46 protein-coding genes and 1 tRNA gene are annotated in these 49,279 nt (G+C 70.5%); 15 read left to right on the top strand and 32 right to left on the bottom strand.

The features are described from left to right. Window positions 1-413: 413 nt before the first annotated feature. On the bottom strand, window positions 414-4,001 hold the full coding sequence (gene mfd, locus Q0818_RS16030; protein WP_298877260.1) for a transcription-repair coupling factor: 3,588 nt from the start codon (window positions 3,999-4,001) through the stop codon (window positions 414-416). 314 nt (window positions 4,002-4,315) lie between these two features. Here mfd and Q0818_RS16025 point away from each other — a divergent pair, with 314 nt between their 5' ends. Then, entirely contained in the window at window positions 4,316-4,804 is a 489-nt protein-coding gene (locus Q0818_RS16025; RefSeq protein ID WP_298877257.1) for a hypothetical protein, read from the top strand. A gap of 107 nt (window positions 4,805-4,911) precedes the next feature. Beyond that, window positions 4,912-5,391 (top strand): hypothetical protein, encoded by a 480-nt coding sequence (locus Q0818_RS16020; protein ID WP_298877255.1) that lies wholly within the window; start codon window positions 4,912-4,914, stop codon window positions 5,389-5,391. A gap of 137 nt (window positions 5,392-5,528) precedes the next feature. Here Q0818_RS16020 and pth read toward each other — a convergent pair whose 3' ends face one another. After that, complete coding sequence (gene pth, locus Q0818_RS16015) at window positions 5,529-6,113, bottom strand: aminoacyl-tRNA hydrolase (RefSeq protein ID WP_298877250.1); 585 nt, start codon at window positions 6,111-6,113, stop codon at window positions 5,529-5,531. 108 nt (window positions 6,114-6,221) lie between these two features. Beyond that, complete coding sequence (locus Q0818_RS16010; RefSeq protein ID WP_298877247.1) at window positions 6,222-6,860, bottom strand: 50S ribosomal protein L25/general stress protein Ctc; 639 nt, start codon at window positions 6,858-6,860, stop codon at window positions 6,222-6,224. Between the two features lie 319 nt (window positions 6,861-7,179). Between Q0818_RS16010 and Q0818_RS16005 the strand changes: the two genes are divergently transcribed. Beyond that, complete coding sequence (locus Q0818_RS16005; RefSeq protein WP_298877244.1) at window positions 7,180-7,305, top strand: hypothetical protein; 126 nt, start codon at window positions 7,180-7,182, stop codon at window positions 7,303-7,305. Between the two features lie 246 nt (window positions 7,306-7,551). On the opposite strand, the gene Q0818_RS16000 is transcribed toward Q0818_RS16005, so the two are convergent. The 3 genes from Q0818_RS16000 to Q0818_RS15990 are packed head-to-tail and all read right to left on the bottom strand — an operon-like array spanning window position 7,552 to window position 10,736. Further along, window positions 7,552-8,553, bottom strand: a complete 1,002-nt coding sequence (locus tag Q0818_RS16000; RefSeq protein ID WP_298877238.1) for a zinc-binding dehydrogenase — start codon at window positions 8,551-8,553, stop codon at window positions 7,552-7,554. Window positions 8,554-8,571: 18 nt separating this feature from the next. Next, window positions 8,572-9,351: an SDR family oxidoreductase gene (locus Q0818_RS15995; protein ID WP_298877235.1), complete on the bottom strand. Its 780-nt coding sequence runs from the start codon at window positions 9,349-9,351 to the stop codon at window positions 8,572-8,574. Further along, the gene (locus Q0818_RS15990) at window positions 9,348-10,736 is read right to left on the bottom strand and encodes a GntP family permease (RefSeq protein ID WP_298877232.1); all 1,389 of its coding nucleotides are present in this window, start codon (window positions 10,734-10,736) and stop codon (window positions 9,348-9,350) included. The genes Q0818_RS15995 and Q0818_RS15990 overlap by 4 nt, the downstream gene beginning before the upstream one ends. A gap of 140 nt (window positions 10,737-10,876) precedes the next feature. Here Q0818_RS15990 and Q0818_RS15985 point away from each other — a divergent pair, with 140 nt between their 5' ends. The 6 genes from Q0818_RS15985 to Q0818_RS15960 all read left to right on the top strand — a co-directional run bounded on the left by Q0818_RS15985 (window position 10,877) and on the right by Q0818_RS15960 (window position 16,588). Further along, window positions 10,877-11,572, top strand: a complete 696-nt coding sequence (locus tag Q0818_RS15985; protein ID WP_298877229.1) for an FCD domain-containing protein — start codon at window positions 10,877-10,879, stop codon at window positions 11,570-11,572. Window positions 11,573-11,613: 41 nt separating this feature from the next. Then, a complete protein-coding gene (locus Q0818_RS15980; protein WP_298877226.1) occupies window positions 11,614-12,126 on the top strand; it encodes a gluconokinase in 513 nt (170 codons plus the stop codon). An 85-nt stretch (window positions 12,127-12,211) separates the two neighbouring features. Further along, window positions 12,212-13,807, top strand: coding sequence for an NADP-dependent phosphogluconate dehydrogenase (gene gndA / locus Q0818_RS15975; protein WP_298877223.1), 1,596 nt, complete (start codon window positions 12,212-12,214; stop codon window positions 13,805-13,807). Next, complete coding sequence (locus tag Q0818_RS15970; RefSeq protein ID WP_366943186.1) at window positions 13,762-14,283, top strand: VanZ family protein; 522 nt, start codon at window positions 13,762-13,764, stop codon at window positions 14,281-14,283. The genes gndA and Q0818_RS15970 overlap by 46 nt, the downstream gene beginning before the upstream one ends. 5 nt (window positions 14,284-14,288) lie before the next feature. Then, entirely contained in the window at window positions 14,289-15,023 is a 735-nt protein-coding gene (locus Q0818_RS15965) for a response regulator transcription factor (protein ID WP_298877220.1), read from the top strand. 119 nt (window positions 15,024-15,142) lie between these two features. Continuing rightward, window positions 15,143-16,588 (top strand): HAMP domain-containing sensor histidine kinase, encoded by a 1,446-nt coding sequence (locus tag Q0818_RS15960; protein WP_298877216.1) that lies wholly within the window; start codon window positions 15,143-15,145, stop codon window positions 16,586-16,588. 22 nt (window positions 16,589-16,610) lie between these two features. Here Q0818_RS15960 and Q0818_RS15955 read toward each other — a convergent pair whose 3' ends face one another. From Q0818_RS15955 to Q0818_RS15915, 9 genes are all read right to left on the bottom strand, one after another. Further along, window positions 16,611-17,672, bottom strand: a complete 1,062-nt coding sequence (locus tag Q0818_RS15955) for a hypothetical protein (protein ID WP_298877213.1) — start codon at window positions 17,670-17,672, stop codon at window positions 16,611-16,613. A gap of 232 nt (window positions 17,673-17,904) precedes the next feature. Next, complete coding sequence (locus Q0818_RS15950) at window positions 17,905-18,870, bottom strand: S41 family peptidase (protein WP_298877210.1); 966 nt, start codon at window positions 18,868-18,870, stop codon at window positions 17,905-17,907. After that, entirely contained in the window at window positions 18,870-19,346 is a 477-nt protein-coding gene (locus tag Q0818_RS15945; RefSeq protein WP_298877207.1) for an NUDIX domain-containing protein, read from the bottom strand. The genes Q0818_RS15950 and Q0818_RS15945 overlap by 1 nt, the downstream gene beginning before the upstream one ends. Window positions 19,347-19,366: 20 nt before the next feature. Next, the gene (locus Q0818_RS15940; RefSeq protein ID WP_298877205.1) at window positions 19,367-20,920 is read right to left on the bottom strand and encodes an FAD-dependent oxidoreductase; all 1,554 of its coding nucleotides are present in this window, start codon (window positions 20,918-20,920) and stop codon (window positions 19,367-19,369) included. A gap of 31 nt (window positions 20,921-20,951) precedes the next feature. Then, entirely contained in the window at window positions 20,952-21,830 is an 879-nt protein-coding gene (locus tag Q0818_RS15935) for an FAD:protein FMN transferase (protein WP_298877203.1), read from the bottom strand. A 5-nt stretch (window positions 21,831-21,835) separates the two neighbouring features. Then, window positions 21,836-22,342 carry a hypothetical protein gene (locus Q0818_RS15930; RefSeq protein WP_298877200.1) on the bottom strand — a complete coding sequence of 169 codons (507 nt, stop codon included), beginning with the start codon at window positions 22,340-22,342 and terminating at the stop codon, window positions 21,836-21,838. A 324-nt stretch (window positions 22,343-22,666) separates the two neighbouring features. Then, a complete protein-coding gene (locus Q0818_RS15925) occupies window positions 22,667-23,701 on the bottom strand; it encodes a ribose-phosphate diphosphokinase (protein WP_298877197.1) in 1,035 nt (344 codons plus the stop codon). Further along, window positions 23,691-25,139 (bottom strand): bifunctional UDP-N-acetylglucosamine diphosphorylase/glucosamine-1-phosphate N-acetyltransferase GlmU, encoded by a 1,449-nt coding sequence (gene glmU / locus Q0818_RS15920; RefSeq protein ID WP_298877194.1) that lies wholly within the window; start codon window positions 25,137-25,139, stop codon window positions 23,691-23,693. Before glmU ends, Q0818_RS15925 begins: the two co-directional genes overlap by 11 nt. A gap of 1 nt (window position 25,140) precedes the next feature. Beyond that, a tRNA-Gln gene (locus Q0818_RS15915) sits at window positions 25,141-25,212 on the bottom strand. A gap of 82 nt (window positions 25,213-25,294) precedes the next feature. Here Q0818_RS15915 and Q0818_RS15910 point away from each other — a divergent pair. Beyond that, window positions 25,295-25,792, top strand: a complete 498-nt coding sequence (locus Q0818_RS15910) for a MarR family transcriptional regulator (RefSeq protein WP_298877191.1) — start codon at window positions 25,295-25,297, stop codon at window positions 25,790-25,792. Beyond that, the gene (locus Q0818_RS15905) at window positions 25,789-26,301 is read left to right on the top strand and encodes a hypothetical protein (RefSeq protein WP_298877186.1); all 513 of its coding nucleotides are present in this window, start codon (window positions 25,789-25,791) and stop codon (window positions 26,299-26,301) included. The genes Q0818_RS15910 and Q0818_RS15905 overlap by 4 nt, the downstream gene beginning before the upstream one ends. Window positions 26,302-26,429: 128 nt before the next feature. On the opposite strand, the gene Q0818_RS15900 is transcribed toward Q0818_RS15905, so the two are convergent. From Q0818_RS15900 to Q0818_RS15850, 11 genes are all read right to left on the bottom strand, one after another. Beyond that, complete coding sequence (locus Q0818_RS15900) at window positions 26,430-26,885, bottom strand: hypothetical protein (protein ID WP_298877183.1); 456 nt, start codon at window positions 26,883-26,885, stop codon at window positions 26,430-26,432. Then, entirely contained in the window at window positions 26,861-27,553 is a 693-nt protein-coding gene (locus tag Q0818_RS15895) for a hypothetical protein (RefSeq protein WP_298877180.1), read from the bottom strand. Before Q0818_RS15895 ends, Q0818_RS15900 begins: the two co-directional genes overlap by 25 nt. 28 nt (window positions 27,554-27,581) lie before the next feature. Continuing rightward, entirely contained in the window at window positions 27,582-27,896 is a 315-nt protein-coding gene (locus Q0818_RS15890; RefSeq protein WP_298877177.1) for a hypothetical protein, read from the bottom strand. A gap of 2 nt (window positions 27,897-27,898) precedes the next feature. Then, entirely contained in the window at window positions 27,899-28,648 is a 750-nt protein-coding gene (locus Q0818_RS15885; RefSeq protein WP_298877174.1) for a hypothetical protein, read from the bottom strand. 103 nt (window positions 28,649-28,751) lie between these two features. After that, window positions 28,752-30,545, bottom strand: coding sequence for an ABC-F family ATP-binding cassette domain-containing protein (locus Q0818_RS15880; RefSeq protein WP_298877171.1), 1,794 nt, complete (start codon window positions 30,543-30,545; stop codon window positions 28,752-28,754). A 294-nt stretch (window positions 30,546-30,839) separates the two neighbouring features. Further along, window positions 30,840-31,757, bottom strand: coding sequence for an ABC transporter substrate-binding protein (locus Q0818_RS15875; RefSeq protein WP_298877168.1), 918 nt, complete (start codon window positions 31,755-31,757; stop codon window positions 30,840-30,842). A 38-nt stretch (window positions 31,758-31,795) separates the two neighbouring features. Continuing rightward, window positions 31,796-32,557, bottom strand: a complete 762-nt coding sequence (locus tag Q0818_RS15870; RefSeq protein ID WP_298877165.1) for an ABC transporter permease — start codon at window positions 32,555-32,557, stop codon at window positions 31,796-31,798. Next, window positions 32,554-33,234 carry an ABC transporter permease gene (locus Q0818_RS15865; RefSeq protein ID WP_298877161.1) on the bottom strand — a complete coding sequence of 227 codons (681 nt, stop codon included), beginning with the start codon at window positions 33,232-33,234 and terminating at the stop codon, window positions 32,554-32,556. Before Q0818_RS15865 ends, Q0818_RS15870 begins: the two co-directional genes overlap by 4 nt. Next, window positions 33,231-34,055 (bottom strand): ATP-binding cassette domain-containing protein, encoded by an 825-nt coding sequence (locus Q0818_RS15860; RefSeq protein WP_298877158.1) that lies wholly within the window; start codon window positions 34,053-34,055, stop codon window positions 33,231-33,233. The genes Q0818_RS15865 and Q0818_RS15860 overlap by 4 nt, the downstream gene beginning before the upstream one ends. Before the next feature lie 13 nt (window positions 34,056-34,068). After that, on the bottom strand, window positions 34,069-34,371 hold the full coding sequence (locus Q0818_RS15855) for a DUF427 domain-containing protein (RefSeq protein WP_298877155.1): 303 nt from the start codon (window positions 34,369-34,371) through the stop codon (window positions 34,069-34,071). A 496-nt stretch (window positions 34,372-34,867) separates the two neighbouring features. Then, window positions 34,868-35,800 carry a 4-(cytidine 5'-diphospho)-2-C-methyl-D-erythritol kinase gene (locus Q0818_RS15850; RefSeq protein WP_298877152.1) on the bottom strand — a complete coding sequence of 311 codons (933 nt, stop codon included), beginning with the start codon at window positions 35,798-35,800 and terminating at the stop codon, window positions 34,868-34,870. Window positions 35,801-36,040: 240 nt separating this feature from the next. Here Q0818_RS15850 and Q0818_RS15845 point away from each other — a divergent pair, with 240 nt between their 5' ends. Further along, window positions 36,041-37,621 (top strand): stealth family protein, encoded by a 1,581-nt coding sequence (locus Q0818_RS15845; RefSeq protein WP_298877149.1) that lies wholly within the window; start codon window positions 36,041-36,043, stop codon window positions 37,619-37,621. Here the strand turns inward: Q0818_RS15845 and Q0818_RS15840 are convergent. Then, window positions 37,572-38,507 (bottom strand): phosphodiesterase, encoded by a 936-nt coding sequence (locus tag Q0818_RS15840; RefSeq protein WP_298877146.1) that lies wholly within the window; start codon window positions 38,505-38,507, stop codon window positions 37,572-37,574. The genes Q0818_RS15845 and Q0818_RS15840 overlap by 50 nt on opposite strands. 463 nt (window positions 38,508-38,970) lie before the next feature. Beyond that, window positions 38,971-39,810 carry a 16S rRNA (adenine(1518)-N(6)/adenine(1519)-N(6))-dimethyltransferase RsmA gene (gene rsmA / locus Q0818_RS15835; protein ID WP_298877144.1) on the bottom strand — a complete coding sequence of 280 codons (840 nt, stop codon included), beginning with the start codon at window positions 39,808-39,810 and terminating at the stop codon, window positions 38,971-38,973. Window positions 39,811-39,876: 66 nt separating this feature from the next. Between rsmA and Q0818_RS15830 the strand changes: the two genes are divergently transcribed. Then, window positions 39,877-41,331 (top strand): sugar porter family MFS transporter, encoded by a 1,455-nt coding sequence (locus Q0818_RS15830; protein WP_298877142.1) that lies wholly within the window; start codon window positions 39,877-39,879, stop codon window positions 41,329-41,331. A gap of 236 nt (window positions 41,332-41,567) precedes the next feature. Here the strand turns inward: Q0818_RS15830 and Q0818_RS15825 are convergent, their stop codons facing one another. The 3 genes from Q0818_RS15825 to rsmI form a co-directional block, all read right to left on the bottom strand. Continuing rightward, the gene (locus Q0818_RS15825; RefSeq protein ID WP_298877263.1) at window positions 41,568-42,545 is read right to left on the bottom strand and encodes a TatD family hydrolase; all 978 of its coding nucleotides are present in this window, start codon (window positions 42,543-42,545) and stop codon (window positions 41,568-41,570) included. Window positions 42,546-42,550: 5 nt separating this feature from the next. Next, window positions 42,551-44,125: a methionine--tRNA ligase gene (gene metG / locus Q0818_RS15820; RefSeq protein ID WP_298877140.1), complete on the bottom strand. Its 1,575-nt coding sequence runs from the start codon at window positions 44,123-44,125 to the stop codon at window positions 42,551-42,553. 131 nt (window positions 44,126-44,256) lie between these two features. Next, window positions 44,257-45,075, bottom strand: a complete 819-nt coding sequence (gene rsmI / locus Q0818_RS15815) for a 16S rRNA (cytidine(1402)-2'-O)-methyltransferase (RefSeq protein ID WP_298877138.1) — start codon at window positions 45,073-45,075, stop codon at window positions 44,257-44,259. A gap of 23 nt (window positions 45,076-45,098) precedes the next feature. On the opposite strand from rsmI, the gene Q0818_RS15810 reads away from it, so the two are divergent. Both Q0818_RS15810 and Q0818_RS15805 read left to right on the top strand, forming a co-directional pair. Continuing rightward, window positions 45,099-46,670 (top strand): phospholipid carrier-dependent glycosyltransferase, encoded by a 1,572-nt coding sequence (locus Q0818_RS15810; RefSeq protein WP_298877136.1) that lies wholly within the window; start codon window positions 45,099-45,101, stop codon window positions 46,668-46,670. Between the two features lie 30 nt (window positions 46,671-46,700). Beyond that, window positions 46,701-47,462 carry an AAA family ATPase gene (locus Q0818_RS15805; RefSeq protein WP_298877133.1) on the top strand — a complete coding sequence of 254 codons (762 nt, stop codon included), beginning with the start codon at window positions 46,701-46,703 and terminating at the stop codon, window positions 47,460-47,462. Between the two features lie 231 nt (window positions 47,463-47,693). Here the strand turns inward: Q0818_RS15805 and Q0818_RS15800 are convergent, their stop codons facing one another. Beyond that, window positions 47,694-49,199, bottom strand: a complete 1,506-nt coding sequence (locus Q0818_RS15800) for a DUF255 domain-containing protein (protein ID WP_298877130.1) — start codon at window positions 49,197-49,199, stop codon at window positions 47,694-47,696. Window positions 49,200-49,279 lie beyond the last annotated feature (80 nt).

Genomic DNA, 49,279 nt, shown 5'->3' with positions numbered 1-49,279 from the left:
TGCACGCTGTTGAGTTCTCAAGGAACGGACGCACCCACAGAAACAGTCATCTCGACCTACCCGTGAGGCAGTTCACTTCTTAGAAGACCACCCGACGCTAGGAGCTTCCCCTGTGGGATCTCAGAACGAGATCAACATCGTGGAAACCGGCCGGGTGACCGAACCGAAACGTTACACCATCCGGTGTGGTTTCGGGGTGGTTCTCCGCTTGAGAGGACGCGGGGCCTTTCGGCCGCTCCGCTCTCCCCTGTGGGGCGAACAAGTAATAAGTTACGCGGGAATGAACGACCCGTCGAATCGACGCCCCCGCCCGGGCGTGTCGCTCCCGTCATTCCGCGGAAACACGCCGGAAATGACAGGGGCCCGGCCGACTCAAGGTCGACCGGGCCCCGCCGCTCCGGACGTTCGCGCGCTCAGGCGGTGGCCGCCGCGGCGCTCTTCTCCGCCGGCAGGGGCCACAGCGCATCGAGAAGCTGACGTACCCACGCGATGAGGGTGGCGTCGTCGGCATCCTGAGGCAGAGGAACCACCATGGCGTCGCCTCCGGCGACCAGCTTCGCCTTGGGGTAGAGGCGCTGGAGACGCACACGCATCGACTCGGGGAGATCGGCGGGGGCGACACGCAGGTTGGAGCCCATCGCCACGACGTCGGCGAGACCGGCCTGCGCCGCACGACGGCGCAGACGCGCCACGGCGACGAGACCCTCCACCTCGGAGGGCGGCTCACCGTAACGATCGCGGAGCTCCTCGACGACGAGGTCGATCGCGTCGTCCTTCGCCGTCGCCGACGCGGCCGCCGAGAGCTTCTGGTACGCCTCGAGGCGGAGACGCTCGCTGTCGATGTAGAACTCGGGGAGCCGAGCATCCACCGGCAGCTCGAGCCGCAGCTCGGTGGGTCCGTCGACGTCCTCCCCGCGGAAGGTCGACACCGCCTCGCCGATCATCCGCAGGTAGAGGTCGAACCCGACACCGGCGATGTGGCCCGCCTGCTCCGCGCCGAGCAGGTTGCCCGCGCCGCGCAGCTCGAGGTCTTTGAGGGCGACCTGCATCCCGCTTCCGAGGTCGTTGTTGACCGCGATCGTCTCGAGGCGGTCGGCCGCGGTCTCGGACAGCGGCTTCATCTCGTCGTAGAGGAAGTAGGCGTAAGCGCGGTCGCGTCCGCGACCCACTCGTCCGCGCAGCTGGTGCAACTGCGACAAGCCGTACTTGTCGGCGCGGTCGATGATGATCGTGTTCGCGTTCGAGATGTCGAGACCGGTCTCGATGATGGTCGTCGACACCAGGACGTCGGCGCGACGCTCCCAGAAGTCGTCGACGACCTGCTCGAGCGCGTGCTCCCCCATCTGTCCGTGGGCGACGACGATGCGCGCCTCCGGCACGAGCTCCGAGAGATGGGCGGCGACCCTCTGGATGGAGGAGACCCGGTTGTGCACGTAGAACACCTGTCCCTCGCGCAAGAGCTCCCGGCGGATCGCCGCGGCGATCTGCTTGTCATTGCGCGGCCCCACGTACGACAGGATCGGATGCCGGTCCTCGGGCGGGGTCGCGAGCGTCGACATCTCGCGGATCCCGGTGACCGCCATCTCGAGCGTGCGGGGAATGGGCGTCGCGCTCATGGCCAGGATGTCGACGTTGGTCTTGAGCTTCTTGAGCGCGTCCTTGTGCTCGACGCCGAAACGCTGCTCCTCGTCGATGATCATCAGACCCAGGTCTTTGAAGATCACCTTCTCGGTGAGGATGCGGTGCGTGCCGATGACCATGTCGACGGTGCCGTCGGTCAGGCCCGCGAGAGTCGCCTTCGCCTCTTTGTCGCTCTGGAAACGCGAGAGCGGGCGGACGGTGACCGGGAAGCCGGCGAAACGCTCGGCGAAGGTCTCGAGGTGCTGCTTCACCAGCAGGGTGGTCGGCACGAGCATGGCGACCTGCTTGCCGTCTTGGATGGCCTTGAACGCCGCACGCACCGCGACCTCCGTCTTGCCGAAGCCCACGTCACCGGAGAGCAGGCGGTCCATGGGGATCGGCTTCTCCATGTCGGCTTTGATCTCGTCGATCGTCTGCAGCTGATCCTGCGTCTCCGCGAAGGGGAACGCCTCCTCGAGCTCGCGCTGCCACGGGGTGTCGGGACCGAACGCGTAGCCCTTCGAGGCCATGCGGGCCGAGTACAGCTTCACCAGCTCGACCGCGATGTCGCGCACGGCCTTGCGGGCACGGCCCTTGGCCGCCGCCCAGTCGCTGCCGCCCATCTTCGACAGCGTGGGGGCTTCACCGCCGACGTACTTCGAGAGCAGATCGAGCTGATCGGTGGGGACGAAGAGCTTGTCGCCGGGGTAGCCGCGCTTCGCCGGCGCGTACTCGAGGACGAGGTACTCCTTCGTCGTCTTCACCGCGTTGCGGCCGCCGCTGGAGACCTCGCGCTGCGTCAGCTCGAGGAATCTGCCGATGCCGTGCGTCGCGTGCACGACGACGTCGCCGGGCTTGAGCTGCAGCGGGTCGACCACGTTGCGGCGACGGGATGCGAGCTTCTTCGCACCACGGCTGTCGGAGCCGACCGAGCGCCCGTAGAACTCCGTCTCGCTGATCACCGCGAATCGCGCCTCGACGAGCTGGAAACCCCTCTCCATCGGCGCGCAGACGACGTGAGCCACACCAGGCTCGGGCGGGAGGCGGAGGTCGTCGACTCGGCGAGCCGCGATCCCCCGCTCCGCGAGCACGTCTCGCGCGCGATCGACCATTCCCGGTCCGGATGCCGTGACCACGACCGACCAGCCATCGGCGAGCAGCTGGCCGACGTGCGCCGTGGCGCCCTCGACGTTGCCCTGGAAGGACGGCACCGCGTCGGCCTTGATGCGCTGCGCGGAATCGTCTCCGATCACGAGGCCCTCGTCTTCGGCATCCGCTGCTCCGGAGTCGAAGCGGCTGAGCTGCCACCAGACGCCCCCGCGCCCGCCGGCACGCTCGTGCAGGTCGTCGAGGGTCACGAAGTCGCCGGAGTCGAGGTCGACCGGGGTGTCGGCGCCGGCGGTCGCAGCCGACCACGCGGCCTCGAGGAATTCGCGGTTGGTGTCGCCGAGGGTCGTCGCGCGGGCGAGCGAACGCTCGGGATCGACGAGGGCGACGGCGCTTCCGCCCGGGAGGTAGTCGACCAGGGTGACCAGATCGTCGACCAGGACGGGGATGAGGGACTCCATGCCCTCGGCCGGGATCCCCTCGGCCATCTTCTCGAGCAGTTGGCGCAGACCCGGATACCCGTCGCGAAGAGCGGCGGCGCGAGCGCGCACCCCGGCGGTGAGGAGCAGCTCACGGCTGGGGACGAGGGTGACCTCGGAGACCTCGCCGGGCAGTGATCGCTGATCGGCGACCGAGAACGCGCGGATCTGGTCGACCTCGTCGCCGAAGAACTCCACGCGATAGGGGTGGTCGGCGACGGGCGGGAAGACGTCGAGGATGCCACCGCGCACCGCGAACTCGCCCCGTCGGGACACCATGTCGACACGGTGGTAGGCCAGTTCGACCAGCCGGGTGGTGACGCTCTCGAGTTCGTGCCCGCGTCCGCCGACGACGAGCTCGACGGGCTCGACGTCGCCGAGCCCGGGCGCGAGCGGCTGCAGGGCGCTGCGCACGGACGCGGTGACGACCAGGGGCGCCTCGCCGTCCCACGCGGCGATGCGCCGCAGGACGTCGAGACGGCGACCCACCGTCTCGGGGCTGGGACTCAGCCGTTCGTGCGGCAGCGTCTCCCAAGCCGGGAAGTGCAGCACCTGGGCGCCGGGGAGGACGGCCTCCAGTGCGGGCCCGAGGGACTCGGCACGACGCCCCGTCGGCGCGATCACCAGAACGGCACCCGGCCCGCCCGAGGCGCGACGACGCTCGATCAGCCCCGCGATGACGGGGGCGTCGAGACCATCGACGAGGGAGAGCGACAGGTCGGCGGAGGACGCGGACGCGGCCTCGCGGTACGACTCAGCCTGCTCGAGGGCGCGGACGATCCCGGGAACTGTCACTCGGGAAAGTCTACGCGGGGCCACCGACACCGGGCGGGGCTGGACGGATGCGGCGCGATCGGTTCTGCGTCGCCGGGTCTGCATCGCCGGTTCTGCGTCAGCGGGCGGCGATGTCGACGGTGTCGACGGCCTGCACCGGGGAAGGTCGGCCGCCAGCCCGGTGGCTTCGACAGGCTCAGCCACCTCCGCCGGAGAGCATCGGCCGCCAGCCCGGTGGCTTCGACAGGCTCAGCCACCTCGGCCGGCGAATGGGCGGGCGTGAACCGGGAGCAGCGGCCGGGGCTGCGGGGACGGGTGCTGCGTAGAGTGGCGGCATGTCCTCCCCCAGCGCTCCGGATGGACCGGTGTTCGCGGCACCGCACGTCGCGCCGCCGGTCGGAACCCTGCTCGCACCCCCGCCTGCGACCCGCAGGGGGCGGCCGCTGGGCACATGGGCACTGATGCTGGCGCTGGTCGCGGGGGTCCTGGCATCCGCCGTCGCGGGCTTCGTCGCGTTCCGTATCGCGCGAGGCGCGGGGCCGGGGCTCCTGGCCGCCGGTCCGGCCACGATCGATCTGCGGGTGCTGTCGCCCGTTCGCGATCTCGTGCTGGTCGGGGAGGCCACCTTCTGGACCGCCAGTGTCGTGGGCGTGACCGCCGTTGCGATGGGGATCGTCGCGACCGTCCGCGGCTCCGGCCGGGGGACGGGCATCGCGGCGATCGTGATCGGCGTGCTCGGTCCCGTGATCTTCGGGATCTTCGTCACCCTCGCTCTGGTGGGCGGTATGGCCACACTGCCGAGTGGCACCGGGGTGTCGATCTAGCCGCGCTACCTCGTCGACGAGTGCGTCGTCCACCCCGGGAACGGTGGTGACGTCTTTCCTAGGCTGAGGTCGGGCCCCGGCCCGTCGACCCATCCGAGGAGGATTCCGTGAGCAGCCCCACTCCCCCGCCCCACGCGCCCGACGATCGCGCCCGCGCGTATGCGGACGCGGACCGGACGCCCCCGGCGCCGAGGTACGACGGAGGCCGGCCGGCCCAGACCCTCGGGCTGATCGCATTCCTGGCCGCGACAGCGGCCGTGGTCGTGGGGGTCGTCCTCGCGGTCCTCGCCGGCATCCAGGCCGGAGGACTGCAGCAGTACGCCGGGTTCGACGGACAGAACGACCCGACGACCTTCCCCGCGGACGCGTCGCAGAAGGCCATCGCCGCGAGCGTGCTCGGCATCGCCGCGTTCGCCGTCTACGGCATCTTCGCGCTCTGGGGATTCATCCAGGGCATCGTCGCCGCGGTCAAGAACCGCGGACGCGGGTGGGGCTTCTCCGCCGTCGCCATCTCCGTCCTCGGCGGAATCGCCGTCATCGTCGCGTTCGTGGGCGGCATCGGGATCGGCGTCGGCTCCGGCGCGTGATCCGTTCCGTCACGACGACGGCCCCGGTCCTGGTGGATCGGGGCCGTCGTCACGTCGGAGCACGTTCGTTTCGCCGACGGCGGTGCGAGCGGACGACCGCTGGAACCCGGCGGCGGCGCGCGGATCGGGCGCCGAGGTCAGGCGCGCGGGGCGTGGAAACGCTGCTGAGCCGCGAGCAATCCCTCATCGACCAGGATCTCGACGGCATCCGCGGCATCCGAGACGAGGATCGGCAGCGTCGTGCGCTCGGTGGCACCGAAGGGGTCGAGCACCCAGTCGGCGGGGTCCTGGCGGCCCGCCGGTCGGCCGATGCCCACGCGAACGCGCGCAAAATCGGCGGTGCCGAGGGCCTTGGCGACGTCGCGGACGCCGTTGTGGCCGCCGTGACCGCCGCCGGTCTTGAGTTTGAGCGTGTCGAAGGGGATGTCGAGCTCGTCGTGCACCACCACGACGTGATCGGGGTCGATGCCGTAGAAGCGCGCGAGGCCCGCGGCCGGACCACCGGAGACGTTCATGAAGCTGTTGGGCTTGGCCAGGACCAGCTTGGCCGCGCCCGGACGCACCCAGGTCTCGGCGACGCGCGCGTTCGCCTTGTGCGCGCGGAACGCCTCGCGCCGACGGGCGGCGAGTTCGTCGACGACCATCTGACCGATGTTGTGCCGGGTCGCCTCGTAGCGGGGTCCGGGGTTACCGAGACCGATGATGAGCCAGGTGTCCGCCATGGCGTCCATCCTTCCGGATCCTCGAGAGGACCTGCGTGAACGGCAACGAGGGGACGCGAAACCGCGTCCCCTCGTCGTCGACGGACCGCCGAGGCGGCCCGATCGGAATTACTTGTCGTCGCCCTCTTCGGCCGTCTCGGCCTCTTCGGACTGCTCCTCGGCGACCTCGGCGTCGGCCTCGGCGATCTCCTCGTCGGCGGCGATCGTGTCGAGCGGGACCGACACGCCCACGATGAGGGTCTCTGGATCGGTGACCAGCGACGCGCCGGCGGGCAGCGTGAGGTCGGCGGCGGTGATCTGCGTGCCGTCCTCGGCGCCCTCGACGTCGACCTCGACGTTCTGCGGGATGTGGGTGGCCTCGACCTCGAGCGAGACCGACGTGGCGTCGAGCATCGCGATGGTGCCGGGGAAGGGCTCGCCGGTGACGACGACGGGGACGTCGACCTGGACCTTCTCGCCCTTCTTCACGACGATGAGGTCGATGTGCTCGATGATCTGACGCACGGGGTCCTTCTGGACGTCCTTGACCAGGACGAGCTGGGCCTTGCCCGCGATGTCGAGGTCGAGCAGCGCGTTGGCGCGACGGATCAGCAGCGCGACCTGGTGGCCGGGCAGGGCGACGTGCTGCGGCTCGGTGCCGTGACCGTAGATGACGGCCGGGATCTTGCCCGCGGCGCGCAGACGACGGGCGAAGCCCTTGCCGAAGTTCTCGCGGAGCTCCGCGACGACCTTGTTGTCTTCCGACATGTTGTTCTCCTCGCGGGCTCGTGTCCCGCAGCTTGTGAGCGGACGGTGTCCGCACCTGTGTGGTCTGGATTCGACTCGAACGCGAGCGCGTGAGGAAAGCCGGGAGCCTGCATCACCGCGTCGATCACGGATGCCGGGTGCACCCTGCGGGCGCACGGCGATGGCATCCCTCGCCGAAGTACCCCGGAAGTCTAACAGCGACGGCCCGTCGTCTCGACCGGCTCTCTCTCACCCCGCTCGCGCGGGGCCGTTCGTCGCGGACGGGAGCACGCGACGGCGACGGTAGGATCGAGGGGCCACACCGACCCGGAGGATCATCATGGACAGCGGCTTCTTCTCTCACGTCGTGATCTGGGTCGTCGGCGGCCTGGCCGCGATCGGCGGCATCGCCGCGATCGGCGCGCTCTTCTCGCTCGGCCGCAACGCCTCGTACAAGAAGCACTGACCGGCCCGGGCGGCTCCTCTCGAGACCGTCACGGCTGCGCGGGCGTCGATTTCCCGCGTGGCCCCTTCTTCCTCGTGCGCCCCTTCGCGATGCACCCCGCGTGGCGGGTTCGTCTTCCGCGCCACGGCGTGACGCGTCGACTCCCTCCGCGGGCGAGCGGCGCTTCGCGAGATGCGCTTCGTCCGCCGGACGCACGAACGCCCCGGTCGCCGTCCTCGCGGGCGGCGGCCGGGGCGTTCTCGTCGGTCAGAGGGCGAAGACGACCTTGCCCGAGCGCTGCGAGTCACGCGCCGTAGCGAAGGCCTCCTCGGCATCCGTCACCGCGAACTCGTGCGTCAACGCGCTCTCGATGCCGGGGGTGGATGCCAGCAGCTCCACCGCGCGGTCGATCTCGTCGAGGAAGCGGAACGCACCGAGGTAGCGCACCTCCTTCGAGATGAAGGGCGCGAGATTTACCGGACGCGGGTCGTCGGGCAGCATGCCGACCTGCACGACCGTGCCTCCGGGGCGCACGGCCTTCAACGCCGTCGAGATCGAGACGGGGACGCCCGAGCACTCCAGCACGACGGCGAAGGAGTTCGGCTCGACCGCCTCGGTCGACACGTCGATGGTCGCCGCAGCGCCCAGGGCCGTGGCGCGCTCGAGGGGCCCCGCGAGCACGTCGGTCGCGGTGACGCGCGCGCCGGCGGCCACCGCGGCGGCCACGGCCATCAGGCCGATAGGCCCTGAGCCGGTGACCAGCACCTCGCGGCCCGCGACGTCACCGGCCTTACTCAGCGCGTGCAGCGCGACGGCGAGGGGCTCGGCCAGCACGGCGCGGCGCACCGGCAGCCCCTCCGGCAGCACGCGCACCATGTCGGCCTCGACGATCAGGTACTCGGATGCCGCGCCCTGAGTGTGCGGCCAGGTCGAGGCGCTGCCGAGGTACGAACCGCCCGGCCACAGGTGCGGCGCGTTCTCGATACCCTCGCGCGGCGTGCCGAAGCGGGCGGGGTGCACCGTGACCGGCGTTCCCTCCGCGAGGGCGCCGGAGGGGTCGAGGTCGACTCGCCCCGAGAGCTCGTGGCCCGGGACGAGCGGCTCGCGCACCACGAAAGCGCCATTGGCTCCTTCGTAGTAGTAATGCAGGTCGGAGCCGCAGATGCCGACGTACTCCACGCGCAGGCGCACCTGGCCCTCGCCGGGCTCGGGCACGGCGACCTCGCGCACGTCGGCGGTGAGCGCCTTCTCGATCAGCAGGGATTTCATCGGTGTTCCTCTCCGCGGTCAGACGACCGCCGTCATCCCGCCGTCGACGAAGATGTTCTGCCCCGAGACGAAACTCGACGCGTCGGACGCGAGGAACAGCAGGGCTCCCCGCAGTTCGTCGAAGTCGCCCCATCGCGCGGCGGGCGTGCGCTGGGTCAGCCAGCGCGTGAACTCCGGATCGTCGACCAGGGCGCGGTTCATCTCGGTCGCGAAGTACCCCGGGCTCAGGGCGTTCACCTGGATGCCGAACCGGGCGAGGTCGGCGGCCATGCCGGCGGTCAGCTGTGCGACGCCGCCCTTGGTGGCCGAGTACGGCGCGATCGTCTGCCGCGCCAGGCGCGACTGCACCGAGGCGACGTTGACGACCTTGCCCGATCCGCGCGCGACCATCGCGGGCGTGACGAACCGGGAGACGTAGAACACGCCCGAGAGGTTCGCCGCGACGATGTCGTCCCAGTCGGAGACGGCGAACTCGTGGATCGGCGCCCGCCGCTGCACCCCGGCGTTGTTGACGAGGATGTCGGGCACGCCGACGTTCTCGAGCAGGTCGCCCACGGCGCTCTCCACCGCGGCGGCGTCGGTGACGTCGAACACCACCGCGTGCGCGGGGCGTCCGGACAGTTCCTCGGCCTCGGCGCGCGCCTGCTCGACGGCGTCCGCATCGCGGCCGTGCACGATGACCCGCGCCCCGCCGCGTGCCAGCGTCGACGCCAGCGCGCGGCCCAGGCCCCGCGACGACCCCGTGACGAGGGCGAGGCGGTCGGAGACGTCGAACAGGTCGGCGTTCGAGCCGGTCACAGGAGCGCGCCGATGCCAAACACGAGAAGCGCGGCGAGGAAGCCCAGCACCGACTCGATCGCCTGCTGCACCGTCCACGTCTTCAGGGTGGTCTTGACGTCCATGCCCATGAGGCGGCCGACCAGCCAGAAGCCGGAGTCGTTGACGTGACCGGCGAACACGGAGCCCGCGGCGGTGGCGAGCGTGATGGCGACGACCTGCAGCGGCGAGAAGTCGCCCGCCATGACGGCCGGAGCGGCCAGGCCCGCGGCGGTGACGAGGGCGACCGTGGCCGAACCCTGCGCGAGACGCAGGATCACGGCGATGATGTAGGCCGCGACGATGACGGGTAGACCCAGGTCGCCGAGGCTGTCGGCCAGGGCGTCGCCGATGCCCGAGGCGCGCAGGACCGCACCGAACATGCCGCCGGCGCCGGTGATGAGGATCACCGAGCAGACGGGGCCGAGGGCCGAGTCGACGACCTTCTCGAGCGCGGTGCCGTTCTCGCCGCGGCGGAAGCCGAAGACGACGGTCGCGACGAGCACGGTGATGAGGAGGGCGACGGGCGAGTTGCCGAGCAGGATGAGCACCTGGACGAACGTGTTGTCCGTCGGGACGACGCCGGCGGCGCCGAGGGTCGTCAGACCCGTGTTCAGGAAGATGAGCAGCATCGGCAGCAGCAGGACGGCGATGACCGTGAGCGGCTTGGGCGGGTTGGCCGGCTGGTCGGCGTCGACGTCGCCGAACAGGGCCGGGACCGGCAGCACGATGCGACGCGCGATGAACTTGCCCCACAGGTAGCCCGAGAGGTACCAGATCGGGAAGGCGATGATGAGACCGACGATCAGGACGAGGCCGAGGTTGGCGCCATAGAGGCCGCTCGCGGTGACCGGGCCCGGGTGCGGCGGCAGGAACACGTGCATCACCGAGAAGGCGGCGGCGGCCGGCAGGCCGAACAGGAGCACGTTGTTGCCCGAGACGCGGCGCGCGATCGCGAAGATGATCGGCAGCATCATGACGAGACCGGCGTCGAAGAACATCGGGAAGCCGAGGATGAGCGACACGATGCCGAGGGCGAAGGGCGCCCGCTTCTCACCGAAGATGCGCACGAAGGTCTCGGCGAGCGACTGCGCGCCACCCGAGTGCTCGATCAGCCGTCCGAGCATCGCGCCAAGCGCGACCAGCAGGGCGACCGTGCCGAGGGTTCCTCCGAACCCTCCGGTCAAGGTGGTCACGATGGTCGACACGGGGATGCCGGCGACGAACGCCGTCACGAGCGACACGATGATGAGCGCGAGGAACGCGTGCACCTTCAGCCAGATGATGAGCACGAGGATGAGAGCGATCGCTCCCGCGGCGATGGCGAGCAGGGGCGCCGTGCCGAGTGTTTGGGTCCAGTCGTCCAAGAGATCTCCGTTGATTCAGGGTGGCGCGGCATCGGGCAAGCTGTGTGTCGACCCGCACCCACGGGTGAGTGAAGGAATCTTCACACAAAGATCGTATCTTTGACAAGGTAAGGTCGTACCTAACGACCTAAGGAGGGGTCATGGCGCGAGCGTCACACGGATCACTGCTGGACGCCCTCGGCATGCGCATCGTCGACGGAGAGCTCCCTGCGGGCCACGTCCTGACCCTCGCCACCCTCGAAGCCGAGTACGGCGTCTCCCGCACGGTCGTCCGCGAGGCCGTGCGCGTGCTGGAAGCGATGGGCATGCTCCAACAGCGCCGGCGCGTCGGCATCACCGTCCGCCCGGCCGCCGACTGGAGCGCCCTGGACACCGCGCTGATCGGCTGGCAGCTCGCCGGCAAGCGCCGCGACCAGCTCATCGCGAACACCACGGAGCTGCGCGCCGCGATCGAACCCGTCGCCGCGCGACTGAGCGCCCGTCGGGCGACCGACCTGCAGCGCGGGGAGATCCTCCGCCTGGCCGAGGAGCTCGAACGCCTCGGCGCCGCCGGCCTCGGCAACTCGCCCGAGTACCTCGCGGCCGACATCGCCTTCCACGACCTGATCCTCGTCTCCAGCGGCAACCTCATGCTCGCCGCCGCACGCGCCCCGATCGCCGCCGCGATCGAGGGTCGCGCGATGCACGGCTTGACCCCCGGCATCCCGAACCCCGACGCGCTCGACAACCACGTCGCCACCGCCGTCGCGATCAGCCGGGCCGACGCCGACGCCGCCGAGGAGCACACGCGGCTCTACGTCGCCGCCGTGCTCACCGAAGTCCGCCGCTCCATCTGACCCCTCCCGACCGCCCCCTTCCCCCGACGAAGAGAGAAGCAATGACCGTCCCCGTCCTCGTGTTCATGGGCCCCGCCGGCACCGGCAAGTCCACCGTCGCCGGCATGCTCGCCGGTCGTCTCGGGTGGGACTTCCAGGAAGGCGACGACCTGCACCCGGCCGAGAACGTCGCGAAGATGGCATCCGGTCACGCCCTGAACGACGACGACCGCTGGCCCTGGCTCGACCGCGTCGCCGCGTGGATCGACGGGCAGGTCGCCGCCGGCCGCCCGGGCATCATCACCTGCTCGGCCCTCAAGCGCACCTACCGCGACGTGCTGCGCCGCGACGACGTCACCTTCGTGCTGCTCATGGGCGACCCGAAGCTCGTGCTCGACCGTCTGCTGCGCCGCCAGGGGCACTTCATGCCGCCCGCGCTGCTCACCTCGCAGTTCGAGACCCTGGAATTCCCGGATGCCGACGAGCAGGCCATCCACGTCGACCTCGACCTGACGCCGGGAGAGCAGGTGCAGGAGGTCGTCGACCGCCTCCACCTGGCATCCACCCCCTCCTGAAACACGCGCGGGCCGAGCCGATAAAGTGGCGGAGGCGGCCCGCGTGAGCCCGCCACCCCCTTCGCACCTGAATACGGAGCAACGCATGACGTCGACCACTCCCCCGACCGGACCTTCGACCGACCAGGATCAGGCCCCCCACCAGGCCGCTCAGGTGCACGAGGGTGCGCCCGGCATCGAAGAGGTGGACCGCCCCACCGCCGAGGCCGATTCGCGCCCCGCGGGCGAAGGCGACGGCCGCGCCAACATCGGCGTGGTGGGTCTGGCCGTCATGGGCTCGAATCTCGCCCGCAACCTCGCCAGCCGCGAGGGCAACACGGTCGCGATCTTCAACCGCAGCCAGGACAAGACCGAGCACGTGCTCGAGCAGCACCCCGAGGCGAACTTCGTCGCCTCGTTCTCGTACGAGGACTTCGCCGCGTCGCTGTCGAAGCCGCGTACCGCGATCATCATGGTCAAGGCCGGGCGTCCGACCGACTTCGTCATCGACGAGCTGGTGAAGGTGTTCGAGCCCGGCGACATCATCGTCGACGGCGGCAACGCCCTGTTCACCGACACCATCCGCCGCGAGAAGGCCGTGCGCGACACGGGCATCAACTTCGTCGGAATGGGCGTCTCGGGCGGCGAGGAGGGCGCGCTGCGCGGCCCCTCGATCATGCCGGGCGGTTCCGACGAGGCCTGGGCCACGCTCGGCCCGATCCTGAAGTCCATCGCCGCGGTCGCCGAGGGCGAGCCGTGCGTGACGCACGTCGGCCACGACGGTGCGGGTCACTTCGTGAAGATGGTGCACAACGGCATCGAGTACGCCGACATGCAGCTCATCGCCGAGGCGTACGACCTCATCCGTCGCGCCACCGGCAAGAGCCCGGCCGAGATCGCCGACGTGTTCGCCGAGTGGAACCGCGGCGAGCTGGAGTCGTACCTCATCGAGATCACGGCCGAGGTTTTGCGCCAGACCGACGCCGACACCGGCAAGCCGCTCGTCGACGTCATCCTCGACCAGGCCGGCGCCAAGGGCACTGGAGCCTGGACCGTGCAGACCGCCCTCGATCTGGGCGTTCCCGTCTCGGGTATCGCCGAGGCGACCTTCGCACGGTCGCTGTCGAGCCACCCCGAGCAGCGCGAGGTCTCGCGCGAGCTGCCCGGTCCCTCCGGCACCGACGTGCTCGCGGGCGAAGACGCCGACGCGTTCATCGAGCAGGTGCGTCTGGCGCTGTACGCGTCGAAGATCGTCGCCTACTCGCAGGGCTTCGACGAGATCCGCGCGGGAGCTGCGCAGTACGACTGGAACATCGACCTGGGCGCGGTGTCGAAGATCTGGCGGGGCGGCTGCATCATCCGCGCGCAGTTCCTCAACCGCATCGCTGAGGCCTACGACGCCGAGGCCGAACTGCCCGTGCTGCTGACCGCCCCGTACTTCGTCGAGGCCCTCGGCCGCGCCCAGGACGCGTGGCGCCACATCGTCTCGCTGTCGGCGGCGAGCGGCATCCCCGCTCCCGCGTTCAGCTCGTCGCTGGCGTACTACGACGGCCTGCGCGCCGATCGTCTGCCCGCCGCGCTGATCCAGGGCCAGCGCGACTTCTTCGGAGCGCACACCTACCGCCGCATCGACAAGGAGGGCACCTTCCACACCCTCTGGTCGGGCGACCGTACCGAGATCGAGGCGGAAGACACCCACTGACCATCGGTCGGTCGAGGCGGCGACGGGCACTGCTCGTCGCCGCCTCGTGCGTCTATGCCGCGGCGGTGTGGTGGATGACGCTGCGCCCCTCGATCTACGACGACCGCGTGGGTGGCATCCTGCAGCACGTGTTCCGCGCGCTGGCGTCGTGGCCCGGCACGGCGTGGATCACCTTCGACGCGGTCGAATTCAGCGCCAACGTGCTGCTGTTCGTCCCCCTGGGCATCTTGACCGTCGCGTGGAGAGGCCGATGGTGGCACGGCATCCTCCTCGGCCTGGTGACGAGCGTCGCGATCGAGACCACGCAGCTGCTGTTCCTGCCCACCCGGGTCGCCGACATGCGGGACGTGGTCGCGAACACGCTCGGAGCGGCCGTCGGCGTGGGGATCGGGGCCCTGCTCAGCCGTCGGATCGCCGGCTCACAGCATTCCCATAAGCCTCGCCATAGAAAGCTCATAGATACGAGCGCACAATGAGTTCCATGACCGCGACCGCCGCCGCCCCCGCCTTCACCCGCCCCGACGGGAGCGCGCTGCGCGTGCTCGTCGTCGACGACGAGCAGATGCTCACCGACCTGCTGTCGATGGCCCTGCGCATGGAGGGCTGGGAGGTGAAGACCGCCGGCTCGGGCTTCGACGCCCTGACGGCCGCGCGCGACTTCGAACCGGATGCCATGGTGCTCGACATCATGATGCCCGACCTCGACGGCATGGCCGTGCTGCAGCGTCTGCGCCACTCGGGCAACGACGTGCCCGTGCTCTTCCTCACCGCGAAGGATGCCGTGGCCGATCGCGTCGCGGGCCTCACCGCCGGGGGCGACGACTACGTCACCAAGCCCTTCAGCCTCGAGGAGGTCGTGGCGCGCCTGCGGGGACTCATGCGTCGTGCCGGTACCGCCCTGACACGCGACTCCGAGCCGATCCTGCGCGTGGGCGACCTGTCGCTGAACGAGGACAGCCACGAGGTCGTGCGGGGCGATCGCGAGATCGAACTGACCGCGACCGAGTTCGAGCTCCTGCGCTTCCTCATGCGCAACCAGCGCCGCGTGGTGTCGAAGGCCCAGATCCTCGACCGCGTGTGGAACTACGACTTCGGCGGACGCTCCAGCGTCGTCGAGCTCTACATCTCGTACCTGCGCAAGAAGATCGACGCGGGCAACGAGCCGCTCATCCACACGGTCCGCGGCGTCGGCTACATGATCAAAGCCCCCCAGTGACCCTGCCTCCCCGGCCGGCTCCCCCGGTCCCCCCTGCCGCGCCGGCTCCTTCCGCGCCCGCCGCCGAGACCCGGTTCCAGCGGTTACGGCGGCGACCCTGGACGCTGCAGGCGCGGCTGATGACGGCGGTCATCGGCATGGTGGCGTTCATCCTCGTGATGATCGGCATCTCCACGAGCGCGATCCTCAGCGGCGTCCTCTACGTCAACCTCGGGGCGCAGGTCGATGAGGCGGCCGCCTCCATCCAGCAGCGCACGATCTTCCAGAACTCCGCGGAACAGGTTCTGGCATCCGGGTTCTTCGATCCCGGCACGCTGCTGGTCATGAACTCGCGGGGTGCGGGGATCACCGGCGCCGTCGTGGGCGACGAGGGAGCCCGCGCCCTGTCGGCGGACGACCTGAGCCGCATCGCCGACAGCCTGCAGGCGGCGGAGGAGTCGAACGCCCAGACCGTTGAACTGCCCAACCTCGGCGAGTACCTGGTGCGCACCTTCCCCGCGCCCGGCGGCGACAGTCTCTTCCTGGTCGGCTTGCCCCTCTCCAGCGTCACGAGCACGATCGGCGCGATCCTCACGACCGTCGCCCTCGTCACCACCGGCGGCCTGCTGCTGCTCGGCGCGATCATCGCCATCGTCATCCGTCTCGGCCTCCGGCCCCTCCGCTCGGTCGCCGAGACCGCCACGCGCGTCGCGTCGCTGCGCATGGACCAGGGCGACGTGTCGATCACGGAACGCGTTCCGGCCGACCAGGTCGACGACCACACCGAGATCGGGCAGGTCGGCCTGGCCTTGAACACCCTCCTCGACCGCGTCGACGCCTCGCTGTCCGCCCGCCAACGCAACGAGGAGCTCATGCGCCGGTTCGTCGCCGACGCCAGTCACGAGCTGCGCACGCCCCTGGCATCCATCCGGGGTTTCTCGGAGCTGTCACTGCGCGCCATGCGTCAGGCCCAGGACGACGAGAGCCGGCAGCGCACCGCCCTCGCGGTCGAGACCACCGAGCAGTCGCTCGAGCGCATCCAGGCGCAGTCGCTGCGCATGACCACGCTCGTCGAAGACCTGCTGCTGCTGGCGCGGCTCGATGAAGGGCAGGAGCTCGTCTACGGCTCCGTCGACCTGACGCAGCTCGCCGTCGAAGCGGTGGGAGATGCCCGCCCGGCCGGTCCCGACCACTCGTGGAGCATCGACGTTCCCGACGAGCCGGTCGAGCTCGCCGGCGACGCGTCGCGCCTGCACCAGGTGGTCGCGAATCTGCTCGCCAACGCCCGCACGCACACGCCCGCCGGCAGTACGGTGACCGTGTCGGTCGCGCACGAGGGCGCCGAGGCGGTGCTGCGCGTGCATGACGACGGCCCCGGCATCGACCCCTCCGTCGCCTCGCAGCTGTTCGAGCGCTTCGCGCGGGCCGACCGCTCCCGCGACCGCAAGACCGGCGGCACGGGACTCGGCCTCTCGATCGCGCGCGCGATCGTCGACGCCCACAACGGCACCATCACCGTGCAGAGCTCTCCCGGCGACACGACGTTCGAGGTGCGCCTGCCCGCGAAGCCCGCCGATCCGGTGTGAGGGGTCAGGCGTAGCGTTTACATCAAAGTCCGGGGAATCGGGCCCGAAGATCAGTGAACGCTCGCCGGTAGCCGTCGCGTCCGCGGACGTAGGCCAGGCACACGACGACGGAAAGCACGGCGACTAAAGAATCCCGATCCGTGGAATACCACAGCGTGCGATTGGCCCATTCTTGCTGCGATTGAGAGCCCTCGCCGTCGACAGGCGAGGTCACTTCCGTCCGCCGAGGCTGCGACCATTCGAGGACGTCCCAGCTGTATCGGGGCTGATCGAACGGTTCGGGCGCCGGCTCTCCCCGGCGGAAGGTTTGCACCGCGGGCTCGTACATCGGCAGCATGCTCAGCCCTGCCACGTCAAGGCACTCCAGAGCTGCCCATGCGGCCACGCGGCGATGGAGGGGGTCGTCGGCCTCGGCTAAGGCGAACTCGAGGTCCACGTCGAGCTCCGTCAGCGCGCGCAGTGGCATCCCCGCATCGACCAGTGCCAGGAGGCGATCGTTCGGAACGCGGTCACCCCACCGCTCGCGGCCACGTGCCGTGCGCTCGGAGATCTCCGACAGGTCTTGCTCAGTCAACTCTTCCAGGGCCAGCGTGCGCCGGGATCGATGCCGGTAGGCGGCGTGCTCGCTGGTCTGCACGAGGATCTGGCCGGGAGCAGGCGCAGCAGGCCAGAACTGCAGGAGATACTGCTCGTCCCCATCGTCGCCGTGCTGTGCTTCATCCAGCCCCCGAGCGCAATACCGAACACGGTAGTCACCGCGCGGGAGCGGAAACCAGAATCCCGTGCTCATCAAGCCGGCGAGGTACGCCTCGTCGGATCCTGTTGCGAACGAGACCTCCACGACCTCGTCCCACACCGCATCCACCACGGGCTCGGACTCGTGCAACTCGATGCAGAACGGCACCTTGCCCGTGTGCGTTCCCGTGATCAGTTCGAGCACCCCGGGGACACCAGCGCCGCACAGTCCATTACTCTCATCGACCCAGGGCGCATCGAAGTCGCTCTCGCTCGCGTCCTCGTCGGTCGTGATCGTCGCCTGGCAGTGAGACACGTCGACGTTGGGTTCGTTCAGGAGGATTCGCACCCTCGGACACTATCGGCGACGCCGACGCCTCTGAGAACAGGACCGCTGACGAGCCGCCTCACGGCCCGGTCATAGGCCACCGCGAGGACGGCTGACGCGACCCCGGAGCTGCTGACGACGAGTGCACCCCTGGTCATCTTTTCTCGTCCGCGTCCCCTCGCATCCGAATCGCTCCCGGCGACGACGTTCGAGGTGCGCCTGCCCGCGAAGGTCGCCGGTTCGGTGTGACGCGTCAGGAGCAGCGCGTGCGGAGTTCGTGGCGCGCGCGTTCGAGGTCGCTCGGGACGCTGCCCGGCGGGGCGAGGACGTCGGGCTCGAGGGGACCGGCGTACACGCGGCCCGTGCGGTCGACGTCGTAGCTGGTGGTGAGCACGAGCCACGCCCCGTCACTCAGCTCGCGGACCTCATTACCGGTGGTCAATCCGGCGGTGGGAGCACCGACCCGCACGGTACGGGCCTGACCCGCGAAAGCGATTGCCACGATCTCGGCGGCGCTCGCAGTGGTCGTCGACGTGAGAAGCGCCACGGGAGTCTCGATCGAGAACCCGCCCGGCGTCTCGGTGCCCGGCCCTCCGGGGGTCGACACGACACCGCCGTTCTCCACGCGCGCCCAGGCCACCTCGCCCTCGCGCGAACGCAGACCCACCACGTCGCCATCGTCGAGGAGCGGTGCCGCGACGGCGAGCATGGGCCAGGCGTTGCCCCCGCCATTCGTGCGCAGGTCGACGATCCACCCGCACGTGGTGGCGGCGGCCGCCCGCTTCATCGCCGTGAGTCCGGCGGATCGATACTGCTCCTCGGCCTCGGCGGACTGCCCGTTGAATGACGGCAGCGTGACGCTCGAGATTCCTTCGAACGTCGACACCGACGGGACCGGGAACGTCGCCCCCGGTCGATCCACAGACCGCCCCGCGATCGCCTCGGCGGGAGTGAGGAAGAACGAATGGATCCCGCCCGCCGCCACCGCGAGCTCACGAAGGCCCGCGTGCGTGTCGCTGATCGTCTCCCGGGCCCTCAGCTCGCGCTCCGCTGCGTTCACGGCATCCTGGAACTCGGGGGTGTCGGCATGGATGCCGTCGCGCATTTCGGCGACGGCGCGGTCGACGTAGGCGGCCACGTCGTCCTTCGCCGCCGTGCACCCCGGCAGCAGGAGCACACCCAGGAGCGCGACAGCGGCCACGGCGCGCAGGCGGGACATCAGACCCCGCGACGCTCGAAGCGCGTCGACCCCGGCGCGAGGCCCGCGCGGACGCGTGCCGCCATCTCGACGTCGAGCACGTCGTCGATCTTCGAGAGCGGATGCCAGCCGAGGTCGGTCATCTCGCCGTCGACCGGCGTGGGCTCCCCCGATACCCACCGGCACGCGAAGACGAGATCGAGGTAGTCGGCCCGGTCTCCGTTGGCGTAGGTCACGCGCGGGATCTGGTGCACCCACGCGAGACGGTCGACGCCGATCTCGACGCCCGCCTCCTCGGCGGCCTCGCGCGCGGCGGCGTCGGCGGGCTCCTCGCCCGGATCGACGATCCCCGTGATCGGGGTGAGCCGGCCGTTGTCGCTGCGCCGACCCAGCAACACGTCGGTCCCGCGCACGATGACGGCGGTCACCCCGACGAGCGGGAGCGGCAGGGTGCCGACGCGTCGACGCAGGTCGAGAACGAAGTCCGGAGTGGGCACTGGCTCACTGTAACCGCTGGTCAGTACCCCGCGAACGCGTCGGTCGTGAGCGACTTGGCCTTCGCCAGCGCCGGTGCGAGCGCCGAGATGAGCCGCGGCGGGCCCGAGACGTAGGCCGCGCGCGAGGCGAGGTCGGGCACCGCCCGCAGGAGCGCTTCGGCATCCACGCGGTCGGGTCCCGCCCACGTCCACCCCGCCGGAAGGTCGTACGGCTCGTCACGCGAGAAGACCACGACGGGGATGCCGCTGGCCGCGATGTCGTCGCGGAACGCCAGCTCCGCCGCCTCCGACACGACGTACACGAGGACAGCGTCGCGGCGCTGACCCGTCGCGGCGAGGTGCCGCAGCTGCGAGATGAAGGGCGTCACGCCGATACCGGCGGCGACCATGAGCACGGGAGCCGTCGGCCGTGCGGGCAGCACGAAGTCGCCCCAGACGCCGGTCACCGCAAGCGTCGAGCCGTGCTCGATCGCGGCGAGGGCGCGCTTGTACGACGATTGCGACCCATCCTTGAAGGCGATGCGTACCTCGGGCAGGTCTTCGGGCGCCGAAGCGATCGAGAACTCGCGGCGCGTTCCGCGGCGGTCGGGCCGACGGTGCGGCACGTCGAGTTCGAGGTACTGGCCGGGCGCGAACGAGAACGGCCGGGCGGCGCGGAACGTGAGCTCGCGCACGGTGGGGGTGAGTTCGCGGCGCCGCTCGACGCGCAACCGCACGGCCGCGCGGAGGCAGAACAGGAACGCCACGAGGTTGCCCAGGAGCAACGCCCGCTCCTGACCGAGGGTGATCTCCCCCACCGCAAGCGGCCAGCCGGCCAGTGCCCCGACGATAACGGCCACGGCGAACTGCTGCGCCCGACGCGGGGGCAGCGTGAGCGGCTCCGACAACATGAAGGCGCCGAGGAACAGGAACGGAGACGAGAACGCCACCTGCAGCAGCACGGTCGGCACATCGACCGGGAATCCCGCCGCGGTGAACTGGACGGTCGTGCGCACGAAGGCCACGGCCATCGCCACGACCCAGAACGTCGCCACGATCGGCAGTTTGTCGGTGCGCAGCAGCAGGAGCACGCCCAGCACGAGCACGGGACCCGCGAGCCACGGCGACCCCACCCACCAGGCCGACGAGCCGAGATCGGGCGCCCAGATGCTCACGATCGTCAGGACGGTGGCGCCGGTCGCGGCGGGGTTGAAGATGTGACGCCCCCGCCACGCGAGCAGGTACTTCGACGCGGATGCCACGACGCCCGCCAACGCGAGGCCGGCCAGGCCCAGCGGCTCGATGCTCGGCCGCAGCACGAACAGCAGGATCGCCGCCGTGATGAGCGAGGACTCGAGGCGACGCGGCACCCGGAGCACGCTCTGCGCGACGACGTCGGTCACGGCGCACGCGGCGACGAGCACGACGGCGCTGACGACGAGCTCGAGCGGACCGGGAACGACGAGGCCGGCGAACGACAGCACGAGCGAGAAGAGCGCGAGCAGCCCCAGCGACGACAGGATCAGTCGGTACATCGAGACGCGCCCGATCAGCCCGAGCACGCGGGTGGAGCCGGCGGTGAGCGTGGTGCTCATGACAGGGGTCCCTTCCGAGGGGTGAAGAGGATCAGGCGAAGATCTCGCCGGGGAAACCGGGTGACCACTCGACGCGTCCGTCGGTGCTCATGCGCACCCACGCTGCATCCCAGGATGCCGCGAGCTCGGGCCCGCCGTCGAAGAACAAGGCTGTGGCCAGGGCGTCGGCCCGCATCGCGGTGTCGGCGAGCGCCCACGTCGCCGCGTAGGCGCGGACCGGGGCGCCGGTGCGCGCGTCCAGGACGTGGTGCAATCCGTCGCCCCAGGCGCGGCGGTTGATCGCCGAGGCGCACAGGGCGGCGTTCTGTACCGAGACGACGCCGATCGCGCGCGTGGGGTCGTAGGGGTGCTCGAGACCGACGCGCACGGACGTGCCCCGCACGGCGAGGTCGCCCGAGGCGTCGACGATGAGATCGCCGTCGAGGTACTCCGCGAGGACGTCGGCGACCAGGTCGACGAGGCGTCCCTTCCCGAGAGCGCCGACGTCGATCGTGGCGGGAGATGCGAGCCTCAACGCGCCGTCCGACCACGACAGGCGGTCGCGCCACGTGGCGACCGGTTCGGGCGCGCCCGCCGGCGTCAGGCTCAGCCGTGCGTCGTAACCCAGGCGGGCGAGGGCGTCGCCGACCAGCGGGTTGATCGCCCCGGCCGTCGCGACGTCGAGGTCGTCGTAGAGCGAGAGCATGGCATCCGCGTCATCGGGAAGGGCGACGGATGCCGTGCGCCCCTCCGCGAGGGCGGTGACCACCGAATCCTCGCGGAAACGGGACCACTCGTGGTCGAACCGCTCGATCACGGCGGCCACCGCGTCGCGGGCGATCGGCGGCACGGGTGCGGCCGAGTCGATCGCCCACGACGTGCCGATCGCGTCGAAGGTCCAGGTGGATCCCGTCGCGGTCGGAGTGCTCATGTCGGTCAGGCCTTCGCCTCGGTCTTGATGGCGTCGACGGCCTTGTTGAAGCCGCCACTGGTCAGCGAGGATCCCGCGACCTTGCTCACGGAGATCTCGTCGAGCTTCTTGCCGACGACCTCGTCCTGGATGCCGCCGATGAACTCGCTCTGGTACCGCTTGGATTCCGCCGCCTGCGGGTCACCGGTCACCTCGACGGCCGTGACGGTGTCGCCGGCGATCGTGAGGGTCACGTCGATCGTCTCGACGCTCTCGGGGGTCGCGTACTGCCCCGTGGCCTCGTAGGTGCCGTCGGTGTAGGTACCCGTCGAGGAGGAGCCGCTGCCGGTTGCGGCGCTCGCCTCCGCGCTCGCGCTGGGCGTCGACGAGGCGGCGGGAGCGGCCGCGGACTCGGCGGGCGCGGCGGCATCGGTGGTGCCGCCGGAGCACCCGGCCAGGGTCACGATGCCGGCCACGCCGAGCAGGGCGGTGCCGATGCGGACGGGACGGGGTACGGCTGTGGTGCGGATCAAGAGGGTCCTCCTTCGGTCGTGCCTCGCGGCGCGTTCGTGCTCACGGTAGGGACACGACCTTCACCGCTCCCCGGTTCACACCTTTGCGCGAGCTATGAGCGCGAGAGGTGCGCGCATCGCCCGGGAGGTCCCGGAGCCCGGCGCGGGGCCGGTGGCTTCGACAGGCTCAGCCACCTCGCGCGACCCGAAGCACGCGCCCGGTGCAGAGGTCCCTGAGCCCGTCGAAGGGACCGGTGGCTTCGGCAAGCTCAGCCCCCTCGCAGGGGGAGACGGGCGCAGCCGCCTCCCGGCGGGGAGACGGCTGCGTCGTGAAGGGACGGGCGCTTACGCGTCTCCGCCGAACATGCTCGTGACCGAGCCGTCCTCGAAGACCTCGTGAATGGCGCGGGCCAGCAGCGGAGCGATCGGCAGCACCGTGAGGCGGTCGAAACGCCGCTCGGCGGGCATCGGAACGGTGTCGGTGACCACGACCTCGTCGATCGCGGCATCCTGAAGCCGTTCCGTGGCGGGGTCGCTGAAGATCGCGTGGGTCGCGGCCACGATGACCTTGCGCGCACCGGAAGCCTTGAGGGCCTGCGCGGCCTTCTGGATGGTGCCGCCGGTGTCGATCATGTCGTCGACGAGGAGGCAGGTGCGGCCCTTCACGTCACCGACGATCTCGTGCACCGAGACCTGGTTGGCGACCTTCGGGTCGCGACGCTTGTGGATGATCGCGAGGGGGGCGCCCAGGCTGTCGGACCAGGTGTCGGCGACGCGCACGCGGCCCATGTCGGGCGACACGACGGTGAGGGTCTCGCGGTCTTCACCGGTGAGGCCCTGCTCGAAGTGCTCGAGCAGCACGGGCTTGGCGAAGAGGTGGTCGACCGGGCCGTCGAAGAAGCCCTGGATCTGCGCCGCGTGCAGGTCGACGCTCATGATGCGGTCGGCGCCCGCGGTCTTGAGCAGGTCGGCGACCAGGCGGGCGCTGATCGGCTCGCGCCCGCGGCCCTTCTTGTCTTGCCGCGAGTACGGGAAGTACGGCGCCACGACGGTGATGCGCTTGGCCGACGCGCGCTTGAGCGCGTCGAGCATGATGAGCAGCTCCATGAGCCACTCGTTGACCGGGGGCCCGAACGACTGCACGACGAACACGTCGCAGCCACGGATCGACACCTCGAAACGGGTGTAGATCTCGCCCGAGGCGAAGGTGCGGTGCTCGGTGGGGGCGAGCTCGGTGCCGAGGTGCTCGGCCACCTGCTTCGCCAATTCGGGGTGCGACCGGCCGGAGGCGACGACGAGTCGCTTCTTGGTCTTGGCGACGAGCCCGGGGGCGATGCCGTTGTCGCGGTCGAGGTCTACACGATTCTTCTTACGAGCCATCGGCCGCTTCCTGTTCAGCCCGAGCCCGCGCGGCCACGTCGGCCGCCGCGGTGCCCGGTCGGTTCTTCTCGACCCACCCCTCGATGTTGCGCTGGGGGGACACGCTGAGCGCCAGAGCACCGGCCGGAACGTCCTTGCGGATCACCGCACCGGCACCCGTCTTGGCACCGGCTCCAATCGTAACCGGCGCCACGAAGACGTTGTGCGACCCGCTGTGCACTTCGTCGCCGATCACGGTGCGGTGCTTGGCGAGGTCGTCGTAGTTCGCGGTGATCGTGCCCGCACCGAGGTTGACGCCGCGGCCGATCTCGGTGTCGCCGATGTACGACAGGTGCGGGACCTTGCTGCCCTCGCCGATCGAGGAGTTCTTGACCTCGACGAAGGTGCCGACCTTGCCCCGGACGCCCACGCGCGCGTTGGGACGGAGGTACGCGAAGGGACCGACGGTGGCCCCGGCCTCGACGACCGCGAGGGTGCCGTCGGTGCGGGTGATGGTGGCGTCTTCGCCGACCTCGCAGTCGAGCAGGCTGGTGTCGGGGCCGATGGTCGCCCCCGAGGCGATGACCGTCGCCCCGCGCACGTGCGTGTTGGGCAGGATCGTCACGTCGGGAGCGAGGGTCGCGGTCACGTCGATCCACGTCGTGGCCGGGTCGACGACGGTGACGCCCTCGAGCTGCCACCGGCGCACCGTGCGGGCGTTGAGCGTGCGGCCCGCCTCCGACAGCTGCACCCGATCGTTCACGCCGAGCGCGGCCGCCGCATCGGAGGTGACGGATGCCGCGACGCCGAGCTGCGCGTCGCGCAGGAGTCCGATGACGTCGGTGAGGTACTTCTCGCCCTGCGCGTTCGCCGTCCCCACCAGCGCGAGCTGCTCGCGCAGGGGCGCTGCGCGGAAGACGTAGACGCCCACGTTGATCTCGCCGACCGCGGCCTCGTCGGCCGTGGCATCCTTCTGCTCCACGATCCGGCGCACGGCGTCGAACTCGTCGCGCAGGATGCGGCCGTAGCCGAAGGGCTCGTCGACGCGCGCGCTGAGGAGGGTCACTGCCGTCCCGCCGGTGCGGTGGGTCGCGAGGAGTTCGGTGAGCGTGCCGGTCTCCAGCAGCGGCACGTCGGCGCTGAGCACCAGGACATCGCCGTCGAAGCCGTCGAGCGCGTCCAGGGCGGTCTCGACCGCGCGACCGGTGCCGGGAACGTCGTCCTGATCGACGATCACGACGCCCGGCGCCAGTTCCGCCACGGTCTCGGCGACGAGCTCGCGCTCGTGGCGCACGACCACGACGATGCGCGCGGGATCGAGGGATGCCGCGGTGTCGAGCACGTGGCCCACCAGGGGGCGACCACCCACCGGATGCAGCACCTTCGGGAGACGGGAGCGCATGCGCGTGCCCTGACCCGCAGCGAGGACGACGATGGCCAACTCGGTCGGTGATGTCATGCTCCGCCGCCAGGATTCGAACCTGGACCTAACAGCTCCAAAGGCTGTCGTGCTGCCGTTACACCACGGCGGACCGTGCCCGCGGGCACCGGTCAAGTCTGCCAGACACCACCCCTCGCGAGGGCCCGCCGGATGACGAACGCCATAATGAGACCGTGACCCGGGACAGCGACGAAGTCGACCGCATCGTCGATGCGTGGATGCGCCAGCGCCCCGACCTCGACTTCTCGCCCCTCGAGGTGCTCTCGCGCGTCGCACGGCTCTCTCGGCATCTCGACATCGCCCGCAAGGAGGCCTTCCGGCGCAGCGACATCGAGTCGTGGGAGTGGGACGTGCTCTCGGCCCTGCGGCGCGCGGGCGAGCCGTACCAGCTGAGTCCGAAGCAGCTTCTGCAGCAGACGCTCGTGTCGAGTGGCACCATGACCAATCGCATCGACCGGCTCGTCGCCCGCCGATTCGTGCGGCGCGAGGCGGACCCCGGTGACGGACGGAGCATCCTGGTGACCTTGACCGAAGACGGCCGCGTCCGGGTGGATGCCGCCATCACGCGCCTCGTCGACGCCGAGGCGCTCCTGCTGGAGAGCCTGGCCAAGAACGACCGCGAGCGACTCGCGACGCTGCTGCGCAAGCTCAGCCTGGGGTTCGACGCGTGAGCGCGCCCGCCGAGTCCCCGTCGCGGTGGGCGCGCGTGCGCGCGTGGTTCGACGTGCGCTTCCGCTCCCCCGCCGCGATCTACGGCCTGATCGTGTTCGCCGCCTTCGTGACGATCGCCGACGACCACGCCGAGTCGGTGTGGGAGGTGCTGCTGAGCGCGTCGACCTCGCTCGTCGTCTTCTTCATCGCCCACGTCTTCGCCCACACCCTCACCGAGCACGCCGACCACGGCCTCCGGCATGCCACGCGCGAGGGCATGCGCCACGGCGCCGGCATGCTCTACGCCTCCGTGCCGTCGGTGCTCGTGCTCGTGTACGCCGGGATCACCGGCATGTCGATCGACGACGCCTCCGACCTGTCGATGTGGTCGACGTTCCTCGTGCTGTTCCTGCTCGGGTACAGCGCCTACCGACGCCGGGGCGCCCGGCTCTTCGGACGGCTCGTCGGCGGGTTCGCGACCGCATGCCTCGGCGTGTTCATCGCGATCCTCGAGTACGCGATCCACTGACCCCGGAGGTCCTGCCCGCACACCGGTCGATCGTCACGGGACGCGACGCGGGTGCCGTGTACGGCTCGCGCGATCGTCCGGGCGGTGTTCGCCGTCGACGGCCGCGCGAGACGACCGCGGCATCCTCGTCAGGTGGCGCGTTTCCGCGCGGCACCGTAGACGAGGACTCCCTGAACCGCGACGAGGATGCCGAGGACGAACGTCGTCACCCCCGCGCCGATGGCGCCCGGAGAGGAGCCGACTGCGCCCAGCACGATGCCCAGTCCCGCGCCGACGAATCCGATCGCGAAGGCGAGGACCGTCAGCAGGGTGAGCGGACCCGTCGACGGCAGGGTGTCGCGACGTCCCGCGGCCACCCGGAGGGACAGTCCCCCGATGACGGCGCTGACGACGGCGAGGAGGAGACAGGCCACGGCCGGACCGACAGCCGAAGCCCCCACCAGGAACCACGCGACCGCCACCAGCACGAGGATCACCGCGAGGACCATCGCCAGGATCCCCGTCACTCGGGGACGCGTCGTCCGGATGACGTCCTCGGGAGGGGTGCTCGACGCACTCATCAGCTCGTCGCGATCTGCGGCCACTGCGTGATCCCCGCCTGCGCCGACGCGATGGTCGCACGAGCGCTGCCCGCGGCCACGTACAGGATCGCCACGCCCGCCCCTCCGGCGGCGAGGAAGGTCGCGATCCCGATCCCGATCAGCACGGGCGCCGCAGGCAGACCGACGATGGTCCCCGTCGCGACGGCGGCACCGGCCAGAGCGCCGAGCAGGGTGAGGACGGCGACGACGAGGCCGGCCCAGAACGCGATGATCGCGCCGGCGAGGCCGGTCATCGCGCCCGAGACGTTCTCGGCGTAGTCCGACAGGATCGACGAGTTCGCGCGGCGCTGCGGCTCCACCGATTGGCGGTACTGTTCGGCCGCGGAGCCCGTCCATCGATCGTCGACCGACAGGTTGAGATCGGTGATGGTGTCGTTGATGCGCGACACCTTCACGCCCATCTGCTTCCATCCGTCGGCCGCACCGTTCAGCATGAACGGGTTGCCGACGTTCGACAGGATCTCGGCGCACCAGTTCCAGAACTCGCCGAGTTTGGTGAGCATGGCGTTCCAGGCGTCCTGCACGCGGTCGGCGATGAAACCCATGACCGCGGGGAGGGCGGAAAGGGCCGCGTTGATCAGACGGGAGATCTCCTCGATCTTCTCGCGGATCTTCTGAAGAAGCTCGATGAAGCGCTCTGCGGGATTCATGCTCTACCTCGTGTTTCGTATCCGGGGGTCAGGAGACGGGCTGCCAGATGTCGTATAGACCCGACTGGGTCTCGTCCTCGTAGCGCTCGAAGTCCGCGCGCACGGCGCGCAGCGCATCGGCACCGGCGCGCGTCGCGGCGGCGCCCTGTTCGAGAAGGGTCATGACCTGCGTGCGGATCTGCTCGTAGCTGTCGGCGACGTCCAGCGCGGCGAACGAGAACGCCCCACGGTAGACGTCGATGCCCGACAGCTCCGTTCGTCCGGCCTCGATCGAGTCACCGGCGGCATCCCACAGGGATGCGTCCTTCGAGAGGGCCTCGTAAGCCAGGGAGATGTCACTCATCGTCAGTCCTTTCCGCGGAGGAAGTTCTCGAACGCCTCCGGATCATCTACGAACCGCTGGTATTTCGCGAGGGGCGTGCCGTCGAGCAGTCCCCCTGTGGCACGGAGCGCCGTGTCGGCGCGCGCGCGGGAGATCGCCTCGTTCAGCTCGCGCGAGATGTCGCCACCCGTCGCGCGAGAGAGCCACTCGGGCGACATCTCGAGCGCGAGGAGGTCTCCTGCGGGCGACACCCGCACCCGGACTCGCGCGCCGTCCGTCTCGATCGAGGTGCCGGTGCGACCGCGGCGGACGGCCTCGTCGTAGGTGCTGTCGAAGTTGGAGACGATGTCGTCGAGCACGTCCAGCACGTTCTCGAGCACCTTGTTCGCCGCAGCGGTGGCCTCCGGTTCCGCGTCGAGCGCGGCCTTCATCCGCCCGGCCGCGGTCTGCGAGGTCGGTGGGACCGGTGTCGAGGCGTGTGGACGGTCCATGGCCTGGTCGAGCTGCACGGCCCACTCCGACAGACGCGCCTGGCTCAGGGCGCCGAACACGGACAGCACGCCGTCGGCGAGCTCGGTGGGAGCATAGACATCGCGCCAGCCATCACCGATGTCGACGGTGAGGAGCCCCTCCGGGCTGAGATCCAAGAAGATCATGCCGGAATCGTCGTTCGCCGACGCCGGGAGCGGCTGGGCCGCCGCATCCTCATAGGCGCGCGCCTCGCGCATGATGTCGTCGTGCAGCTCGTAGAAGCGCTCGGCATCGTCGGACATGCGTCTCCATCTCTGTGCTCGCCCCCCGAGCACAACAAGCCACGCTATCCACGTCCCGGGGGAAACTCCACCGATCGACACGGCTAGGGACGATACGCGAAGATCAGCCGATCGCCTCGGTGAGCTCGAACCAGCGCCCCTCCAGCTCGTCGCGCTCGGTCTCCATCGCGCTGATGCGCTCCATCTCCTTGCCGAGACCGACGTAGTCGGCCTGATCGTGGTCGGCGAGGGCGGCCTTGGCCCGGTCGATCTGCTGCTGCAGCTTCTCGATCTTGCGCTCGGCGGCCGAGGCCTCCTTCTGCGCCGCGCGCAGATCGGCGCCCTGCAGTCCCGCGGCGGTAGGCGAAGCACCGGATGCCGCGTCGCGCGAGGGCCCGGCGTCCTGCAGCGCCCGCAGGCGCAGGTACTCGTCGACTCCCCCGGGAAGGTGGCGGAGCTTGGCATCCAGGATCGCGTACTGCTGGTCGGTGACGCGCTCGAGGAAGTACCGGTCGTGCGAGACGACGATGAGCGTGCCCGACCACGAGTCGAGCAGGTCTTCCATGGCGGCCAGCATGTCGGTGTCGAGGTCGTTGGTGGGCTCGTCGAGGATCAGCACGTTGGGCTGGTCGAGGATGACGAGCAGCAGTTGCAGGCGCCGTTTCTGGCCGCCGGAGAGGTCTTTGACGGGCGTGGAGAGCTGCGCGCTCGAGAACCCGAGACGCTCGAGCAACTGCCCCGGGGTGAGCTCCTGCGCCTTCGATCCCGACCCGAAGGCGTAGGTCGTGCGCAGCCCCGCGATCACGACGCGAACGGGGTCGTTCAGGTGCTGATCGAGCTCGTCGAGACGCTGGGTGAGGGTCGCGACCTTCACGGTCTTCCCGCGCTTCACGCGGCCGCTCGTCGGTTCGAGCGAGCCGGTGACCAGGCTGAGCAGCGTCGACTTGCCGGCGCCGTTCACTCCGAGGATGCCGGTGCGCTCGCCCGGAGCGATGCGCCACTCGACATCCTTCAGCACCGTCTTGTCGCCGAACGCCACACCCGCGTCGAGAAGGTCGACGACGTCTTTGCCCAGGCGCGCGACCGCGAGCGACTGCAGGGCGACCTTGTCGCGGATCTCGGGGACGTCGGCGATCAGCTCGTTCGCCGCGTCGATGCGGAACTTCGGCTTCGACGTGCGCGCCGGAGCCCCGCGGCGCAGCCACGCGAGCTCCTTGCGCGCGAGGTTCTGCCGGCGCTGTTCGATGGATGCCGCCTGGCGGTCGCGTTCGACCCGCTGCAGGATGTACGCCGCGTATCCGCCCTCGAAGGGTTCGACGATGCGGTCGTGCACCTCCCAGGTCGCGGTGCAGATCTCGTCGAGGAACCACCGGTCGTGGGTGACGACCAGGAGCCCGCCCGCGGACGGGGCCCAACGCTTCTTCAGGTGACCGGCGAGCCAGGTGATGGCCTCGACGTCGAGATGGTTGGTGGGCTCGTCGAGGAAGAGCACGTCCCAGTCGCCCGAGAGCAGCTTCGCCAGGGCGACGCGGCGGCGCTGGCCACCGGAGAGGTCGCCGAGCCGCGCGTCCCACGGAAGGTCTCCGAGCAGGCCCGCGATCACGTCGCGCGTGCGCGCGTCACCCGCCCACTCGTGCTCGGGACGGTCGCCGACGACGGCGTGCCCGATCGTGTCGTCGTCGTCGAGCGTGTCCTGCTGGTCGAGCACCCCCACCGTGACGCCGCCGCGCACGGTCACGCGTCCGCCGTCGGGTTCGCGGATGCCGGCGAGCATGCCGAGCAGGCTCGACTTCCCGTCGCCGTTTCGACCGACGATGCCGATGCGGTCGCCCTCGTTCACGCCGAGCGAGACGGAGTCGAAGACGACCTTGGTCGGGTATTCCAGGTGCAGGGCTTCGCCCCCGAGCAGATGTGCCATATCCGTCCCAGGCTACGCGGTGCGCGGGATCCTGCCGGCCTCGAAGGACGAGACGGGAGAGCCCGCCCTCGATCCGCGGACGAGGAGGCGCCATCCGCCGGACCGCGAGAGGGCGGCATCCTGACGACTGGGCTGTCGGATGGCGGCCGGAATGTCGGGAGGACGCCGTCTCGCGAGGATACCGTCGGTGCCGCGTCAGCGGCGGAGCCGCCCGCACCCCCGGACGGCCCTCCCCCGGAACCACGACGGGGCCGCCCGGAACACCGGACGGCCCCGCTGCGCGGAGGGGTGGGCTCAGAAGCCGTTGGCGGCGAGCCACTCCTTGGCGATGTCGGCGGTCGACTCCTGGTCGACGGTCGACTTGACGTTCAGCTCGACGAGGCCCTCGGGGGTGAGCGCCGCACTGACCTTGTTCAGCACGTCGGACACCTCGGAGGCGATGCTCGAGTTGACGACCGGGACGACGTTCGACGCGAGGAACAGGCCCTTGGGGTCGGTCAGCGTGACGAGATCGTCGGTCTGGATGCGGGGGTCCGCCGTGTAGACGTTGGCGACCTGGATGGTGCCGGCGACGAGGTCGTCGACCGTGGTCTCACCGGTCGGCGAGAACTGCACGTTCACGCCGTAGGTCGACTGCAGTCCGGTCGGACCGTAGGGGCGCTCGGCGAGCTCGGCGTTGCCGCCCAGGGTGACGCCGGAGGTGACCTTGGCCAGGTCGGCGATGCTCGTGAGGCCGTTCGCCTCGGCGAACGCCGCGGTCACGGTGTACGAGTCCTGGTCGGTGGCCTCGGACTGGTCGAGCACCTCGAGGCCCTCGGGAAGCGCTTCCGGCAGGGCCGCGTACACGTCGTCCGCGGTGCGGGCCGTGGTCTCGGCGTCGAAGAACTGCAGGAGGTTACCGGTGTACTCGGGGAACACCGAGACGGTGCCGTCTTCGAGCAGCGGGATGTAGGCGTCGCGCTGGCCGATCTGGAACTGGCGCGTGACCGTCTTGCCGGCACCCTCGAGGGCCTGAGCGTAGATCTCGGCGATGATCTCGTTCGAGTAATACGCCTGCGAACCGACGACGATGGTGTCGGACGACGCGGAGGCGTCGCCGCCGCCGTTGCTGAGCGGGTCGCTCGAGCCGCCGCTGCAGCCGGCGAGGGCGACGGAGGCGACAGCGAGGCCGGCGAAGACGCCGAGGCCCTTCCGGGTTCGTGCTGTGAACATGGGTGCTCTCTTTTCTGGTGATGCGGGATTCGGGTGGGTCAGGAGGTCGCGGCCGGCGACGCGTGCGCACCGACGGCGATGGCCTCCGCGCGGCGCTGGCGCGCGGAGCGCCGCTGCGGCTGTGCGGAGCCGGCGGCGCGGATGCCGCGAGGGACGACGAGATGCTGCAGCAGGGCGAACAGCCCGTCGATGACGAGGGCGAGCACGGCGACGAGGATCGCGCCGCCGATCAGGATGTCGAAGCGCCGGAGCGGAATGGCGGCGATGATGTACTGCCCGAGCCCGCCGAGACCGATGTAGGCCGCGATCGTGACGGTCGCCAGCACCTGCAGGGTTGCGGCGCGGATACCGCCGACCAGCAACGGGAGTCCGAGCGGCACCTCGATGCGCCAGAGGATCTGCGATTCGGTCATGCCCATCGACCGGCCGGCGTCGATGACGCGGCGATCGATCGCCTCGAAGCCGGTGTAGGCCCCCGCGAGGAGCGAAGGGATCGCGAGCACGACGAAGGAGATGACCGCCGCCTCGGGCTTGTGCAGCACGCCGAGGAGCAGCGTCAGCAGGATCAGCAGGCCGAACGACGGGATCGCGCGCGCCGCCCCCGAGATCGCGACGGCGATCTCGCGTCCCTTGCCCGTATGGCCGATGTACCAGCCGAGCGGGATCGCGATGACGCCCGCGATGACGACGGCGATGAGGGTGTAGAGCAGCTGCACGCCGATCGCGAGCGGAATGGCGTCGAATCCGCGGCCGGGGTCGCCGGAGAAGATCCACCCGATGGCGTCGCCGAGGAGGTTCATGCGGCCACCGCCGTCCGGGTGCGTCGCGCCGACGGAACCGCCGCCCGCCGCGTCCACGGCATGAGCAGGCGTCCGGCGACCACGAGGAGCAGGTCGATGACCAGAGCGAGGACCACCACGGCGATGACGCCCGCGAACACCTCCGGGATGATGCGCCGCTGGAGGCCGTTGGTGAAGAGGTAGCCGATGTTCTGGATGCCGACCAGGATGCCGACCGTGGCCAGCGCGATCGTGCTGGCCGAGGCGACGCGCAGTCCCGCCAGCACGACGGGGCCGGCGAGCGGGAACTCCACGGCCCAGAAGCGCCGGAACGAGCCGTAGCCGATCGCCGTGGACGCCTGGCGGACTCCGGCATCCACCGAATCGAGCCCGTCGGCGACGGCCCGCACGAGGATCGCGACGGCGTAGATGGCCAGCGCGACGATTAGGTTCGTCTCGCTGACGATGCTGTACCAGCCCGTCACCACCGGGACGAGGATGAGCAGCGCGAGCGAGGGGATCGTGTACAGCAGACCGGTGATCGTGATGACACCACTGCGCACCAGGCGATACCGCCACGCGACCCAGCCGAGCGGGATGCTGATGACGAATCCGACCACCAGGGCGATCAGGCTCTGACGCAGGTGCACCAGCGTCAGTTGCCCGATGAGGTCGAGGTTGTTGCCGACCCAGTTCACGGGTGGGAATCCTCCACGAGCGCGCCCTGCGTGCGACCCTCGGCATCCACCACGACGGTGCCCGTCGGGGTCTGCTTCAGGTGCAGGGCCCGTTTGCCCTTGACCGCGCCGATGAAGCTCGCGACGAAGTCGCTCGCGGGGTTCTCGACGATCTCGCTGGGGGTGCCGACCTGGGCGATCTTGGCGCCCTTCTCGAGGATGACGACCTGGTCGCCCAGGAGGAACGCCTCGTCGATGTCGTGAGTGACGAAGACGATGGTCTTGCCGATCTCACTCTGCAGGCGCAGCAGCTCCTGCTGGAGCTCGTCTCGCACGATCGGGTCGACCGCGCCGAAGGGCTCGTCCATCAACAGGATGTTCGGGTCGGCGGCGAGACCACGGGCGACGCCCACGCGCTGCTGCTGACCACCCGAGAGCTGGCTCGGGTAGCGGTCGGCCATGGCGGTGTCGAGACCGACGGTCTTCATCAGCTCGAGCGCGCGCGTGCGCGCCGTCTTGCGGTTCTGCCCCTGCAGCACGGGGACCGTGGCGATGTTGTCGGCGACGGTGAAGTGCGGCAGAAGTCCGGAGTTCTGCATGACGTAGCCGATGCTGCGACGCAGCTGCACCGCGGGCTTTCCGCCGATGTCGTCGCCGTCGATCGAGATGGAGCCCGACGAGGGCTCCACCATGCGGTTGATCATGCGCAGCAGGGTCGTCTTCCCGCACCCGGAGGAGCCGACGAAGACGGTCGTCTTGCGCGAGGGGATGACGAGGTGGAAGTCGTCGACGGCGCGCGTGCCGTCGGGGAAGACCTTGGAGACGGCCGAGAACTCGATCATGCGTATCGCCGCCTCAGTCGGAGACCACGACCTTGCGGTCGAAGGCGACGTAGCCGGCGAAATCCTTTCCGACCCGTTCGACCGCTCCGTCACGAAGGTCGGGGTACGACCACGCGCCGTCCTTCAGCTCGGCGCCGTCGAGGGAGACGTTCCAGTACTGCGCGGCTCCCTTCCACGGGCACGTGTACGCCGTGGGGCTCTTCTGGAGAGCACCCTCGCGCACCGCCTGGGGCGGGAAGTACCAGTTGCCCTCGATCGAGGCCAGGTCGTCGCGGTCGGCTTCGGCGATCACGACGCCGTCGAGCACTGCCTTCATGGGTAACCCCCTCCGTGGCGCCCCGCGGGCACAGCGCCCACGGGTGACGATCCACCTCGGTCGAGGCTAGCGAGGTGCGGAACCGGTCAGCGGAAGATTGCCCCGTGTGTCGACCTGGGCTATGGTGCCGCGGCGCCGGGCACGTGGCGGCGGCTGTAGCCGTGCCGCGCCCCGGTGGCTTCGACAGGCTCAGCCACCTCCGCCGCACCCCAGGTCCCTGAGCTCGTCGAAGGGACCGGGAGCGCACGCCTACCGGTGGCTTCGACAGGCTCAGCCACCTCCGCCGCATCCGACGTCCCTGAGCTTGCCGAAGGAACCGGGAGCGCACGCCTACCGGTGGCTTCGACAGGCTCAGCCACCTCCGCCGCATCCGACGTCCCTGAGCTTGCCGAAGGAACCGGGAGCGCACGCCTACCGGTGGCTTCGACAGGCTCAGCCACCTCTGTCGCATCCGAGGTCTCTGAGCTCGTCGAAAGGACCGCGAGCCGTGGACGCTTCAGACGACGCGCGCGCCGGGGACGGGACCGTGGACGTGCAGGGCGACGAGACCCGCGGCGCTCAGGGTCACCTGCAGATCGATGGCCGACGACTCGTCGGCGGCGAGGAAGGCGAGGGTCGGACCCGATCCCGAGACCAATCCCGCCAGCGCGCCCGAGCTCTCGCCGCGTTCGAGGACCCGCGCCAGATCGGGCCGCAGGTGCAGCGCCGGGGCCTGCAGGTCGTTGCGCAAGGTCGCGGCGAGCATCTCGGCATCCCCCTGACGCAGCGCGTGCAGCACGTCGGGGTCGACCGCGGGAACACGGCGAGCGGGACCGATGTCGACCGCGTGGCGCTCGCGGTGGGCGTCGAGTTCGCCGTAGACGACGGGTGTCGACATCCCGACCTCGTTGGGCACCAGCACCCAGTCGAAGCGTCCGCGGGCGAGCGCCGGGCTCAGCTCGTCACCGCGACCGGTGCCCACGGCGGTGCCGCCGAGCAGGGCGAAGGGCACGTCGGCGCCGAGGTGGGCCGCCAGGCGGGCGAGCTCGCTCGTCGGCATCCCGAGACCCCACAGGGCGTCGCACGCGACGAGGGCGGCCGCCGCATCGGCGGAGCCGCCGCCCATTCCGCCGGCGACGGGCACGGCCTTTCGGATCGCGAGGTGCGCGCCGCGATCGACACCGGCCGCGCGAGCGAGGAGCTGCGCCGCTCGGACCGCAAGGTTGCGCTCGTCGGTGGGCACGCCCTCGATGTCGACCGGGCCCTTCGCGGTGACCGACATCGTGATGTCGTCGGACGGGGTGGCCACCATCTCCTCGTAGAGCGAGACGGCCTGGAACGCCGTCGCGAGCTCGTGGTAGCCGTCGTCCTGCACGTCGCCGACCTCGAGGAAGACGTTGATTTTCCCGGGGGCGCGCACGCGCACGGATGCGGGGGTGGGGCCGTTCATCGGTGCCCCTTCCCCGCCGCGCGACGAACCGTGTCGGGGTGTGCGAAACTGGAACGTCGGCCCGCTTCCCGCCGCCGCTCGCACAGCGGTTCGGGACAGACCGGGCCGGAGCGAGCGATGAGAGTCACTCTTCGACAGTAGCGCTCCGCTCCCCGCCGTTCGGCGCCGCCGCCGAAACGTCTTCGTAACCCCGGAACCCTACGGTGTCCGGGACCCGTCACCTACCCCCGAGGAGGCAGTATGCGCCCGATGGTCCCCCTGTCGATCGACACCGACCCCTGGCGCGCGCTGCTCTCCCGCTCCGATATCCGGATGCACGACGGCATCCTGCACGTCGTCGACGACACCTCGACCCCCTCGATCGCCGAGCGCGACGACCTGCTCACCGCGGCATCCGCCATCGAGGCGGCCGGGCTCCGCGTGCTGCTCGTGCGCGACGCGAACCGCCGCCCGAAGCTCGTGGTCGACACCGCCCATGCCGAGGCGGCGCTCGCGGCGCTGCGCGATCCGGAGCTCGGGCCGTTCTACCTCAAGGCCCGAGGCGAAGACCCCGTGCCCGCGCACAGCGTGCACCCCTCCGCCGGTTCGGTCCAGGCCTACGCCGTCTTCCGCCCCCGCACCTCGACCGAGGGCTCGTACCGTTACGGCGCCTCCCTCGCGCCCCGTCTGGAGCTCTGGCGCTTCGGAGAGCAGACGATCGAGGCCCCCCGCCCCAGCGCGCTCACGCGTCGTCGTTTCGCCGCGGCGGACCTCGACCTGGTCGAGGTCGAGCGCTACGGACGGCGCTGGACGACCGTGTCGGGCATGTTCGACGCGCACCCCAACGAGTTCACCGCCGACGTCGACATGGTCTTCTCGTGGGTCGACGGCTCCTCGAGCGAGTTCCAGCGCCAGCGCGCCGCCCGCATGAAGGGCTACGTCGTCGGCGACGGCGACGACAACGCCGCCCGCTACCGCCAGGTCGACGAGCTGCGCTACGCCCTGCGCAGCGTCCACATGTACGCGCCGTGGGTGCGCCGCATCTTCATCGCGACCGACTCCCCCACCCCCGAATGGCTCGCCGATCACCCGAAGGTCACGATCGTGCGCAGCGAGGAGTTCTTCGCCGACCCGTCGGTGCTGCCCACGCACAACTCGCACGCCGTCGAGGCGCAGCTGCACCGCATCCCGGGCCTCGCCGAGCACTTCCTCTACAGCAACGACGACATGTTCTTCGGGCGCCCGGTCACCCCCGAGCTGTTCTTCAGCGGCGGCGGCGTGAGCCGCTTCGTGGAGAGCGGGGTGCGCATCGGCAGCGGTCCGGCGCACATCGACCGCTCCGGCCACGACAACGGCCTGCGCGTGAACCGAGCGCTGCTGAAGGAGCGCTTCGGTCGCGTCATCACGCTCGACCTTGAGCACTGCGCGACCCCGCTGCGTCGCTCGGTCGCGTTCGAACTCGAGCGCGAGTTCGCCGACGACTACGCCCGCACCGCGGCCAGTCGGTTCCGATCCGCGACCGACATCTCGGTGACCAACAGCCTGTACCACTATTACGCCCTCGCCACCGGACGCGCGGTCATCACGAGCCAGCCCCGCACGCGTTACGTGCAGACCACGCAGCTGGACTCGCTCCGCACGATGGAGCGCCTCGTGTCGCGCCGCGACACCGACATGTTCTGCCTCAACGACGGCAGCGTGCCCGAGATCCCCGAGGAGGTGCGGGTGCCCGCGCTGCGCGCATGCCTCGAGCGGTATTTCCCCGTCGCCGCGCCGTGGGAGAAGACCGCGGTCAGCGAAGGATCGGCAACGGCGTCGTCGGCGGCGACACCGGTCCGCTGAACGCCCGCGACGCCGGCACCACCACGCCGGCGTCGCGCAGCCGTCGCTGCGACTCCTCGGCATCCACGTACTGGAGGGCTTCGCTGGCGGCGAGCGGTACGACCGAGTGCACCACCGTCTCGTCGTAGACGTGCACGAGGTTGAAGCCCTGCGCGCCGTCCTGGGGCCGCGTGCCCCCGACGGGCACCATCAGGTCTTGCGTGTAGCAGGTGGCCGAGGCCACCGAGACCGGGATGCCGGCGAAGGTCGCGAAGGTCGAGTAGTGCAGGTGCCCCGCGAGGATCGCGCGCACGTCGGATCCGCGCAGCACCTCGGCCAGGCTCCGCTGGTCGCGCAGCTCGACCGAGGCGGCGAGGTCGAGGACGCTCGGCACGGGCGGGTGGTGCATCGCGAGGATGGTGCCCAGGGGCGCGGGGGTGGCGAGCACCTCGGCGAGCCACCGCAACTGTTCGGGGGCGACCTCGCCGTGGTGCGCGCCGGGGACCGAGGTGTCGAGGGTGATGATGCGCAGACCGTCGAACTCGTCGACGCGGTCGACCGGGGCCGTCGGGGCGGCCGCATCACCGGGGAGCAGGCGGGAGCGGAAGGCCGCGCGGTCGTCGTGGTTGCCCATCACCCAGACCACGCGCGTGGAGAGGCGCTCGGCGAGCGGCTCGACGAGGGCGGCGACGCGATCGTACGCATCGCTCTCGCCGAAGTCGGCCAGATCGCCGGTGAACACGAGGGCGTTCGGACGGATGCCGGAGGCCTCGATCGCCGCGACCGCCCGGGCGAGATACGCCTCGGAGTCGACGTCGTCGTACAGCGGCGCACCGCCGGCACGGAGGTGGGTGTCGCTCAGGTGCAGCAGCACTCGCTCGGCACGGGGGTACTCGGCGTAACGCATCTCGTTCCTCTCGGGCCGTCGGGTACGACCTCGTCACCGGCGTGATGCTCCCGGTTGGCTCGAAATGTTACCGGCATGTTTCAGGAACATGTGATGAACACGGCGAGAATTCGCCTCGCATCGTCACGCGCCGTCATGCCGTCGCCGCCGTCGACGCCGTCGCTGCCGTCGCTGCCGTCGCTGCCGTCGACGCCGTCGACGCCGTCGTCGCGGGTCCATCGGCTGTCGCGCGGACACGGCCGGCGTCCCGGACGGGCGCGCGGCCTCGAGGGCGGGCGTGCACAACGGCGGATGTCCCACCCGACACGCCGTGCACCCGCCGACGCCCCGCGGCGTGTCGCCGGCTCCGCCCGCCGTTGTGCACGCGCGAGCGGGCGCAGCGGCCGAGAACGGGCGTCGCGGCAGGGACCGGACGTCGCGGCCGGGAGCGCGCGCAGCGGCAGGGAGCGGGTGCCGCAGCCGCTCAGACGGCGGCGATGCGGGCGTAGTCGTCGACCGTCAGCTGCTCGCCGCGCAGCGTCGGATCCACACCCACCGCCTGCAGGCGCTCCGACGCCTCCGCGGCCGTGCCGCCCAGCACGCCCGCGAGCGCCTGCCGCAGCATCTTGCGGCGCTGCTGGAAGGCGGCATCCACGATCTGGAAGGTGCGGCGGCGGTGCTCCTCGGTGCCGCGGGGTTCGGCATCCCGATCGAAGGCCACCAGCACGCTGTCGACGTTGGGAACCGGCCAGAACACCTGGCGCGACACGGTGCCGGCCAGCCGCCACGACCCATACCACGCGGCCTTGACGCTCGGCGCGCCGTAGACCTTCGACCCGGGAGGCGCGGCGAGGCGCTCCCCCACCTCGGCCTGCACCATGACGACACCGCGCTGCAGGTACGGGAACGTCTCGAGGAAGTGCAGGAGGACCGGCACCGACACGTTGTAGGGCAGGTTGGCCACGAGCACGCTCGGCTCGCCCGGCAGCTCCTCGACGCGCAGAGCGTCGGCGTCGATGACCTCGAGGCGCCCCTCGGGCACGTCGTGCGCGGCCGCGGTGGTGGGAAGGCGCTCGGCGAGTCGGTGGTCGATCTCGACGGCGACGACGGAGGCGCCGGTCTCGAGGATCGCCAGGGTGAGGGATCCGAGGCCGGGCCCGATCTCGACGACGCGGTCGGATGCCGTGACCCGGGCGGCGTGCACGATCTTGCGCACCGTGTTGGCGTCGACGACGAAGTTCTGCCCGAGCTTCTTGGTGGGGGTGACGTCGAGGTCAGCGGCGAGTCGACGGATCTCGGCGGCACCGAGGAGGGAAACGGGCATTGTTCCACTGTAGTCAGGGCTCCGCCAGAACCCTTGCCGAGCGCGAGCCGGGAGTAGCGTGTTCGGGTGAGTCACACACAGTCGATCCCCGCAAACGCCTTCACCCTCAGAAGCCCCTACGGGCGACGAGCCATCGGCCTGTCGGTCGCCGCGGCGGTCGGCGGTTTCCTCTTCGGTTTCGACTCGTCGGTCATCAACGGCGCGGTCGACGCGATCGAGGGGAACTTCGAGCTCTCGCAGGTGCTGACCGGATTCGTCGTGGCCGTGGCGCTGCTCGGGTGCGCGGTCGGCGCGATCATCGCCGGCGCGCTGTCGGACCGGTGGGGTCGCCTCAAGGTCATGCTGCTGGGGGCAGTGCTGTTCTTCGTCTCGTCCATCGGCGCGGCCCTCACCTTCAGCGTCCCCGACCTGATCCTGTGGCGCGTGATGAGCGGACTGGGCATCGGCATCGCGTCGGTGGTCGCTCCCGCCTACATCGCCGAGGTCGCTCCCCGCCAGATCCGCGGTTCTCTCGCATCGCTGCAGCAGCTCGCGATCACGCTCGGCATCTTCGGCGCCCTGCTCTCGGACGCGCTGTTGGCGAACTCCGCCGGCGGTGCGGCCAACCAGTTCTGGTTGGGTCTGGAGGCCTGGCGCTGGATGTTCCTGGTCGGGGTGATCCCCGCGGCGGTGTACGGCATCCTGTCGTTCACCGTTCCCGAGTCGCCGCGCTACCTGCTCGCGAAGGGCAAGAAGGACGAGGCCAAGGCGATCTTCGCGCGCCTCGTGCCGCCCGCCGACCTCGACAAGACGATGAAGGACCTCTCGAGCACGATCGAGGCCGACCGCAAGAACAAGAACGTCTCGCTGCGCGGGCCCGTGCTGGGGCTGCAGGGGATCGTCTGGACCGGCATCCTGCTGTCGATGTTCCAGCAGTTCGTCGGCATCAACGTGATCTTCTACTACTCGACCACGCTGTGGAAGGCCGTGGGCTTCGACGAGAGCAACTCGCTGCTCATCTCGGTCATCACCTCGGTGACGAACGTCGTCGTGACCTTCGTCGCGATCTTCCTGGTCGACCGCGTCGGCCGCAAACCGATCCTCATCACCGGCTCGCTGCTCATGACCGTGTCGCTGGGCGCGATGGCCCTGTCGTTCGCGTTCGCGACCGGCTCGGGCCAGGACGTCTCTCTCCCCGCCCCGTGGGGCAGCGTCGCGCTCGTCGCCGCGAACGTGTTCGTCGTCGGCTTCGGCGCCTCGTGGGGCCCGCTGGTGTGGGTGCTGCTCGGCGAGATCTTCCCGAGCCGCATCCGCGGCAAGGCGCTCGGCGTCGCCGCCGGTGCGCAGTGGATCGCCAACTTCGCCATCACGGTGTCGTTCCCGGCGATGTCGAGCTGGTCGCTGCCGCTCACCTACGGCATGTACGCCCTGTTCGCCGCCCTGTCGTTCGTCTACGTGCTGCTGCGCATCCCCGAGACCAAGGGCATGGAACTCGAGCAGACCGAGACCCTGTTCGTGAAGAAGGCCAAGGCGAAGGCCTGATTCCGACCGCTTGAATCCGGATGCCGAGAGGCCGGCGCCCCGTGGGGTGCCGGCCTCTCGCGTGCCAGCGTCTGCGCCGGCCCGCGCACAACCTCCGCGATGTGCGCGAAGTCAGCGGCATCCAGGCCCCGACGACGGAGGATGCGCGAATCGCTGACTTTACGCACGCCGCAGGCACGCGCCGGGAGGCGCCGGCCGCGCGCCAACACGTCGCGGCGACGCAAGCGCCGCGCGGGTCAGTCCTCGAACGCGCCGTAGACGGCGAGCGTGTTCGCCGCGACCTGGGCGGCGAGTTCGTCGGCATCCGTTCCGAGTTCTGCGGCGAGGAAACGCAACGTGACCGGGATGAGGTACGGGGCGTTCGGGCGACCGCGGTAGGGCGCGGGGGTGAGGAACGGTGCGTCGGTCTCGACCAGGATGCGATCGAGCGGGGTGACCGCGAGGGCGTCGCGCAGGTTCTGAGCGTTCTTGAACGTGACGTTGCCGGCGAACGACAGGTAGTAGCCGCGGTCGGCGGCGATGCGGGCCATGTCGGCGTCGCCGGAGAAGCAGTGGAACACCGTCTTGTCGGGGGCGCCGACGCGCTGGAGGGTCTCGAGCACGGCGTCGTGGGCGTCGCGATCGTGGATCTGCATCGCTATCGCGTGCTTCTTCGCGAGGGCGATGTGCGCCTCGAAGGAGCGGATCTGGGCCGGGATGCCGTCGGCCTCGGTGCGGAAGAAGTCCAGGCCCGTCTCGCCGATCGCGCGCACCCGCGGCTCGGCCGCGAGTTCGTCGATGACCGCGATCGCGGCATCCAGCTCTCCGGCCCGCTCGTAGACGGGAGCCTCGTTGGGGTGGATGGCCACGGCAGCCAGCACGCGGGGGTGCGACCGCGCGGCCCACGCCGACCAGCGCGACGAATCCACGTCGCCGCCCGCCTGCACGACGCCGTGCACGCCCACGGCGAGTGCGCGTTCGAGCTGCTCGTCGAGGGAGAGACCGGTGTCGCCGTCCTCGATCTCGAGGTGGGTGTGGTTGTCGTAGACCGGGATGCCGAGAGGTTCGGGCGCGGGCGGGTAGCTCACGTCGCGGCGACCGTCGGGCGAGCGCTCGCGGACGTACTGGCTGGGGTCGCCGCCGTCGATCGTTCCGCGCGGGCGATCAACCGGGGTGGAGCCGGGAGCAGCGGACGCTTCGGCCGGCTCGGCGGCAGCCGCCGACTCGCGGGGCATCTGCGTCATGCCTGCTCGACGCGCGGGAACAGCGGCGTCAGTGCAGTGACCGTCGCCCCGGGGCGCAGGACACCCCACGCGCCGGCCTCGCGGATCGGCTGCGCGGCGAGCGCGCCGAGGCCCTCTTCGGCACCGAGGGCGACCCACAGCTTCGCGGTCGACTCCGGCATGACCGGCGACAGCAGCACCGCCAGGGCGCGCAGACCCTCGGCCGCGGTGTAGAGCACGGTGCCCAGGCGCTCGCGCTGGGCCTCGTCCTTGGCGAGCGCCCACGGCTCGTTCTCGGTGATGTAGCCGTTGAGCGCGTCGACGATGGTCCAGATCGCGGCGATGGCCTCGTCGATGCGGAAGCGCTCGATCGCGGCGTCGGCCGTGGTCGCGGCATCCGCCACCACCTTCTGGATCGCGAGGTCGAGCTCGGTCGACGGGCCGGCCTGCGGAACGACGCCGTCGAAGTACTTCGAGATCATCGCGACGGTGCGGGATGCCAGGTTGCCGAAGCCGTTGGCCAGTTCGGCCTGGTAGCGGGCGGAGAGGTCTTCCCACGAGAAGGAGCCGTCCTGACCGAACGCGATCGCCGAGAGGAAGTAGAAGCGGTACGCGTCGGAGCCGAAAACGTCGGTGATCTCGGTCGGCGCGATGCCGGTGAGCTTGGACTTCGACATCTTCTCGCCGCCGACGAGCAGCCAGCCGTGGGCGAAGACACCGCGGGGCACGTCGAGGCCGGCAGCCATGAGCATGGCCGGCCAGATGACGGCGTGGAAGCGCAGGATGTCTTTGCCGACCACGTGGAACGCGGGCCAGCGGCGCGCGAACTGCTCGGGGTCGTTGCCGTAGCCGACGGCCGTGGCGTAGTTCAGCAGCGCGTCGACCCACACGTAGATGACGTGCGAGGGGTCCCACGGGACGGTGATGCCCCAGTCGAACGCCGAGCGCGAGATCGAGAGGTCTTTCAGACCGCTGCGGACGAACGAGACGACCTCGTTGCGCGCCGACTCGGGCCGCACGAAGTCGGGCTCGGTCTTGTAGAGCTCGAGCAGCCGGTCTTGGAACTCGCTGAGCTTGAAGAAGTAGTTCTTCTCCTGCAGCAGCTCGAGCGGCTTCGAGTGGATGGCGCAGACCTTGAGCCCCTCGAAGGGGCCGGTGCCGTCGACGATCTCGGCCTCGGGCTTGAACTCCTCGCAGCCCACGCAGTACAGCGCCTCGTACTCGCCGGCGTAGATGTAGCCGCGGTCGAAGAGCGCCTTCACGAACTCCTGCACGCGCTCCTCATGGCGCGGCTGCGTGGTGCGGATGAAGTCGTCGTTGGCGACGTCGAGCGTCTCGAGCAGCGGGAACCACGACTCGGTGACGAGCTTGTCGACCCACTCCTGGGGGGTGACGCCGTTGGCGGCGGCCGCGCGCAGCATCTTCTGGCCGTGCTCGTCGGTGCCGGTCAGCATCCAGGTGTCATCGCCCGCCTGGCGGTGCCAGCGCGCGAGCGTGTCGACCGCCACGGTCGTGTACCCGTGCCCGATGTGGGGCAGATCGCTGGGGTAGTAGATCGGCGTCGTGATGTAGAAGGATCGGCCGGAAGTCACCTGGAGATTCTACGGGCGACCACCGACACGGCCGACCGCATGACGCGTCCCGGCCGTCTGCGTGCGTGAGGGGCAGCGGAGTGTCGTCCAGCGCTGCTCCCAGCCCGCGCGCGCGAAAAGACCCGGATGACTCAGCGCTTGACCGCGAGCGCCGCCTGGTACAACTCGCGCGAGGAGTGCCCGGTCTGCGACGACACCTCGGCCGCCGCCTCCTTGAGCCGCACTCCCCCGCGCACGAGCTCGAGCGTCTGGTTCACGGCATCCGGGAAGGCCACCTCGCGCGCCGAGGCGCCGCCGACGACGATCGCGATCTCGCCCCGGACGCCCTCGGCCGCCCACGCGGCGAGCTCGGCGAGGGTCCCCCGCTTGACCTCTTCGTAGAGCTTGGTCAGCTCGCGGCAGACGGCGGCGGGACGATCGGCGCCGAACGCCGAAGCGAGGTCGTCGAGAGTGGATGCCAATCGCGACGGCGACTCGAAGAACACCAGCGTCCGTTCCTCCGACGCCAGCTGCGCGAAGGCCTTGCGGCGCTCACCGGGCTTGCGGCGGGGGAAGCCCTCGAACGCGAAGCGGTCGGTCGGCAGGCCCGCCACGGCGAGCGCGGTGACGACGGCGCTCGGCCCCGGGATGGCCGTGACCGTGACGCCCGCGGCGGCCGCGGCGGCGACGAGCCCGAAGCCGGGATCGCTCACGGTCGGCATCCCGGCGTCGCTCAGCACGAGCAGGTCGTCGTCGCGGGCGAGCTCGACCAGCTCGGCAGCGCGGTCCTTCTCGTTGTGGTCGTGCAGGGCGATCAGGCGCGGACGGTTCTCGACGCCGAGACCGGCCAGCAGGCGCTGCGTCGTGCGGGTGTCCTCGGCGGCCACGACCGTGGCGTTCTCGAGGGCCTCGATCAGACGCTTCGAGGCGTCGCCCAGGTTGCCGATGGGGGTCGCCGCCAGGATGATCACCGTTCCACCTTAGGCTGGGGGCCGTGAGCACAGCCGTCTCCCCCCTGCTCCCCGCCGGCGAGCAGACGCGACTCGATCGCTGGCGCGACGCGCTGCTGGCGACCCCCCGCGGTATGCGGCTGTGGCGCTGGCTCGCTCCGGCCCTCGTGACCCTCGTCGCCGCGATCCTGCGCCTCGTCGACATCGGCAACCCGCACCAGCTCGTCTTCGACGAGACGTACTACGTCAAAGACGCCTGGAGTCAGTGGGTGCTCGGCTTCCCCTCGACGTGGCCGGACGACGCCGACGCGAGCTTCGCGGCGGGCGACACCGACGTGTTCACCGGGATCGGCAGCTACGTCGTGCATCCGCCCCTGGGCCGGATCCTCATCGGAGCCGGCATGGCGCTGCTCGGACCCGACTCGGCGACGGGGTGGCGCATCTCGGCCGCCGTCATCGGCACGGCGACGGTGCTGGCGATCTACCTCTTCGCCCGGACGCTGACCGGGTCGATCCCGCTGGCCACCGTGGCATCCGGTCTCTTCGCGATCGACGGCCTCGGCATCGTGCTCAGCCGCATCGCGCTGCTCGACATCTTCCTGACGTTCTTCATCGTGCTGACGTTCTGGTTCGTCGCTCTCGATCACCGCCGTTCGGGCGATCGGATCGCCTCTCTCGTCACCGCGCGCGGGCTCGAGCACCCGATGTGGGGGCCGGTCCTCTGGAACCGCCCGTGGCTGATCGCCGCCGGCGTCGCCGCGGGAGCCGCCACCGCCGTGAAGTGGTCGGGTCTGTACGTGATCGCCGCCATCGGCGTCTACGCCGTCGTCACCGACGCCCTCGCGCGCCGACGCGCCGGGATCGTGCAGTGGCCGATGGATGCCGTGCGCCAAGGCCTCGCCTCGTTCGTGCTGCTCGTGCCGGTCGCTCTCGTCGTGTACGTGGCGAGCTGGTCGGGGTGGCTCTTCACCACCGGCGGCTACAAGCGCGGGACCCCGGTGGAGGCCACCGGTTTCTGGGCGTGGGTGCCCGAACCGCTGCAGCGGCTGTGGTCGTACCACCAGGAGATGTACGCCTTCCACGTGGGCCTGGTCACCCCGCACAGCTACGCGAGCCCCGCGTGGCAGTGGCCGCTGCTGATCCGTCCCACGTCGATGTACTGGCACCAGGACGACGCGGGCGTCAACGGCTGCGCGCTGCCGACGGGGTGCACCGAGGCGATCTCGAGCATCGCGAACCCCATCATCTGGTGGGCGGGGGTCGCGGCATCCCTCTTCCTGCTCGTGCGGTTCGTGATGGTGCGCGATTGGCGGTACGCCCTCGTGCTGACGGGCCTCGCAGCGACCTACGTGCCGTGGCTGCTGTACCCCGAGCGCACGATCTTCCAGTTCTACACGGTCGCGATGCTGCCGTTCCTCGTGCTCGCGCTCGCGTTCACCCTGCGCGAGATCGCGCGGGGGGTGAGGGGCTCGACCCGCCTGAGCGGACAGATCGTCGTGCTCGCCTTCCTCGCGCTGTGCGTCGTCGTGTCGGCGTTCTGGTACCCCGTGTGGGCGGGACTCCCCGTGCCCTACGAGTTCTGGCGACTGCACAACTGGCTGCCCACCTGGATCTGACGTGGGCGGGGCGGATGCCGAGGCGCGAGCATGACGCGAGGGGATGACTGGCTGCACGACCCGCGCCCCGTGCAGCGGGTCAGGCTCTTCCAGGACGCGCCGGTGGACCCCGGCACCTGGCCCGCGACGGTGCCCGCGGTGGCGCATTTCCTCGAGGTCGCCGGTGCCGACGGATGGGAGTTCGCCCCCGGCGTGACCTTCCTCGTCGGGGAGAACGGGTCGGGCAAGTCGACGCTCATCGAGGGCATCGCCGAGGCCGCGGGGCTTCCCGCGGAGGGCGGGTCGACCAACGGCGGAGGCGAGACACGCCGCACCGAGAGCCCGCTGGGCGAATGGCTGCGGATCGAGCGAAGCCCACGCGCTCCGCGATGGGGCTTCTTCCTGCGGGCCGAGACCATGCACAGCTACTACTCGTGGCGGGAAGACCTGCGCGACGGGGCACGCGACCTCCACGCGATGAGTCACGGCGAGTCGTTCAACGCCCTGCTCGACGAGGCCCTCGACCACGAGCGCTACGTCGCCGGGCTCGCCTGCCTCGACGAACCCGAGGCGGCGCTGTCGTTCTCGTCGACGCTGCGCTGGCTGGCATCCCTGGATCGCATGCGCTCGCGCGGAACGCAGGTGATCTGCGCGACGCACTCCCCCGTTCTGGCCGCCCTGCCGGGAGCGACGATCCTCGAGCTGGGCGACTGGGGCATCCGCGAGAGCGCGTGGGACGACCTCGAGCTGGTGCGGTTGCATCGGGGGTTCTTGGAGGCGCCGGGGAGGTTCCTGCGGCATCTGCTGGAGTGAGGGAGACAGCCGCATCGTGGGGCGACGGGCGCGGCTCAGGAGCGCAGTGCCGATCCGCGAAGATGAGCGCGGACCTTGCAGCCTTCGCCGGAGCATCCGCGGGTTCCCGCCGGCTCGGCAGAACCGCGACGTCTCACGAGCCCGCGAGCCCCCTGCCCGTAACACCGCGGGGCCCTCTCTCGCGACGAACCCGCGCGCCGCGTCGTAAGCCGACCGGGATGGGCGGCCGCCTCAGACCAGCGCCGCCGGATCCGTCGTCGGCAGCGCGCACGTGAACGCGCGGCAGTCGTAGGCCGTTGCCTCGCCGCCCTGGGCGACCTTTCCCTCGAAGAGCTCGAAGCCGGCCGCGGCGAAGGCCTGCGCTTGCGCCGGGGACACCACCGCGACGACGTCGGCGGCGACCCGACGGGCGGCGTCGGCGATCGCGGCATCCGCCTCTCCGACCACGACGACCTGTCGCGGGGCGGTGATGAGTCCGAGGGCGACCTCGAGGATCGCCCCGTGCGCGAGCGGCGAGGCGAGGGCGACCTCGGCGGCGGCGCGCACCAGCGCTTCGGCGGCGTCGCGGTAACGCTCCCCCGCGCCGAGACGCCACAGGTCGAGGGCGGCCGCGGCGAAGACCGACGGTCCGGAGGGCGAGGCGCCATCGGTGGGGACGCCGTGCGGCTGCATGCCCTGCGCGACGAGCACTGCGTCACCACCGCCGGGAGGATGGATGCCGTCGTCGGTGAGGCACAGGTCGAGGAGGGTCCGCGCGCGCTCGGCGTAGGCGACCTCGCCGGTCGCCCGGGCGAGGGCCACCAGGCCGCGCGCGAGGCCGCCGTAGTCCTCGAGGGTCGCGGGCGCGGCGGAGCGGATCTCGTCGAGCGACGCGCGGCGCAGCGTGCCGTCGTCGGCGACGTTGCCCTCGATCACGGCGTCGGCGGCCCAGCGAGCGGCCTCGAGGAAGCGGGGATCGGTGCGGGTGCCCGCGAGGGCGAGAGCAGCGATCGCGTGCCCGTTCCAGCCCGTGACGACCTTCGCGTCGAGGGCCGGGGGCTGAAGCCGCGCGCGCTGCTCGGCGGGCAGCCGATAGTAGCCGCCCTCGTTGCGGGCGCCGTCGATGACCGACTCGGAGTCCTGCGCGGCAGCGATCCCGCCGGTGGGCAGCTGCAGGACGTCGACGAGGAAACGCGCGGCGTCGGTCGCGGCCGCCTCGTCTCCCGCGGCGAACGCGACCTCGACGAGGCCGGCGTTGTCGGTGAGCATGCGCTCGAAGTGCGGCACGCTCCAGTCGCGGCGCGTGGCGTAGCGGAAGAAACCGCCCTCGACGGTGTCGTGCAGGTCGGAGCCGGCCATGGCGGCGAGGGCACGGGATGCTACGCCCGCGGCATCCGGCACCGTCTCGGTCAGAGCGGGGTGCTGCAGGAACCGCAGCACGGGGGTGTTCGGGAATTTGGGCGTCTCGAAAGCCGGCCCCGCGGCGAAGCCGCCGTACTCGCGATCCTCGCGCGCGGCGATCGCGCGGGCGGCGGAGGCGAGCTGGTCGAGGGCGGGCGGTGCGTCGGCGGGGGCGGTCGCCGCGGCGGCGAGAGCATCGCGGAGCGACGAGCCGGTGGCATCCACTTCACCGCGTCGCTCGGTCCACGCCTCGCGGACCGCGGCGAGCACCTGCCGGAAGGAGGGCTGCGGCGGGCGCGGCGTCGGTGGGAAATACGTGCCGGCGTAGAAGACCCGCCCCTCGGGGCTCGCGAACACGGTTAGGCCGTGTTGCTATATCCATTGGAGTGCTGCGGCGAGGTTGAGTCCGGCTGCGTATGAGGTGGCGGTCTTGTCGT

This window comes from uncultured Microbacterium sp., assembly GCF_947489255.1.
GTDB lineage: Bacteria > Actinomycetota > Actinomycetes > Actinomycetales > Microbacteriaceae > Microbacterium > Microbacterium phycohabitans.
Note: the sequence above shows the minus strand (reverse complement) of the source record. Positions and strands in the feature narration are given on the sequence as shown.

Excerpts from the sequence above, each read along its gene's own strand:
- Q0818_RS16025 (WP_298877257.1), top strand. The coding sequence starts at position 4,316 with ATGTCCTCCCCCAGCGCTCCGGATGGACCGGTGTTCGCGGCACCGCAC.
- pth (WP_298877250.1), bottom strand. The coding sequence starts at position 6,113 with ATGGCGGACACCTGGCTCATCATCGGTCTCGGTAACCCCGGACCCCGC.
- Q0818_RS16010 (WP_298877247.1), bottom strand. The coding sequence starts at position 6,860 with ATGTCGGAAGACAACAAGGTCGTCGCGGAGCTCCGCGAGAACTTCGGC.
- Q0818_RS16005 (WP_298877244.1), top strand. The coding sequence starts at position 7,180 with ATGGACAGCGGCTTCTTCTCTCACGTCGTGATCTGGGTCGTCGGCGGC.
- Q0818_RS16000 (WP_298877238.1), bottom strand. The coding sequence starts at position 8,553 with ATGAAATCCCTGCTGATCGAGAAGGCGCTCACCGCCGACGTGCGCGAG.
- Q0818_RS15985 (WP_298877229.1), top strand. The coding sequence starts at position 10,877 with ATGGCGCGAGCGTCACACGGATCACTGCTGGACGCCCTCGGCATGCGC.
- Q0818_RS15980 (WP_298877226.1), top strand. The coding sequence starts at position 11,614 with ATGACCGTCCCCGTCCTCGTGTTCATGGGCCCCGCCGGCACCGGCAAG.
- gndA (WP_298877223.1), top strand. The coding sequence starts at position 12,212 with ATGACGTCGACCACTCCCCCGACCGGACCTTCGACCGACCAGGATCAG.
- Q0818_RS15965 (WP_298877220.1), top strand. The coding sequence starts at position 14,289 with ATGACCGCGACCGCCGCCGCCCCCGCCTTCACCCGCCCCGACGGGAGC.
- Q0818_RS15960 (WP_298877216.1), top strand. The coding sequence starts at position 15,143 with ATGACGGCGGTCATCGGCATGGTGGCGTTCATCCTCGTGATGATCGGC.
- Q0818_RS15950 (WP_298877210.1), bottom strand. The coding sequence starts at position 18,870 with ATGTCCCGCCTGCGCGCCGTGGCCGCTGTCGCGCTCCTGGGTGTGCTC.
- Q0818_RS15940 (WP_298877205.1), bottom strand. The coding sequence starts at position 20,920 with ATGAGCACCACGCTCACCGCCGGCTCCACCCGCGTGCTCGGGCTGATC.
- Q0818_RS15935 (WP_298877203.1), bottom strand. The coding sequence starts at position 21,830 with ATGAGCACTCCGACCGCGACGGGATCCACCTGGACCTTCGACGCGATC.
- Q0818_RS15925 (WP_298877197.1), bottom strand. The coding sequence starts at position 23,701 with ATGGCTCGTAAGAAGAATCGTGTAGACCTCGACCGCGACAACGGCATC.
- glmU (WP_298877194.1), bottom strand. The coding sequence starts at position 25,139 with ATGACATCACCGACCGAGTTGGCCATCGTCGTCCTCGCTGCGGGTCAG.
- Q0818_RS15895 (WP_298877180.1), bottom strand. The coding sequence starts at position 27,553 with ATGAATCCCGCAGAGCGCTTCATCGAGCTTCTTCAGAAGATCCGCGAG.
- Q0818_RS15890 (WP_298877177.1), bottom strand. The coding sequence starts at position 27,896 with ATGAGTGACATCTCCCTGGCTTACGAGGCCCTCTCGAAGGACGCATCC.
- Q0818_RS15885 (WP_298877174.1), bottom strand. The coding sequence starts at position 28,648 with ATGTCCGACGATGCCGAGCGCTTCTACGAGCTGCACGACGACATCATG.
- Q0818_RS15880 (WP_298877171.1), bottom strand. The coding sequence starts at position 30,545 with ATGGCACATCTGCTCGGGGGCGAAGCCCTGCACCTGGAATACCCGACC.
- Q0818_RS15875 (WP_298877168.1), bottom strand. The coding sequence starts at position 31,757 with ATGTTCACAGCACGAACCCGGAAGGGCCTCGGCGTCTTCGCCGGCCTC.
- Q0818_RS15870 (WP_298877165.1), bottom strand. The coding sequence starts at position 32,557 with ATGAACCTCCTCGGCGACGCCATCGGGTGGATCTTCTCCGGCGACCCC.
- Q0818_RS15860 (WP_298877158.1), bottom strand. The coding sequence starts at position 34,055 with ATGATCGAGTTCTCGGCCGTCTCCAAGGTCTTCCCCGACGGCACGCGC.
- Q0818_RS15855 (WP_298877155.1), bottom strand. The coding sequence starts at position 34,371 with ATGAAGGCAGTGCTCGACGGCGTCGTGATCGCCGAAGCCGACCGCGAC.
- Q0818_RS15850 (WP_298877152.1), bottom strand. The coding sequence starts at position 35,800 with ATGAACGGCCCCACCCCCGCATCCGTGCGCGTGCGCGCCCCCGGGAAA.
- Q0818_RS15845 (WP_298877149.1), top strand. The coding sequence starts at position 36,041 with ATGCGCCCGATGGTCCCCCTGTCGATCGACACCGACCCCTGGCGCGCG.
- Q0818_RS15840 (WP_298877146.1), bottom strand. The coding sequence starts at position 38,507 with ATGCGTTACGCCGAGTACCCCCGTGCCGAGCGAGTGCTGCTGCACCTG.
- rsmA (WP_298877144.1), bottom strand. The coding sequence starts at position 39,810 with ATGCCCGTTTCCCTCCTCGGTGCCGCCGAGATCCGTCGACTCGCCGCT.
- Q0818_RS15825 (WP_298877263.1), bottom strand. The coding sequence starts at position 42,545 with ATGCCCCGCGAGTCGGCGGCTGCCGCCGAGCCGGCCGAAGCGTCCGCT.
- Q0818_RS15805 (WP_298877133.1), top strand. The coding sequence starts at position 46,701 with ATGACGCGAGGGGATGACTGGCTGCACGACCCGCGCCCCGTGCAGCGG.